The sequence below is a fragment of the Acinetobacter sp. SA01 genome (assembly GCF_011319235.1).
Lineage (GTDB): Bacteria > Pseudomonadota > Gammaproteobacteria > Pseudomonadales > Moraxellaceae > Acinetobacter.
Map to the genome: position 1 here is coordinate 1 of NZ_WXXM01000002.1, position 52,518 is coordinate 52,518.

Consider the following 52,518-nt stretch of genomic DNA (forward strand, 5'->3'; position numbering starts at 1 on the left):
CCGCTGGAAGATTGAGTTATTCTTTAAAGCCATCAAGCAGAATTTAAAACTGAAGTCATTTCTAGGTCGAAGCCGCAATGCGATACAAACGCAAATATGGATTGCATTAATCGCCTATTTACTGGTGAACTTCGCTAAACACATGGCACAAGAAGAATGGAGTGTTCAGCGTTTACTGCGAATTATTCAGGTCAATTTATTTGAAAGGAAACTTTTAAGATCACTCTTTGTGCCTGATAAAAAATGGCGAAAACAAGAAGAACCTCAATTGAGGTTCTTCTTGTGATATTTGTGGGACAGCAGTGCCCTAAAAGGGCTTTTTTTAGAATTTGCTCAGTTTAACTGGCCATGGCATCTACGGAGAGTTCTTTGACTGTTGGTTTGGCTTTTTCTGCGATTAAACCTAACTTGTTAAATAACTGTCTGTCCTGACCTTCACCGGCATTCGGTGTGGTTAAGAGTTTCTCACCCGAGAAAAGCGAGTTGGCACCTGCCATAAAAGCCAGTGCCTGATCAGAATCGGACAAAGACTCTCGCCCTGCAGACAGGCGAATATAGCTTTTAGGCATAATAATCCGGGCAACCGCAATGGTACGAATCCATTCAGTCACATCTAGTTTTTCCACATCAGCCAGTGGCGTACCTTCAATTGGCACTAGCATATTGATGGGTACTGATTCAGGATGAATCGCTAAAGTCGCTAACTCATGCAATAAACCAATACGGTCCTGGCTGCTTTCACCCAAACCGACAATTCCGCCACTACACACTTTCATGCCGGCTTGACGGACAAAATCCAGCGTATTTAAGCGGTCATCAAAGGTACGGGTACTGATCACATTGGAATAGTATTCACGTGAGGTATCTAGATTGTGGTTGTAATAGTCGAGACCGGCATCTTTTAAACGTTCTGCCTGAGACTGATTGAGCATACCTAAAGTCATGCAGGTTTCCAGACCCAGTGACTTCACTTCACGTACCATTTCCAGTACATAAGGCATATCGCGTTCATGCGGATTACGCCATGCTGCCCCCATGCAGAAACGAGATGAACCAGAAGCAAGCGCTTCTTTGGCTTCCTGAATCACTTTATCCACGGCAATACGTTTTTCGGCTTCAAGTTTCGAATCATAATGCGCCGATTGTGAACAATACTTACAGTCTTCCGGGCATTTACCTGTTTTGATTGAAAGTAGGGTACTGACCTGAATGGTATTTGCAGGAAAGTGTTCACGATGAATGCGCTGTGCTTCAAAAACCAGATCTAAAAAAGGCTGGTTATATAAATCCTGAATTTCTTCTCGTGTCCAGTCATTACGTACATTCATTAGTGAAATTCCATAAATATCTTCATTATTACTTTTATCATACATAATTTATGCCAAATCCAAAGGCATAAACGACCAAATTTAATAGCATCTAACGATTGATTTTTAAAGTTTATAGTAATTGTAAGATTGTATATTTAGTAACAAATTGAAGCTATTTACTATAAATATCACTGCAAAGTTTTTTTATTATTTTTATAATTTTGTCCTGATCTGGAGTTTATGTTTTTTATTAAGGTAAAACTTTGTCAGTATCTTGAAATTAAAAAACTGGAGCAACCGCTGTTAATTTTGGCTCAGTATGGAACTGGATTTGGCCAGATGTTCTTGAATTGCCCAGTCAATATGGACTTGCACAATCTCATCATGCTGGTCGCGCGTTTGCTTTAAAGTTTCTATAATTTCAGCGGAAAAAGGTGTATTGCCCAAACCAATGGCAATATTACGCATAAAGCTTTGGTAACCAGTGCGTCGTAGTGGACTGCCTTCGGTATGGGCTAAAAAAGTTTGTTCATCCCAATGCCATAAGTCCAGTAAACTCACCTGATCTAAACCATGTCGCGGATTAAAATCTTCAATTGTGGTTTTCTTGGCAAAACTGTTCCAGGGACAGATCAGCTGGCAATCATCACAGCCAAATACACGGTTACCGATGCTACGGCGCAATTCTTCAGGAATAATGCCTTGATATTCAATGGTCAAATAGGCAATACATTTACGTGCATCGAGCATATAGGGTTCAACAATGGCTTGGGTTGGGCAAATATCAATACACGCCGTACATGAGCCGCAGTGCTTGGTTGCAGGACTGTCAAAGGGTAGTTCAAGTGAAGTAAACAGTTCACCCAAAACAAAAAATGAACCTGATTTTTTATGGATCAGTAAGGTGTGTTTTCCGGTCCAGCCCATGCCGGCATTTTCAGCCAAAGATTTTTCAAAGATGGGAGCAGAGTCGGCAAAGGGGCGAGATTCAAAATCTCCCACTTTTTCCCGAATTTTGCTGGCCAGGGTTTTGAGACGGCCACGCATGGTTTTATGGTAATCACGGCCACGTGCGTAACGTGCAATGATGGCGGCATTTGGTTCATCCGGGACATAACGTGGCTTGGGTGTCTCTACCAAGTAGTTCATCCGGACACAGATAATGCTTTTGGTCCCCGGCACTAGCAAAGTCGGATCGGCCCGTTTTTCCAGGTTTTCTTCTAGAAATTTCATGTCACCATGGTAGCCACGTTTCAAATATTCTTGAAAACGTGGTAATTCTTCTTGAGCATCCGGTTTGGCAATGACACAATCACTAAAACCTAATTGCAATGCCTGTGCTTTAATCCACGCTTTCAGCGCTTCAGGATCGGTTTGATCTAAAGGAATTTTTTGTGATGCTGCGGATGAAGCCATAATGATATAAAAAAGGAAGAACAATGCCTCAGCAAGTTTACCATAGCCCTGTTTATCATAGCCAAAGTATTCAAGCCTGGGAGCAACGCTGGTTTGCCAAGCAAAACAGTTCTTATGGCTTAATGCAGCAAGTGGCCTGGATGATTGCGCAGCGCTTAGTTCCCATTTTTCAGCGACAAAATATCCAAAATATTGCGGTCTGCTGTGGACAGGGCAATAATGCTGGAGATGGTTATCTTACTGCCAAATATTTAAAACAACAGGGTTTTGAGGTAGACATTTATGCAGCTGAATTAGGTGCCTCTAAAGATTTACATCATGCCTATCAAGAAGCAGTCGATGCTGAAATCAATATCCATTCCGGATTTGCATTTCAAAAACAGTATGAGGTTTATATTGATGCGCTGTTTGGCATCGGCTTAAACCGAGAACTGGGGGCAGACTGGCAACAGATCATTCAAAGTATCAATGCTGAAACAGGCCTGAAAATCGCCATTGATATTCCAAGTGGCTTACAAGCAAATAGTGGCCAGCCCTTACCCTGCGCCATTAAGGCAGATTACACCTATTCGGCTTTAGGTTTAAAAGCCGGACTATTTACCGGACAAGGCAAAGAGTTTACAGGTCAGGTTGAAGTTATTTCGCTGATCCCTACCGATACTGAATTAAAGCCCATTGCCCAGCTTTCATCGCAGAGTATTCATTTACCGCAACGCCAAGCTTTTGGTCATAAAGGTAGTTATGGTCATGTGCTGGTCGTGGGTGGCCATGAAAATATGGGTGGTGCAGTAATGATGGCGGCTGAATCTGCTTTTAGTGCAGGTGCGGGGAAAGTCACAGTTGCCTGCCATGAAAAACATCACACTGCGATTTTGGCGCGCTCACCGAATATTATGCTGCGTGATATCAATGCTTTGACCGAAGCCGAGATTCAGCAATTATTAGATCATGTGGATGCAGTCAGCTTTGGTATGGGTTTAGGACGTGATACGTGGTCAGAACAGCACTATTTTAAATGGTTTCCGAAGTTAAATTCAGCTGACCATTTACATGTGGTGCTGGATGCCGATGCATTGTGGTTCTTAGCGGAGCATCCAGAAACATTAAAGGCAAATAGTTACGCTACACCTCATTCGGGTGAGGCGGCAAAATTGTTGGGTTGTTCAGTCAAAGACGTTGAAAATGATCGAGTCGCAGCGATACATGCCCTTCAGGAAAAATATGCCGGACAATGGGTACTGAAAGGTTCAGGCAGTTTAATTCTGGAAGATCAGCTGTGGATTTGTACCGCCGGTAATGCAGGCATGGGAACTGGCGGTATGGGGGATGTTTTGGCCGGTATGACTGCCAGCTTAAAAGCCCAGTTTGCCGGGAAAATCCAGCTGCATGAAATTGTCACTTTGCATGCCTTAGCGGGGGACTGGCTGGCAGAGCAAGGCATGCGTGGTTTGCAGGCGCAGCATATGCATGCAGCAATTTATCATGTAGTGAATCAGGGAAATGGCAAATGAATAGGATGGTTAAACTGATTATTCAGGGTAAGGTTCAAGGCGTCAGTTATCGTCGCTGGTTTGCCCAGCAGGCTGAAGAATTAGAGTTAAAAGGTTATGTGAAAAATTTGACTACGGGTGAAGTGGAGGCCCTGGTTGCCGGTGATGAACTGATCATTGAAGAGCTTTTGCAGCGAAGTTGGCTAGGGCCGAGTCGGGCAGAAGTTTCAGGAATTATTCAAACACCAGTCCAGCCCGATGCTTATCTTAAAGAATTTAAAATCCTGTATTAAATAAGAAACGATAAGAATAATGAGTTAAAGGAAAAGATGGATAAATATCTGGTGGTCGCTATTGTTGTAATTGCTTGTACTGTTCTGGTGATTTATACGCAACGTGCTGATATGGGTATGGCGAGCAGATCATTTAAAGACATTGTAGAAAAAGAATTTAGCCCATATAAAGTCATTGAAAGAAATGGTGTGATTGTTATCGGTGAGTACAATACGCATGACCAGTTTGAAGAGCGAATCATGATTCGAATTGACCAAAATCAGGAAAAGAATATACGAAATTTTGGACGGAGAGTGACTTTTACTTATAGCAAACAACCCTCGGTCCGGGAAATGCGTCAGGATTTTGCACCTTATCTTTAAGCGTGCTTAACGTCTTCTACCACTGTAACGGCTACGACCGCGGGCCATACCCCCTAAAGCATTCAGTACCGCCATTTTGCTCATACTGCCTGAGGCATGGGCATGACAAATCGCAGCAGCCAAGGCATCGGCAGCATCCTGCTGTGGTTTGATGCTTAAATTTAAAATCCGCATCACCATCATCTGCACTTGTTCTTTATCCGCTGCACCATAACCGACTACAGACTGTTTGATTTGACGGGCAGTATATTCAGCCACCTGCAAATCCAGATTCACCAAGGCGGCAATGGCTGCACCACGAGCTTGTCCCAGTTTTAAAGCAGAGTCCGGGTTTTGTGCCATAAAGACCTGTTCAACTGCAGCTTCGGTAGGGCCATGAAATTTAACAATCCGTTCCACACCTGCAAAAATCCGTTTCAAGCGTTCAGGCATTTCCGGGGTTTCGGTACGAATGGTTCCTGCATCTACAAATGTTAATTTTTGTCCATCTTTTTCGATAATGCCATAACCTGTTAAGCGTGAACCGGGGTCAATACCGATAATTAATGACATGCAAAGCCTTTAAAAATAAAATAATGCCCATATTGTTACATAAGCGTAGCAAAAAAGCTTGATAGTGATTAAGCAGTTAATGACTACACCTTATTCATTTTGTTGAGATTAGATTAATTTTCATGAAATTATTTCTTATTGTACTGGTTGGCTTAATCCTGGAAGTTTTTGTCTGGATTGGCGTGGGTGACCTCGTCGGCAGCATGTGGTACGTATTTTTCTGGTTTGTTGCAGCCTTCTTTATCGGGATGAACCTGATTCGTAAATATTCAGCAGGTTTGATGCCACAAATGCAGCAAATGCAAATGGGGCAAATGAGTGGTGATCCTGCATTGACCAATAATTTGCCTAAAATTCTGGCCGGTTTTTTCCTGCTGATTCCAGGTTTAATTACCGATGTCTTGGCATTGTTAATTTTGATTCCGGGCGTTCAGAATGCCTTTAAAAATGTCATGATGAAAACCATGGCCAAACGTCAGCAAGCCATGATGGATAAAATGATGGGTGGCATGATGGGTAATATGAATGGCATGGGCGGTGATGCTCAAGGGCAAAACCCATTTGCGGATTTAATGCGTCAAATGCAAGGCATGCAGCAAGGCGGTTCACAGCATCGCGATTCCAGCATCATTGATGGTGAAGCACGTGAAGTAACACCTGAAGCGAAAAAAATTGAATTGAAAGATGTGAAAAAATAATTTTTAAAATGATATTTTTTAAGCCGAATCATCATGCTTCGGCTTTTTTATGTTCTGAATTTTTATCTAAATTATTTAAAGCTGCAATCATGCAAAAGATTAAACAAACGATATAATACGTTTTTTAAAAATCTCCACTATTTCTATGTCACTGCTTTTGACCATTTGTGCACTGCATTTTGTTGCACAGCTTAGCCCGGGACCTGATGTTTTATTGATTGCCAAAAGTTCGGCATCGACCTCAAGAGCCAATACATTAAAGATTATTCTGGGTATTTCAGTCGGCATTCTGGTTTGGGTGGTGCTGACCTTGCTGGGCTTTACTGTGCTGGTTGAACAATTTCCATGGATACAACAGATTTTAATGCTGGTCGGTGGGCTATTTCTGGCACGGATGGGCTGGGCCATGCTGAATGGCGGTTTAAAAACCCTTAAACAGCACACCGGCATAGAGACGGATGGTCAGCAAGTTGCAACAGCAGATGCGCAAAATTATTTTTTATCGGGATTGTTGACCAATCTCTCTAATCCTAAAACGCTGATTTATTTTAGTAGTGTCTTTTCTTTGGCCTTAAGTTCTTCAGCTTCGAGCCATTTAAAAACACAGCTGGCCATTATTATCCCAATCCAAACTTTTTTGGTCTTTACTTTGCTCATGCTGATTTTGTCTAGGCCAAAAATTAAAACGGCCTATCAGCATTCTGGCAGTTATATTGATGTGATTTCGGGCGGGTTATTTCTGATTTTCGCCATCTGGTTATGGTATGACGTACTTGCCATGTTTTAATACTCTTTGCTGATAGCATCAGTCGCAGGAGTAGATGAGGGAGTAGTGGATATTACCTCCTCATTTTTTTGTGGCTGTACATAACGATTAGGTTTTAAGGTCGCTTCTGTATTTTCTGAACCTTTATAGCTGCGACTACGGTTGGCACGTTCGCGTAAGCCGCCTTTTTTAATCAGTTGAACCATAAGATCCTCCCTTTCAAGTTATTCAGGGCTATTTTACTCAAAATACGAGCCTTTAGGGAGAAGATTAAAATATACAGATTTAAGGGTGATGTTTGGTGTTCCAAACAGGGGCTCTTTATTTTGAGGTTTTTATTTTTTTATAAAAATTAGTATCTTAAATTTGTGCTGGAACTATTTTTACTTCGGAGGCTTTACTTGTAGATCAATAAGCTTGTCTTCTCAAAAAGACTGGCTTAATATTTTATTGAAACTCCGGTCCATCAATACTAAAAGATGGAAAATAAAAACAAAAATGGTAGGAGCATAGCTATGCTATATCAATATCATTGTGCCTGTTGTAACAAAGTTGTTGAATCGACTGAAAAGGAATGTAGTAGTTGTGGTTCACATAATATAAGAAGTCCTTATGGTTTCTGGATTTTGTGTATTTTAACCTGTCTGGCAGCCGTTATTCTTTTTAAAATTAGCCATGTTTATTTACAGGATCATCAAGATGTTCCTCTGCAACCTTCTGTACTTGAAGTGATTAATACCAGAAAATAACAGAATTCAGTTTGAGTGATTGAAAAAATCCTGATTTTTTAATGGTCAGGATTTTTTTGTTGAGCAACTTTTAGATTTTATGGATTTAAAAAGTCTGCCTGATTGATGGTAGACAGAGGATTATTCACTTCAAAAATTTTTCCACGAATATTATCGATGCCAAAACTTTGCAGACGTGCAGTGTGCATATTTAAGTATTTTTCTGCATTCGCTTGGTTGTCAAATAAATAGATGCCGCCCGCTTCTTGGGTGGAACTATTTTCTGTCCATATTTTCCATAAGATGCCATCTTCCTGATTAATGCTTTCGGCAAGTTGTTGATAGGTCTGACTCATTTCCTCGCCAAATGGACCTTGAGAAGGGAAGTCAACTTGAAGAATAACAGTCATGTTTTTATCCTATGCCATAAAACGATGATTGATCATAACATTTTAGGCTTTGCTATATTATTTTAAAGCAGAAATAAAAAAGCCCACATTGTTGTGGGCTTTTTGATGGAAAAATTACAGTCCGGCAGAGGCTTTAAGTGCTTCCACTTTATCGGTTTTTTCCCAGGTAAATGCAGTATCTGAACCTTGACGGCCAAAGTGACCATAAGCAGCAGTCTGCTTATACATCGGTTGAATCAGATTCAACATGCGGGTAATGCCGTATGGACGCAAGTCAAAGTGCTCACGAACCAATTGAATAATGAATTCTTCAGGTACTTTGGCTGTGTTAAATGTATTGATTGAAATAGAGGTAGGCTCAGCAACACCAATCGCATAAGACACCTGGATTTCACATTTATCTGCTAGGCCAGCTGCTACAATATTTTTCGCTACATAACGCCCGGCATAAGCTGCTGAACGGTCAACTTTAGATGGATCTTTACCAGAGAAAGCACCGCCGCCGTGACGAGCCATACCACCGTAAGTATCGACAATGATTTTACGGCCAGTTAAACCACAGTCACCTACAGGACCGCCAATCACAAACATCCCAGTCGGGTTGATGTGGAATTTGGTGTCTGCATGGAACATTTCGGCAGGAATGATTTTCTTTACGATTTCTTCAATCACAGCTTCTTTTAAGTTGGCTTGTGAAATTTCAGGATCGTGCTGGGTAGAAAGTACCACAGCATCCAAACGGACAGGCACGCCATTTTCATAGGCAAAAGTCACCTGACTTTTCGCATCTGGACGTAACCATGGTAATGAACCATTACGACGTAACTCAGCCTGTTTTTCCATTAAGCGGTGTGCATATGAAATAGGAGCTGGCATTAACACGTCAGTTTCACGGCTGGCATAACCAAACATCAAGCCCTGGTCACCGGCACCCTGATCTTCAGGTTTTTGGCGGTCTACACCCTGAGCAATTTCAGGAGACTGTTTACCAATCATGTTGATGACGGCACAGGTTGAACCATCGAAACCGAGGTCAGAATGGTGGTAACCAATACCATTTACGGTTTGACGTACGATTGCTTCAAAGTCGACGTTAGCAGTTGTTGTGATTTCACCGGCAAGTACTACCGCACCCGTTTTTACAAGCGTTTCACAAGCAACCCGTGCATAAGGGTCTTCTTTTAAGATTGCATCCAAAATAGCGTCACTGATTTGGTCAGCCATTTTATCCGGATGGCCTTCGCTTACAGATTCCGAGGTAAATACAGCGTACTCGCGCATAAGTCCTATCACAGTTAATTCAAAAGACGCAATATGTTACATCGAGTTGGACTTTTGGACCAGTTCTAGACGATAAAAATGGATGAATTTATTTCAATTCAATGACTTTTTAATTGATATGGGCATCTAAAAAACTGATAAGTCGTTAAAAATGAGCTTGAAATAGTAGTTTTGCTTATAACAAAAATTTGCTTAAGCAAATATTTAATCCTTGCTTCAAAAGCATTTCTATTTAATCAAAAACGATTATAAATATATTTAATCATTTAAGAATTTATATATATATTATTGTTATATATTAACTTCGACAAAAAATCATTTTGAAAAAAGCCTGACAGGATGAAACTTTATAAAAGTGAAGCGATACAGTTAAGAGGAATTAAATTTTTCAGTTAGTTTTGTTTAAAGTGAATCAAATTCATTTTTAAGGCTTTTGAGTGTTTATTCATCAATTGGGTAAGGCCAAAAATTTAACTTACCCTGTAATTTTGTAGCGGGTATTTATCAAAGCATAAACAATAAAATGATTCTGTAAATGAGGAAAAGCTTTAAAGCCTATATTCAATAGCCAAAGTAAAGGTTTTTCATCATTGTTGGATACTCTTTATCTTTTCCCACTTGAAGAAATAAAAGCAACTGGTGAAACAACGCTTATGTAATTAATAATGGTTAAAGTGTCATATATAAATTTTAGATTAAATAAGCCAAGGTATTTAATCATGCGCTAAGTCGCTGCAAATGATGTGAAATTGAGCTCTGCCTGCATTAAAGTATGTCCAGTGGTGAATAAATGCCGAAATGTTGGCTATTAGACTTTACCCTTTGCTGTTTTTTTAAGACAATATAGCCAGCTTTGAATTTTCCTATTCATCATATTCTTTAAACGATTTAGTTGGACTCTGACCTATGACAACCCCGCTTAACGAACGTCGTATTGCAAACGCAATTCGTGTATTGGCAATGGATGCTGTGCAAAAAGCAAATTCAGGACATCCAGGTGCTCCGATGGGGATGGCAGACATCGCTGATGTCGTTTGGCGTGAATTTTTAAATCATAACCCGCAAAACCCGCAATGGGCCAACCGTGACCGTTTTGTATTGTCTAACGGCCATGGCTCTATGTTGCAATATGCATTATTGCATTTGACCGGTTATGATCTCTCTATTGAAGATTTAAAATCTTTCCGCCAGTTGCATTCTAAAACTCCAGGTCACCCTGAATTAGGTTATGCACCAGGGATTGAAACCACGACTGGTCCATTGGGTCAGGGTATTGCCAATGCGGTTGGTTTTGCGCTGGCTGAAAAAACTTTGGCTGCGCAATTTAACAAAGACGACATCAAAGTGGTTGACCACTTCACTTACTGTTTCTTGGGTGATGGCTGCTTGATGGAAGGTGTTTCTCATGAAGCATGTTCACTTGCAGGTACTTTGGGTCTGGGTAAACTTGTCGTTTATTACGATGACAACGGCATTTCTATTGATGGTGAAGTTGAAGGCTGGTTCTCTGACGATACAGAACAACGTTTCCACGCTTATGGCTGGCAAGTGATTAAAGTGGATGGTCACGATAGCGATGCGATCCGTCAAGCAACTGTTGCAGCAAAAGCTGAAACGGCTAAACCGACTTTAATTATCTGTAAAACAATTATTGGTTTAGGTTCACCAAACAAACAAGGTAAAGAAGATTGTCATGGTGCACCACTGGGTAATGACGAAATCGCCTTGACGCGTGAAGCTTTGGGTTGGACTGAAGGTCCATTCGAAATTCCTGCTGACGTTTATGCAGCTTGGGATGCCAAAGACAAAGGTGCTCAATCTGAATCTGCATGGAATGAAACTTTTGCTGCATATGCTGCAAAATACCCAACTGAAGCAGCTGAACTTAAACGTCGTTTAAGCGGTGAATTACCGGCTGATTTTGTCGCTAAAGCAGATGCTTATATTGCTGAAGTGAATGCAAAAGCTGAAACCATTGCAACGCGTAAAGCCAGTCAAAATGCACTTCAGGCACTTGTACCATTGTTGCCAGAAGTTTTGGGTGGTTCTGCTGACTTGGCAGGTTCAAACCTGACCTTGTGGAAAGGTGCGCAAGGCGTACAAGATAATCCGGCGGGTAACTATGTTCACTACGGCGTACGTGAATTTGGTATGACTGCAATTGCCAACGGCGTTGCATTGCATGGCGGTTTCATCCCTTACGTTGCAACATTCCTGATGTTTATGGAATACGCGCGTAATGCAGTGCGTATGTCTGCATTGATGAAACAGCGTGTGATTCATGTCTATACCCATGACTCAATTGGTCTGGGTGAAGATGGTCCTACGCATCAACCGGTAGAACAAATTGCTTCTTTACGTGGCACACCAAACTTAAATACCTGGCGTCCATGTGACACTGTAGAAGCTTCTATTTCATGGAAATCTGCACTGTTACGTAGTGAAGGTCCTACAGCGTTAATTTTCTCTCGTCAAAACTTGCCATTCCAGACCCGTACTCAAGCACAAATTGAGAACGTCGCTAAAGGTGGTTATGTGCTGGCTGAAGAAAAAGGTGAATTAAAAGCGATTATTATTGCGACTGGTTCTGAAGTTTCATTGGCGATGGAAGCATATGCACAGCTTGATGGTGTACGTGTAGTATCTATGCCATGTGCCGAAGAGTTTGTGAAACAGGATGCTGCTTACCGTGAAGCGGTTCTTCCATCTCATATTCGTGCGCGTGTTGCAGTTGAAGCTGCGCATGTGGATTACTGGTGGAAATTCGTGGGTCTGGACGGTCGTGTGATCGGTATGACCACATACGGTGAATCTGCACCTGCGAAAGACTTGTACCAATATTTCGGTATTACCACTGAAGCGGTTGTTGCAGCAGTAAAAGATATTACCGCTTAATCAGATTAATTAACCGGTTAAAAAGACGCCCCAGCAAAAGGGGCGTTTTTCATTGCAGAAATAACGATTTGTAACGAATGATTTAAACGTCTAGGTTTAAAATTAATTCATTCATACAGTATTCAGCCCGGGGTGCATGATTGCCCCAAGTGAGGAAAATATGAGCCTTTATGATCAGATTAATGATGAAATTGTCCTGATGGATGCTGGTGAACAGAAATGGATTGGTGCAGACCTTGAACTTGATGCTATGGTTGCTGTGGAACTCATGCTGCAAGACTTGCAGGAAGACAAGGTGATCAAGATCCGCCGTAAGAATCATGAAAAGCATACCGGTTTAAAGCAAATCGACCGTATTTTGGTTGAAAAGTTATAAAGATGAAACATCTTTAAAAAGCCCCAATGGGGGCTTTTATTATTTTGGATATTTACAAATGTGAACAGTTACGAATAGATGGGCTGTACTTTTCATTAATTGATCATGATTTTTATAAACTGTATATTTTTGTATTAAATATTTAATAAAAACAGAAACAAGTGATAAAGACATAAAATTGCGAATCAGGGTTTAAAATAAATGATGATGATGATCAATATATTAAGATGAGGCGACCACATCATTTCATTTATGGAGCTAGATAACCGGTAATTGTTCTATTCTTGCAACATATCGTTTTATCTATATCGGTGAATTAAGATAAGAAAGGTATAGACTAATAACCATTCCAAAGCGAGATAATGACACATGAATTTCAAAGCAATAACTTTAGGTTTGGCGGTTGCATCGGTAGCAACATTGTCTTTGGCAAAACCTGTGGCTTACCAAATTGATCCAACCCATACAGCTACTGTATTTACCTGGAACCATTTTGGTTTTTCTACCCCATCTGCAAACTTTAGTGACATTCAAGGTACCATTAACGTCGATAATGCAAAACCTGCAAATTCATCTGTGAATGTGACTATTCCTTTATCGAGTTTAAATACCAATGTAAAAGCATTGGATGAGCATTTAAAAACAGCAGATTTTTTTGATGCAGCCAAATATCCTAACATCACTTTTAAAAGTACCAAGGTTCAAGCTTTAGGTAAAAACAAATACAAAATCACGGGTAACCTGACCGTGAAAGATGTAACTAAGCCGGTAGTTTTGGATGCAGTATTAAATAAGCAGGGTGTACATCCAATGACTAAAGCAGAGGCTATTGGTTTCAATGCAACGACTTCATTTAACCGTTCAGCATTTGGCGTAGGGGCTTATGTACCAAATGTGGGTGATAAAATCACGGTAAATATTACTACTGAAGCTTCAGTAGCAAAGTAATGTATTAAATTACAGTAACTTAATAAGATTAGCCACTTTCTACAAGTGGCTTTTCTATTTTAAAAATTCACAAAATATTATTAATTGTCACAGTTTTTACAGCATAATTGGTATGATTGTTAGTAATCTACACCAAATCTGCACCAAGAAATGAAGATACCAAAGCCCATCCAGCGAGGGTCAAGCTGGCGTATTACTGTGACCTATCAAAAGAAACGATACTCTGTCACAAGAGATAACCCAAAAGAGTGTGAGGACTGGGCAGCAATAAAGCTGCTTGAGCTTAAGACTGGACGAGCAGCAGAGGAAAAAGGCATTAAGCCAGCATTCCCATTTAAGCAACTTTGTGAAAAGTATTATTCTGAACATGGCAGCAAATTAAAGTCAGCACATATTATTCGAAACAAGTTGGATAATTTAGAGCGCATCACTGGTGAACTGGCCACAAAATCCATTCATGACTTTCATCCGAACGATATTGTCATGTGGAGAAACAAGCGTGTGCTTGAAGTTCAAAGCAGCACAGCATTGCGTGAGTTCGCCATGTTTTCATCGATATTCAGCTATGCACAAAAAGAACTATTTCTAATCGAGAACAATGTCTGGAAAACAGTTGTAAAGCCATCTAAAGGAAAACCAAGGAATCAACGAGTCTATCCTGAGGATGTGGAGCAGCTGCTAGATCGCCTGAAGTGGGATAGAAATACAAGACCAACCAAAGTTATTCACTATGTTGCATGGTCCATACTTTTTGCACTGGAAACAGCTATGCGAAAGGGCGAGATACTGGCAATGACCCGGGATGACATTATGGAAGGCTTTGTTCATTTGCCTATGACTAAAAATGGTGAATCTCGAAACGTGCCGCTATCCACTGAGGCAAAAAGACTCTTATCCTTAATACCGGAAGATCAAAAAATTATTGTTCCAGTAGGTGAGAAGTCGTTTAGACGGACGTTTTATCGTGTGCGTGGTGAAGTAGGTCTGGATCATATCAACTTCCATGATACGCGCCATGAAGCTATTACAAGAATGGTGAAGGTTCGAAAATTGCCAGTGGAAATACTGGCGAAGATTACAGGCCATAAAACAATTGGCATCCTGATTAATACTTACTATAACCCGGATGCACAAGACCTTGTGGAGATGTTTAATAGCAGTGAGAGTTAATGAACTCTCGGCCTGCCTTTTCTAACTTTCTGGGTGAGTAGGGTGTGGGCAAGCTTTGGATTATAGAGCGACTTACCTGCAGTACCTTGGTTAATGCTGATCAACTTATCCCGAATTGTATTCACACTAAGGTTATAAATTTTCGCCAAGTGTGCAGCTGTCACCAGTTGCACATCAACTTCTTTCAATTCTTTAACAATCCCACCACCAATGTTTTGACCAAGCATAATTGATGGTGGCGTATCAGACTCAAGAATAACAGCGTATTTAAATGCACCCATCAACCCACCTCCAATCTTTTACCAGCTTCAATTTCCGCATCTGTGGCATGGCTAAACCATTTTTTTGGATAGCAATAGCCTTTACCTTTTTTGCACCTAACAACAATATTTTTCCCAATTGTTGTTTCGTATTTAAAAATGCGCGTTTCCTTGTCAGCACATCTTGAAACAACCAAATCACCAGGTTGTAGATTCACGACACTTCTCCCAATGACAACACCACGCCACTCGGCAACCCACTTAAATAACACGTGAACAAGTGATACAACTTATCCGCATTCATTTCATTGATTTCAAGCATTGCACCGGTGCCAGACTTAACACGCTGTCTTGACCAGTTGCGCATATCGAAAGTGAACTTATTGTCAAAATCCACTGCATTGATAATTGCATTGAATGAACCAACATCACCGGCAGACCATGAATCGATATAAGGCTTGTCTTTGGCCACAAGGTTGTCAATTTGGAGTTGGGCGAATTGCACGTTGGTTAGTTGAATTTCAGTCATTGGCTAGCTCCTGCTTTGGACATAACTTGGCAAAGTGTCGCTGGTGATAGGTTGAAATATTGCTTACCTAGCTCCTTGATTAACAACTTTTCATTTGCTGTACGCACTTGGTGCCGCAGATCACTCAGCATTACTTCTTCTTCTGGATAGTCCTCACTATCATCATTATATTGCTTGTAATCGTGATGAAGGTCATCAAATGCCATAGCTGTACAGCACTCTTGGCAGTAACGATTGGTGATTAAACTTCCGTGCTCCGATGCCGTAATAACACGGCTGTATGTTACTGGTTCACAGATTGATAAGCAGTCAGAACAGAGTTGGGTAGCTTTCCGAGTTTTAACAACCTTATCTGATAGATGCTGGCTATCATCAAAATCACCTTCAAATGGATCTGCTGACAAAACCCACTCTTTCCAGTTTTCGCTACCAATTACAATGGTTTCACCATCATATTGAAACTCAGAAATACTCATCCCTTTTGCTCCTGTGCTCGATCAATTCTTTCAATTTCTGCAATCAGCAAAGCTGCAGCTCGCACCAAATCTTTTCTTGGGCTTTTAGGCTTCCAAAAATCCAAATCCCAAGGCCAAAAATCAGGAGCTTCTTCTGACTGATAAATACCAGAATTAGGACTTGATCTATGAACCCAGCCACGGGAAAGAACATTTTCCGCATAACAAACCGCTGCTCTTAAAAGCTCATTTGATTTGTATTCATCATCATGTTCAGTTGAATAAAATTCATGACTAATCTGACGTTGACGTTCACCAATCACGTCTTTGATTGCAGAGCATTCCGGCACCGCTTGGGCTTTGGCTAATTGATCTTTTAACTCATCAATTTCTCTATTCAGGTTGTCCTGACGTTCCTGTGCTTGATCTAATGCTGTCATTAAACCGCTAGTCACAGTATCTATTGAAAAATGTTTAAGTTTTGGGTAACTGCTTGTTAAGACAAGATGTCCATTTTCAAACTCACTAAGAGTCTTTTTCAAGCATCTAAGTAATGCTTTACTAGCGTGTTCCTCTGACCATATCAAAACTTCTTCAAAAGCATGAAACTCCAAACGCTCTAAAACCGCTTTCACAAGATTTATTGTTTCAGTAAATTCTGGCTTTTTTTGAATATCCATCACGCCACCTCGCTTACATGTTTATTTCGAGCGAAAATTGCATAAGCGTCATCTTCACTGAAGTTGATATCAATCAAGAAAAACCCGTTTGGTGCAATTGGATTCCATTTTGTGATATCGCAGTCATCCATCATGGCTTCCCAATCATCATAATTAATACTGCTTTCCATCCAGAATGTCACAGTATCTATATTGAAGTGCCTCTTAAAATCTTCCCACTCCCCAGGGCTGATATACTCTTTATTGCCCAGATTTTCCCCCATATAGGCAGAATAGACTGGGTGTGTCCAAGTACCCATTTCACTACGGATCACGTCCATAGGCTCTAATTGTTTAACTTCCATCACGCCACCTCCCCAAAAGGGTTATATTTCTTAAATTCTTCAAACAGTTGTGTTGCCGGTTTATTTAGACGACCATTCGCCATAATCATCACATTGCGTGGGAAATTCTTTCCAGATGCTTCGCAGTAAAACAAAACGCCTGATGCGTTTGTCACGCCTTTATAGCCAATTTTCACAAGCCAAATTACAAAGGCTTCGCTCATGAGAGGGTGAACCGGGTTGTATTTCTTCATGCAGCAGCCTCATGTGGATTCAACTCAGCAATAATTCGGTCAATTTTTTGGTTAAAACGAATCACCGACTGTTCAATTCCTGCGATATCTAAATCCTTTGCAAATACCCGGATAATGACCAATTGCAAATATTTAGGTAGACGAGGGTCGAAACTCACAAAGTCACACCACTTGCGTCTTGTGCACGCCAATTGCCAGGTGATTTGTGGAATATATTCAGCTGGTACTTCATTGGTTAAAATGGTGTTTAAGTGGGTTTGTGTACTTGGGCACTTCACTTCCAGTTGCCCGTCCTGATCTACCAGGCCATCAGGACTAGCACCACTCATTTTGATAATAGGGTGGTCAATCAATCCGGTTCCAATCACAAAACTACCAGTCTCATTTTCATAAGCAGTAATAGCGTGAATTTCTTGATCAATACCCCATTGCATTAATGAGTTGGTAAAGGATTCCTCCTGAACGCCAGTTAGGCGCTCAGTCAGAATTGTTAGGGTTAAAGCATTGTGTGCTTTGCCTTTACTTGGCTTTGCATCAATGTCTTTAACACGGCTTGCTGTAACCTTTCCACAGCGGTCAGCATGCCAATCTTCACTGCGCTGGAGAATGGTCATAAGTTTCTCCTTGGCGTGCTAAGGCTTGGTCGGCAAGTTCAGCAACTGCCTTCAAACTTGCAGAATGAATTGTCCAGAAATGTTTAGCCCATGTATTTTTTGGCAGTGTTGCATGAGCTTTTGATAGTCGACCTGTTCCGTATTGAGCCTCGGTCTGGAAGAATGGCAGCTGCTCATCCTCAAATACCTGATAGCCTTCAGGAACAACATTATCTGTCTGACCATGCACAGTTTTAATTGTGCCGCTTTCTTGAATTCGCTCAGCCTCATCCTGGTCGTAAATACCTACAAAACCAAAAGCCAAACGTGCACACTGAATCAAAGCTTTATGACGTAAAAAGCGTTTAGGGTGTGATTGCCATGGTCCTGCATAACCATTTTGACCCATAGGTTCGCGATAAACCTCATCAAGATATTCACGCACAATGGTAGGGCGGTCACGATCTTTGCGGTAAATAATGCAATCAACCCAGGTAGGGCAATCCACTTTCGCCTTATTAGGGCGAACTGATTCCGGCGAAAATGCAAACTCAATGCCGTTTAAGCTAGGATTGCTATTAATAATGCGGGACCAGCCATCCACGCCAACCACAGGGATGATGCCTTTGTTTTTATCCGGGAAAGCATAAATCTCCTTGGTCCACGGATTAAGCTTGTATTGGCTTGCCACAATCATCAGCGCACCCATTTGTGCATCTGAAATTTCCTTATCAGACTTAAAAGCAGTCTGGATCAGCGTTTGCTTTAATTCCAAAGGATCAACATTGTGCAGACCTAAAACTTCTGCCAATTGGGATATTTGCGCTGTCACCAAACCTTGATGTTGAACTACTGCATTCATTTTCTTATTCCTTAGTATTTGATTAAGACATTTGGAACAGCGTTATTTGCGATTGCACGAACCACATTTTTTGCCATTTCTTCTGTTAAACCTGGAATCGAAAAGCACAAAGCATTTACGGCTTCACGATTGATAGAGCGCATATGCTCAACATTAGCCAATCGCGCCTCCTCAGCCTTTCTTTCAGCCTCGGCTTTGGCAAATTGTTCAGCTTCAATACGCTTGCGTTCATTTTCAGCAGCCTGTGCAGCACGTAATTCAGCAGCTTCTTTTTCAGCTTTTAATCTAGCTTCGCGCTGATCTGATTCAGCTTTTTCACGTTGTACACGTTCAGCCTCATAACGCGCTTTTTCTTCTGCTTCACGTGTAGCTTTTTCAGCAGCTTCACGGGCAATTTGTGCATCACGTTCCTGTTGTAAACGCAACTGTTCAGCTTGGCGCAGACGCTCTAATTCAGCCTGTTCAGCTTCATATTTTTCTCGTGCAGAAAGGGTGGTGCGCAGGTATTCAAGGGTTTCATATTTAGCAATTTTGGCTTGTTCTTCAAATTCCTCGAATGAGTCATTAATAACTATGCTTTCCACGTTTTGAATAACGCCTTTCAGCCATTGGCTATCTTTATCGGCAATAGCAGCAGTCTTGTAAAATACTATCGAAACAATGGCTTGTTCATGCTTCGCCACGCGATCCTTTTCAGCTTGTTCCCACGCATCGCGCGGGGCCAGAATTTCGTTACGCAGTTCATCAAACTTTTTAACGGTGGCAATGCGGTCATCATCAATCACTTTGATTCGAGCCTTCTCATCAGCAACCAATTCTTTACCACACTTCTCAATGAAAGTTTTGGATTTGCTGATTTTCAAAGCCAGTGAGCCAATCTGATCACGACCTTTTTTAGTGTTTACATCTGGAACATGTGAGCGTGCTTCTTGAGCAATACGCTCGAATAATTCATTTGTTCCACCTGGTGTTCGGAATGCGGTTACAACAACATTTTGATCCGCAATTTCTAATTCAAATTTTGCATTCATTTTTCTTATCCTTGTGCCAATTCAAATTTTTCAACAGCATCTGCTTCAAGCCATTCATTCAATGCATAAACCTGAGATTCAGTCAGAATGAAATGCAAGCCAGCTGGTGTTTCTTCAAAGTCGGATCGAGTGACCAGTGCTAAAGTTTTGCTATCCACTTCAAGCCTGGTGTAATCCACATCCTTGCCAGCCTCGGGATTAAACTGCGGTTCCATGTACATTGAATCGGTCAGTTCAACCGCTTTGATTTCACAGTCAATAGACTGATTGCCAACAACAAAAGAGAACTGCACATTGTCTGCATCAACTTCGATATGTGACGAGATTGAAAGCAACGGAAAACACGGAGCAAACAACTCAGGTTTAGTTTGAGCGTTCATCGTCTGACTCCTTGTTCAAAGAATCCAAATAAGCTCTGCGTTCAACACCTTGTGCATAGCCGCGTTCAAATGCTTTTGTAGTTTCGTCCGCCTGACCACCTACAGCACCCATCCAAGCCAAATGCTCAATAACATCAAGAAGAACTTTATTTGCATCTTGTTGCTTAGGATTAACCTTGAATTTTGATTCGTATTCACAACCACCATCAGAGGTGTAGTGAAGATCTGCGGAAAATTTAGAAAGACTCATTTCCCAACCTCCATCTGAAACTTAACCGCCTGTACTGCCTGACGATCCACATCATCTGAACAACTGCGAACTGTAAACAGGGTTGAAACAACGGTGATGCCAATTAAAGAAATAGCAGCAACATCTTTTAAAACTGCCTTAACCTTGGCAGCTTTATTGGCCCGAGCAATCTGCTCACTAGAAGGCGGCTGCTGGTAAAGAATCCCTGTTGCTGGGATGTGGCCAAACGTAGGAGTTTGACTATGGGAAGGTGTTTGGTTCATACTTATCTCACTCTTTGAGTAAAAGTCCCGTCGGTCGAATGTCAGGGACTTTTTTATTGCCTATTATTAATTTTCCAAACGCAGTTCGATGATTTTCCGAAGGACGCAAGCAGGGCATCCGCACTCTTTATTTTCTGGACCTTTATCAGCATCAACTTTGTCAGCCGCACCCACAGAGAGCACATAGGCTTCCATAGCTTTAGCTGCATCAATATCGCCATTCGCCATACCAAGAAGTTGTAATCGTAGTTTTTGAATTTCCATTTTTAATAGCTCGTTTGTTGTCTACGAGATTTAGTTTAGTAAACGAAACAAAAGTAGTCAATAGTTTATTTTACTTTAATAAACATTTTTTATTTTAATAAACATTTATGTTTTAATAGACAAAAGAAAACCCACCGCTGGGGTGGGTTGGATGGAGTTTATTATGGGTAGTGAAAAAGAAATTGCGATTATTCCAAAAGGAACCAGTGTGCGAATTATGGGTTGTGCTTACACCCTACTCGAAGATGTTAAAGTTGATGGAAATCAACGCATTTTAAATGAAACATTAAAAGCCCAATCAGAATTTGAAGGAAAACCAAAAACTTCTGGTACATCAGGTAAGTGGATGGCTTAAGTTGTTGAGTCAGTAGCTGATTGCAACCAAGTTTGTAAATCATCAGGTAAGTTAACATAACACCAGTTACTAACATCTAACTCTAAAACAAGAATCGCATCATCGTTGTCAGCATGGGCCTGTAATGCTATCAGAACTTGATCTGCTGTGAGATGCGACTGGATAATATATTGAGACAATGTAGCATCAACATAAGTGTTGCTTGATACTTTTCTAATACCATCTTCAAACTTGGTATAATCTTTATCTTTCTTTAAATCATAAGTTACTGTATAAAAAGCCATTCTTTCCTCCACCCGATCTGTTCTAAAGGCTGCGTCGGGTTCGCAGTTTTTATATCGATTCTATATCATCAAAATATTTGTTGATGGCATGCACCCACTCAGGTATAGATTCAAAATTTTCAAGTTTTGGAATTTCACCAAACATAGCAATTATATTTTGTGACAATGGGTATTTGATGTTTCTTTTCTTGGCTAATGCCGCCACATATTCATCAAAAGATTCAAAATCAGCAATTCTTGGTTGATACTTATTTTTTATCAAACGCTTATATGTGAAAACATAGACAAATAGTGAAATAATTACCGCAAGAAAAGATTCACCCGAACCATTTGATCCAATAAATGTTAAAAGCGACATAAATATAAAAACAGCAATATAATGCCAACGCGCTTTTTTTATATCTTTTAAATTTATATTTTTACTTAATGCATAGTGAATTAAAGGTATGCATGAAATAATAAAAATATTAGTAATAAAACGAATAGAATCCATAAACCCTCTTATTTTTTAATATACTCTCATCCAGCTCGCCAAAATTGACGACCCATAACTTTGAAATTTAGGCCATTTTGTTCTGATACTTCACGATCTCTATATTTTGGATTAAGGCTATGTAAGGTAAGTTTTCCACCTTCCTCCTTAAATATCTGCTTAATCATTCCTTCACCTTCAAAATAAACAGCATAGATTTCACCATCTACAATTTCAGTTTGAGAGATATCAATACCAACCATATCACCATCATGAATAAAGTCGGTCATGCTATCACCCTTAGCTTTAATGATCCTCATGCAGCTCGGATCAACATGCTTTCTTTGAAAAAATGATGGAGGGAAAGGGAACTTCCCATTAATAACATCAAAATGAAATTCTATAGACTCACCAACACCACAAGAAAAATTAGCTTCCACGACATCAATCCAAATAAACCCATTCTCTGTTTCATAATCAATAACAGTTGGCTTGTATACCTCATTCACGTCAAATGAAACATCACTTTTGCCAGTCAAATTATGCTTATCCATAAATTCTTGCATATTGAAGCCACCAGAAACTTGAGAGCCTTCACCGGTTAAAAGCCAGTCTGGGGTAACTTTTAACAATTTAGCTAATGAAAGTAACCGCTCTCCAGATGGAGTATTTACGCCACTCAACCAGTGAGATACAGCTCCTTTACTAGCACCAGTTGCACTCACTAAATCCTTATGCTTTAAGCCTAGTTCAGCCATTCTTTTTAGAATTCTATCGGTTGTGCTATTCATAAGTTTACAGTCCTATAAGTTGTTTAAAATAATAAACTCCTACCTTGACTTTGTCATAAACATATAGTTTACTTACATAAACAATTAGTTTAGAGAGATAAAGTGAATATCAATGACCTAAAAGCCTTCTACAAAGTGGAAAGCGACGCGGAACTTTCAAGAAAACTAAACAGACCGCGCTGCACTATTTTTTTCTGGAAAAAAAACGGGATTCCACCACGTACACAAGCAACCTTTGAAGTACTAAGCAAAGGAAAACTTAAAGCTGATTTACAAGCATTGAGTGCTTAGGAGTACCTATGAGCAAAGTATCTATTGAATTGTCTGCAAGTGCTAGAAATGCACGAGCAATGATCTTGCAGAGTCTTGCAATCACCAACAATGGTGATGTTGCTGGAAAGCTTGGTATTGATCCAACAACACTTTCGAAAATGAAAAATGAAAGAAAAACCAATGGTTTAACGGAAATTGAAATGTTTTGCGAGTTGTTGCATTTGGTTGGATTGAAGATCGTTAATGCTGACGATGTTTATTGTTCTGTTGAGACAGCGGAAGCGACAAGAGAGCTTTTGAAGAATTGTTTTAACTCGCCCGACTATATGCGGATCTTATTTAAATAAAAAACCGCTTCCTGAGCGAACAGAGAAGCGGTCGTTATTCACAAATATGGAACCCATTATGAATCATCAAATTTTAGCAGAAATTGAACTGAATCGGAAGATAAGTTTGCTTCAAAAAGCCGCTGAAAATTACGCGCTAAATCGAACACTTGAAAACTCAATGGCACTCGCTAGAGCTAAGGCTGCGCTGTGTGCTTTTGTGATGGAGGGTGTTTGATGAGCGCATTAAAAATTCAACTTTTGGATAATGTTGACATTCATCCAAGCACAGCAAAAAGGAATGAGCATAAAGCCATGTCCAAAAAAGAAGATGGTTACACACCATTGCCTAATTTTGTTTGTGATGAAGGATATTTGGCTGCTTTAAGTGGTGAAGCTATCAAATGCCTTGTTTTGCTAAATAGGCACATCAAGGGATTTCGTGAAGAAAATAAATCAATTGGTGAATCTCTAATTTTGAAATTAACAGGCTTTAAAGACAAGCGAACTGTTCGTAAAGCTATGTCGGATTTAGCAAGATTTAACCTTGTAAAAATCACAAAAACTCTGGGTAAGGCGACAACCTATGAGGTCACTTTTGAAGAAAGATTGCCAGCTGAACTAGTAACATCAAATGATACTAGTGCATCAAAAGTAGTTACATTAAATGCACCTAGACTAGTAACATCAAATGATACTGGAACTAGTAACATCAAATGTCACTCTGTAAAAGAAAAGAAAATAAACTTAAAAGAAAGTGATCAAGAAAACCCTGTCGACGAAGTTTTGAATATCTGGAAACCAGATTTACACCAACTCAATTCATGGATGCAAAGATCAGGCTTACCGAAAATCAATCAAACCCAAGTCGATGAATTACTCCTTGAAGTCAATCCTCACTACGAAAACAAAATCCGCACTGGTGCAGTAACCGATACCCAGATGTATTCAAACTTCGTGAAGTGGATTAAGCGCGACAACAAACTCGTTGAAAAACTCATGCAGCAGGCTGCATCTGCAAATGTTCAACCGGTAATCCCTAAAAACTATCAATCTGACATGGGGGACTGGTGATGTCGAATATTCACAATTTATCAATCGAGCAATGTGTTCTTGTTGCATTGATGACTGTCCAAAATTCATTTGAAACCGTGATGAATGATCTGGATGTAGGATGTTTTTACGCTGAACGACACAAAGCAATTTTTAATGCCATCACCGACCTGTCAAACGAAAACAAACCGTATGACGTGGTGTTTGTTGAACAGAAACTGATTGAGACAAAACATCATGAATTGGTCGGTGGCACTGAATACTTGATGCGCATGTTCACTGAATCACCAAGCTCGTTCTACAGCCTGGAATCATACGTTGCTGAACTCAATAAGTTTAAATCACACCGTGAAGTTGAACAGATCGGCCAGAGCATTCAGGAGAAGGCGAAGGACCTAACCGTCCCTGATATTCATAACGCTGCTGAAAATATCCTGAGTGGGTCAAACACAAGCGACAAGGCTGAGAAATCCAGTTTTACGTTTGAAGAAGCTTTGAAGCGTGCCGGTGAGCAGTTAATCCAGAAAGCAGAAGCCAAAGCAAGCAAGCAGTACACAGGGGTTAAGTTCAACCTGCCTCATCTGGATAACGTAGTGGGCACCATTCAGCGCGGACACTTCTGCGTGATCGGTGGTAGACCCGGATCAGGAAAATCGACTCTGGCGCAAATGGTGGCGATTCAGACGGCTATGCAATTCCGTGAAGCGGTACTGGTGGTATCTGCCGAGATGGATGTGGAGACATTCACGAACCGCTGTATCTCTGCATTGACTCATATTCCGTATGACAACATTCACAATGCTGAATTGTACGACGGCATGATGAAAGACTTCGCTTATGCCCAGGAGCGTTTTAGCAAGCTGCCAATTCATATTGAAGATAAGCAGAAGCCAACTATTGCAGAGATTCATTCTTATGCACGCAAGGCCAAGCGCAACTACAAAAAATTGGGCTGCATCATTATTGATTACTTGCAGCTTGTACGTGACCCAACCAAGAAAGACCGTTATCAGGAAGTCAGCTCAATCAGCCGTGACCTCAAAGCCATGGCCAAAGAGTTTGATTGCCCTGTAATCGCACTGGCACAGCTCAATCGTGAGTCTGAGAAGGGTAAACGTCCAAAGCCGAGCGATTTAAAAGAATCAGGCCAGATCGAGCAGGATGCAGATCAGATTTTATTGGTACATCCAATCATAAACAGTGATGACGAAATGCCTAGCGGTGTGACTGAAATCATTATCGGCAAGAACCGTCATGGCAAAAAAGGTGTAGTGCGTGTGGTGGATCGTTTGGATATCTGCCGTTTTTCTTCGATTCGTAGTGATGAAGAACAAGGCTTAGGGGGTGGGGTGTGAGTCAGGGAATTTCCGATATTTTCGACAATATGCTGAGTGTTATTTCGGTTGCTCGCTATGAGAGAGTAACAACCCATAAAGTTTCCAAGAACTTACAAGTAAGCAAAAGAACTGCTCAGAGGTACATTAAGGCACTGATTGATCAAGGTTATTTAGAGCGTAAAGAAAGATATGTAATCGCAACTAGAAAAGCATACGGAATGATTGTTGCGGGCGAGCCAATTAAAGGGTTTTGGAGAGAAGAAGCATGAAAGACCGCATCAGGTCAGCATTGATTGAAATTGCTGAAGCCTTAGGTAGACCGCATTACGAGCCGCTGACAGTAAGAGAAGTTCTGGCGAGTTTTGATAACAACACGGACCATCCATTGAAAGCAGCAGTGTTGAAAAAAATAGCTAATAGGAAGCCAGTCGAATTAGTGGTGCCATGCGCGGTAATTGAAAAGCCAGCTCGGAAGGCGTCGCCAGTTGAGGTGAAGAAAGAAATTCTAAAACTGGCTCAACACGGAACTATCACGAAGTTTAAAAGCGGATGCAAATGTGAGGAGTGCATGGTATGGGCATGAACTTAATCGAAGAATTGGGGTTGGAGAAGTGTCAGGCGATTGTGGATGGGGCGCCTGTTGGAGCTACGCATTACAGTAATGAAGATTGTGAGATTGTTTATTACCAGAAAACAAACAATATCATTTACTGGGATGATGTTTCCGATGTTTGGGATGAAGTTTATTTCCTGATGCCTGAATTGAAATCAATCTCCGACCTCCGTGCCGCAATTGCCGACCACAACCGCACGGACTATGTATCAGACATCCGTAACCACATTAGCCCTTTGACAAAGGTGATTGAGCGATGAGTGAGTTAAGACAGAATTTTGAAAAATCTTTTCCAATACCCGCACATTGGATTGAATGGTCTGAATCTAAAAATCGTTATGACTGCCATGTTGGTTTGGCTGATTCCAAATGTGCTGAATACAACAAAATGTTTAACGTGTGGTGTGTTCAGCAAGCTAAGGTTGATGAAATAGAACACCAAAAATCATTGCAAGAATTAGCCATAAATCAAATTTCTCAAGCAAACCAAGAGTGGCAAAGGATTAATGCTGAACTGCAAAAGCGGGTTGATAATTGTGCAGCATTAGCAAAAGAATGGCGAACCCTAGCCAGAGAAATGTGCCCACTTGATGATAAGTATGTGATTGGTGCGCGATTAGGTTGTGCTCAGGATATTGAGGAAGTTTTGCGAGGTAAGCATGAATAAGCACCTTCAAACATTGACTGGCTTTAAAAATGGAACCAAGAAGATTTTCAAAGATTGTTTTTACGATCTTTGGGATGCATGGGATGAACTTTTAAGCGCATTCAAAAAAATTGGTTTTGTGATTTTTGTGTTTGTTGTTTGGTTATTCAGTCTTGCTTTGGTCTGTATTTTGCCACTGGCCACATGGTTGCGTTTGAAGTGGGAGCGCGATGCTGAGGAGAAAAGAAAAAAGGCTGTGCAGGAATACATGGAGCGGATGACCTGTTTGCACAACAAGCGAGGTGAGCATGAATAAGTTTGTGTTTTTCGCAATGTTCAATGGTGCGCAAATCAAGTACCGACGTTCGCTACACAAGAATTATTGTCCTAAGAATTTTACTAAATGGGATGTGTATCTAACTAATCGAAATTGCGAGTGGTGCAATGACCAGCATCTCACTCGCTGAATATCACAAACAATACGCGTCCAAGGCTAAACCTAAAGCAGGGCGCAACAAATTTAACGCACAGCGCATTGAAAAGGACGGAATGAAGTTCGATAGCGTCAAGGAGTATAACCGCTATATCGAGCTTACAGCGTTAATGCAGAGGGGTGAAATTTCAGAGCTTAAGTGTCAGGTCAAATTTGAGTTGGCACCTAAGGTGAAAATTGAAGGGGAGAAACGAGCCAAACCAGCACTTAGATATTTTGCAGATTTCACATACCTGAGCAATGGGAAGCTGATTGTTGAGGATGTGAAGTCGGCGGGAACAAGAAATTTACCGAGTTATCGCAACAAGAAACACTTGATGAAAACAGTACACGATATCGATATTAAAGAAGTTTGAGGGTAATGGGATGAATGCAGCAGCGGAAAAGTTTGAACAATTTGAATGGTTGACTCATGGCATCTCTGCTAAGTCGCCAAATTTTGAACCAAATGTGCGTGGCACTGGGGAGAAGCCTTTGAATTATGAAGATCGCTTGGGTGCTATTGCTTTAATGGGCAGCCAATTTGAAAAGTCGATTACATCGATAATTGTGTTTGGCGACAAGTCTGAAATGGACTTTAAATACGTTCAATCACATTTAGCTCTAATCATGGCCACAAACGCTAAATTAGATAACCGTCGTGAACCTCAGAAAATTAACATTGAAGACTTATCTCTACTTATTGCAAGAATGGTGATTGATTTTGCTTTAGACCCAGCACTAGAGAATAATTTCACTCCACAAGGTCGCTTGTATTATGCAGGCATTCGTTCATGGCAAATGGATGTTGAGGCTTATCGTAAGACATGGAAGCAATACGAAAACATGATGGTTATTGCTTTGGAGATGGCAATTAAAGACGCTGGTGAAGCAGTTGAAAACTATCGTAAAAATACTTACAAAGAAACGAAAGCATAGAGATTCCATTATTCCGGAAACTAAGGTATAGTTTTACTATACTGGTCGTATTACGGTTATCCGAGACCAAGTGTTAAAAAGCTCGCCAAATGGTGGGCTTTTTTGTTGCCTCAACCCTTGGCCTTGATTTAATAGAGTCAGCACATCATGGGTGCGTAAAGGGTTAGACATCCTATAAACACATTCGCTTGTATGTGGTCGAAAACAGGCAAGCATCTAGTTTCAAGAGGTGAGTATTACTTTGGATTGGCGACCCATTAACACAGTCAGTTAGCCTTAAAATACACTACCCCGCCAAGCCTAGAATCTTGGATTCCGAGATGCTGGACTGGATTCCAGTCGATGCTCAAACTGGCGGGTTTTAATGCCCTGAGAAATGCCTGTGTAAGCAATATCGGGGCACCCTATGGCGGTTTTCTTATTCGTAGTGGTTTGAGATTAATTACCGCCACCCAGATATAATAAAAGCCAGGTCATTGATCTAGATTTTTAATATTACATAAATTATTAATTAAGTTTTAATAATATATTGATTTATTTGAAACTTATATTAATTTTTAACAAGAGTTTAATAAATATGTATGTATAATCACCACTGGAAACGGCTGTAGTTTCCCAGTGACCTTTCAAGGTCATTAGTTTATAGGCCCATATCCAACTACTACTGGATTGGGCTTTTTTTTGCATGGAGAAAAGTAATGCTCCGATTCTTAATGTGTTTATTTGGCCTGCATGGTGCGACCGAAATCGATTACACGGTTGATGATGAAGAAATCAAGGTATGTCGAGATTGTTTGAAGGAAGTTAAGTGAACCCTCTTTCGAGGGCTTTTTTTACTTACTAACACGCTCATAGATAATTTCAATATCAGAGCAGACATCAGAGCACGCATCGCCACGCATGTTTTGAATTTCACATATATCGTCGAGTGCTACATCATTACGCTCTAAATAACTAGCAATGTCGTTTTCACTCAACATGCGGTCTTCAGCCCATTGCAAGACACTTTCAAGTGACGATTTTTCACGAATTTGATATTTAGCAGAATCAAGAACAGTCCATTTTTGATTCTCAATAAACTGTTTAATATCTTCAAGATTGTAGCGATCAGCGTCATAGTGAAAGACTTCGCCATTTAAGATTGCTTGATTGTGATAAAAATCATCCTCGCTCATATCAAGCGACTCAAGAGCAAATTGAGATTCTTTAGCTCGACGGATAGCAAGAGGTTTGATTTCTTTTTTGACCCATGCAGGGATTGATCCACGTTCAATCCAAGATGAAACGGTTTTTCGGCTAATCATTAAATAATCAGCAACTTGAGCTTGCCAAGAGCGACCAAATAACATTTCACAGATTGATTTGAATTTAGTTGAGTTCATTTTCATTTGTCCTTTGGTTGCCCTCTTTCGAGGGCATTTTTGATTATTTAGTGCATTTAAAACCGTGTTCAAACGTGGTGCTGTTAATCGCTGTGCGAATAGAGCCTGAATCGGCAGTAAATACGTTGTGCTCTAAGTCAAAGTAGAATTTTGCTTTACCAACATTGATTTTTACTTGCGGAAAATCTTTCAGAAGGTTTTCGTTAAAAACGATCTGAGCAACTGTATCGTTAATGTAGATACGTTTCATGTTGCCTTTCTCCCAAACTTTAGCACCAGCTTCAATAAGTTGATCTGCGATTGATTTAGTAGTCATAACAAGGCCCTCAAGGATTGCTTTGATTGCTGCACCGAAAGTAACTCGGTAGTTGTCGCCTGATTTAATTACTGATTTAGCTAGTTTGTGAGCTGCTTTGAAAATTTCTGATTTGTTCATTTTGATCCACCTCGTGGTTATTTGACTGGAGCTTATCTCCTGTCTATGTATGTATTATGTAGACATTTGTCCGCATAGTCAAGCTATATCTTCAGATATTTTTAATCTACCGACGAACAGCACAAGATTCCTAACCCTTGTCACTTCGGTGGCATTTGCCGCACGTATTACGGCATACAAAGCCCTGCTGAGATAACAAACTTGGCGGGGTTTTTCTTTTCTTATTGGTGGTGTCTATGACAGACAAAGTGCAAGCGAAACAAGACTTAGAATTTTGCAGTGCTGAGCTGTCTAAGTATCAGAATCTTAGCCGGGCCGGATTGACTCGAAATGAGTTACTGGCAATTGATGGCATTATGATTAAGTTGAAAGAGCGTATTAAGAATTTGCGTGAAGCGTTGTATGCGTGATTCAAAGAGATTGGCAGCAATCAGAAAGCTGCCATGCGTACGATGTGGCAATCCAAACAGTCAAGCGGCTCACAGTAATTCAGCAAAGTATGGTAAAGGCAGGGGAATCAAGGCTAGTGATGCCTTTGTAATTCCCTTATGTGCAACCTGCCATGCTGCATTTGATCGTTTTGAATTGGGCAATCGAGCAGAAAGTGAAGCCATGTTTGAGAAGTGGTTGGTTAAGACTGAGTTGATGTTAAATCTTAAAGATCAGGATGATGTTTTTTGATATTATTGATTCAAATAAACACAGGCGAAAGTCATGGATAACTTGCAGATATTCTTGTCGAATAAATATGACTTCAAGCGAAAAGAAGAAGACGGAAGTGCATTTAGTTTGCTTTATGGTGCAATGGATGGTGACATTCAGTATTCTGTGCTTGCAGAATATTTGAATAAAGAAATGCCTAGAGAGGTGGAAATTAGAGCGAAGAAAGATAATTATTCATGTTTCATTAGATTCTCGACTGATTACATCTGGAAAATGCAGAAAGAAGAAAAGCTCATGAATATGGTTTTCGATGATGCTTTTAAAGAGTTGAAAAGTAGAATCATGATGTAGATTGAATCAAGCCACCCAAGCGGTGGTTTTTTGTTGGGGTAATAAATGAAAAACGCTACTCCAAAACTCGAACCCATAACGCTTATCATTAAATCATTTGAAGAAGTAGGACGTGCTATTGCGTATATGCACAGACATCATGCAGATGCTTTGAGTGATGGCAAGCCTTTAGTTGTTCGCATAGATCAGAAACAAGAAGATCGAAGCAAGGCACAGAATAGATTGCTTCATATGTGGTTTGGTCAAATGGCTAAATTCACAGGTGATGAGCCTGAAAAGATCAAATATGAAATGAAGAAAAAGTTTCTGGCAAAAATCTATATCCGGGACAATCCAGATGCACTAGAAGCGTTTGAGGCTGTAATTGGTTATCGAGATGTGTTGCGATTGCTCGATGGTCAAGAGAAGCTCATTCATACAGTTAAATACAATCGTGTGGTCAGAATGTTTATTCAGGACCATGTGAAATCTAGCAAGGCAAATAAGAAGCAGTTTTCAGAGTTTTGCGACTACATAGTTGCGTTTGCATCTGTGAAGTTGGGTGTGCATTTAACAATGCCGGATGATTTGATGTATTTAAAAATGGAGTAAAGATATGGCGAACCTAACGCCTAAACAGCAAAGGTTTGTCGAAGAATATCTGATAGACCTAAATGCAACGCAAGCGGCTATTCGTGCGGGATACAGTGAGAAGACGGCAAAGTCTGTAGGACATGAAAACCTGACTAAACCTGACATTCAAAAAGCTATTCAAGAAGCACAAAACAAGCGTACCGAGCGTACCGAAATCACTCAGGACTATGTACTAAGCAATATTCAAAAAGTTATTGAGCGGTGCATGCAGCAAGAAGCAGTTCAAGCGAGAGATGGCTCACCACTTCTAGTTGAAGGCCCCGAAGGTAACTTGGCTTGCTTATTCGAGTTTAAGGAAGCAGGTGCATTAAAAGGTCTTGAGTTGCTAGGTAAGCATTTAGGGTTGTTTAAAGAAAAGGTTGAGCATACCGGTAAAGATGGTGGCCCAATAGATTTAAGTTTAAAGGTGGTATTCGAAAATGAAGGAGAAACGAGTACCGAGTAAGTTCAAGCCACTTTACACCCATCTACAAAACAACAAATTATTCTATGTGTACCATGGTGGTCGTGGTGGTGGTAAATCATGGGAGATTGCAGACTTTTTGCTAATTGAAGGTGCAAAGAAAAAGCACCGTATTTTATGTTGTCGTGAAGTTCAAAAGTCAATTAAGCAATCGGTGCATAAATTATTATCAGATCGTATCGCAGCACTAGGACTTGGTCGGTTTTATGAAATATTGGATACCGAGATTCGCGGAATTAATGGCACAGAGTTTTCCTTTGCTGGCTTACTGAGTCACACGGTTGAATCAGTTAAATCTTTCGAGGGTGCAACAATCACATGGATTGAAGAAGCTCAAACAGTCAGTTCTTTTTCATTGTCCATTTTAATTCCTACGGTAGTTCGCACATCAAATCCTATGGTCATCATGTCGATGAACCCAAAACTTCCAAGTGATGCAGTTTATTCTGAGTACGTATTGACTAATCGACCAGATACAATAGTTGTTCAGATCAACTACACAGATAACAAAGAATGTCCGGCTGAGTTGATTGCATTGGCTGAGCAAATGAAAGTTGATGATTATGATCAGTATGAGCATATTTGGCTGGGCAAACCAAAAGAAATTGCAGATGGTGCAATCTATAAAGCTGAGTTTGAGCAGATCAAACGTGAAAACCGTATTTGTAGGGTTCCACATGATCCAAATTTACCAGTTTACACATCATGGGATTTAGGGATTCTCGACCCTACAGCAATTTGGTTTTACCAGATTTATGGAAAAGAGGTTCGTGTCATTGATCATTATGAGGCAAATAACGAACCATTGGCCCATTACGCTCGTATTCTTGACGAGAAAGCACAGCAGTTTGGATACCGCTATGAGAAGCACTTTGCACCGCATGATATTGCGGCACGTGACTTATCAAGTGGTGTGAGTCGTGAGCAAACCATGGCAACACTTGGTTATCGCATGACTAAGGGTGCAAGACTTGGTGTTGAAGATCGTATCGAAGCAACACGGCAATTCTTGAAAAACTGCTGGTTTGATGCTGAGAAGTGCAAGCATGGTATTCGAGCGTTGCAAAACTATCGTCGTGAATTTAACGACAAATTAGAGCAATTTAAGGCAACACCAGTGCATGACTGGGCTTCGCATAGCTCGGATGCATTTGGCGAGGGCGCTCTCAATATTAATAAGATGCAGGCACCAAAAGCACCACCAAAACCACTCACAAAATCAGCAAGCAGTTGGCAAGGATAAAACATGGCAACAGATGAAAAAAAACAGCATGAAAAAATCTTAGCTGATGCGAAAGCTTTCAAGAAAGAAGCACAGGCTTATTGGCATGATACCTATACACGTGCTACTGAAGACAAAGAGTTCGTGACGATTGAGGGCGCTCAGTGGGATAGTAAAGCTAAAGCAAAGCGAGACGCTGAAGGTAAGCCAACACTTGAAATTAACCTTGCCCGAACCTTTGTACGCCAGCAAATCAACTCAATGCGTCAGAACCGACCACAAATTCAGGTAGTGCCGGTTGATAGTGATGCTGATCTGGAAGTGGCAAAGATTCTCGGTGGTCTAATCAAGGACACCGAGGAAGCAACCAATGCAGAGGATACATACGATCAAGCTGCTGAAAATGCCGTCTTTGGTGGATTAGGATTCTTGCGCTTGGCTACAGATTATGTGGGTGAGGATTCATTTAACCAGGAGCCAAAATTCCTACCAGTAGAGAATCCACAAGCCGTATTGATTGATCCTATGAGTCGTCGTCTTGATGGTTCAGATATGACACAATGCTTGGTACAGGAATGGGTTAAAAAATCGGTTGTTGAGTCGCAGTATGGTAAAGATGCCACTGACTTTGATAATGATTCAGACACGGACTGGAATGATAAAACCAAAGACTCTGTATTGCTTGCTGAATACTTCTATATTGAGCAGGTCAAAGATGAACTTTTATTGCTTTCTGATGGCACCACGGGATTTAGGTCTGAATTAACTGACCAGTTTGGTGATGTGCTGGATGATTTCATTCAACAGTCACGCACAACACATCGAACTGAAGTTAAATGGGCAAAATTAACCGGAAGCCGTGTGCTTGAAACAGGTGTTTTCCCGGGTAAATACATTCCAATCATTCCGGTTTATGGTGAAGTCACCTGGATTGGTGAGGAGCGACATGTATTTTCATTGATTCACTTTGCAAAAGATGCACAGCGGCTATTCAACTACTGGAAGTCTACCGAAGCACACATTCTGCAAAAGAATCAGGATGACATTACTGTTGTTGATGCTCAAGGTGTTGTAGGTTTTGAGGACCAATGGGAAACCCCAGGTAAATATGCTGCGGTTTACTACAACTTTTTAGATGAAAATAACAATCAACGACCAGCACCATTTAAATTAGGTGCAGCTCAACCACCAACAGGCATTCTAAATGCGGCAGCAACATCACAGCAATTGATTGCTGACACATTGAATATGCATGCACCGCAGATGGGTGAGAATGTCGCCAATCAATCCGGTCGTGCAATCGGTTTGTTGCAGCGCCAGGCTGATACAGCGCATTTCCACTTCCAAGACAACTTAAACAAATCCCTGCGACATGCTGGGCGTGTTTTGGTTGGTTTGTATCCGCTACTTTACGACACAGAAATGACCCGTCGTATTGTGGGTAACGATGGTGAAGATGAGCTTGTGAAGCTGAATGCTCAACCACGTGAACCGGGTGAATTTGAGAAAGCTGAAGGTAAACTGCTGAATGATTTAACCACAGGTCGATATGATGTTCGTATGGACACTGGGCCGTCGTTCAATACGCAGCGTGAGCAATCATTCCAGATCATGCTTCAATTGCTTCAATTCAATCCAGAGTTGGCGCAGATCGCTGGTGATTTAATCCTGAAAGATTCTCCACTGGTGAATGCAAAAGCAATTGCGGATCGAGTGAAGAAACGTATGGACCCATCACTGCTTGATGACAATGGTGAGCAATTGCCACCGCATGTCAAAGCGCAAGTGACGCAAATGGATCAGGTGATTCAAAAACTCACACAGGATCTTCAAGCAGCACAGGCTGAGTTGAACGACAAGAAGGCTGACCGTGAAATTGATATTCAGAAGGCTATTTTGAATGCTGAGCAAGCCATCAAGGTTGCTCAGATCAATAATGCTGGTCGATCTGATGTTGAGGAGTTGCGCGGCATTGTTGAGTTGCTTAAACAGCAAGTTGATCTATCTAATATTCCTCAAGACTGGACTCAACAAGGTGAAGATGTTGAAGAATACGCACCATCTGAAGCTTATGATCCGGAAGATGATAACGAATATTCGCAGTCTGAATGGACCGAGCCACCACCAGACATGACGCAACAAGGAATTGAAAGCCCTGCCACCGAGCAGGGTTTTTTAATGCCTGAAGAAAGCGCTCAACCTAAATTCGCTCCCAATCCTGATCAGACTGGGGAAAGCGCATTGATCAAAAATGGTGGCGATTTATTGCCAAATATGGAGCAACAAAATGACGTTTGAAACTGACGACACCGTAGACACAGGCGCTACGCAAAACACAGCCGCAGAAGTCGAAACAGGACAAACCGAGGTCGATTCTAGTCAGCAACCTAATGGTGATGAACCCAATACTGAATTATCAGATGAGGAAAAAGCCAAGCAGCAAGCTGAACAGGAAGGTGAGAAGAAGCGTAATCGAGCACAGGAGCGCATTCAGCAATTGGCGCGTGAACGTGCTGAGCTGAAGCGCGAGCTTGATGAAATCAAGGCCAAGCAAAGCGCACCAAAAACTACCGCAGCTCCGAAGATCGAGGATTTTGAAGACTATTCGGAGTTCCAGCAGGCCCAGCAAGAATATTACGTTAAGCAGGCCGAAGAGCGTGTTTTAGAAAAAATTCAGCAGGATAAATCACAGCAAACCCTAACGCAAAGACGAGCAGAGTTTGAATCTGCTTTAGTTGAAGCAGCAACCGAACTATCTGATTTCGATACAGTTGTTCAAACAGGTCTTGCTCGTGATCTGCCTATGCCGATAACTCTTGATGAGCTTGCGGATGAATTTGGATATGACGCAAAGACTCAAACGCGACTGCTATATGAATTAGCCAAAGATGAAGATTTCCACGAGTTGGTTTCATCATCTTCAAAACTTAAGGCAGCCCGCCTTTTAAGTGAAAAAGTTGATTCATTCACCAAAACTACCACCGCTCCAAAAGTTAGCAAAGCTCCACCACCAATCAACCCAGTTAAAGCGAATGCAGCTGCGACACGCAACCCAGCAGCAATGAGCGATGACGAATGGTATCAGAACGAAATTAAATTAAGAAAAGGTAAATAATTTATGGCTAATCAAGTTTTAACACACCAAATGATCGCTCGTGAAGCTGCAAAGATGCTCGAAGAGCTTGCACCGTTCACAGCAAATATCAACAAAGGCCGTCAAGATGAGTTTGGCACTGATGTGTCAGGCTTCAAAAAAGGCGACACTGTAAAAATTAAAATTCCGACTGCCGGTAAAGTATTTGATGGTGCTCAGTTTGCTGCTGGTGGCTCTGCTGCTGATGTAATCGAAGAGTCTGTAAACTTATCGCTGGATACGCAAAAGCACATCGCTTTGCAGTTTGGCACCAAAGAGAAGATGCTCGACATCTCAGACTTCAAAGAGCGTATCTTGATGCCGCAAATGCGCACCCTTGCGTCTGTGGTTGAAGCTGACTTGATCTCTAAAGCCGTTCTAGGTGTTCCAAACACTGTATCAATGAACACAGCAGGTACTAACCCATCAAATGCATTGGCTCTAGCTCGTGCCAAGATGAACCAATACTTAGCTCCAGCAGGTGACCGTTCAACTTTAATCACAAGCACAGCAAACGTGGCGTTATCTGGTGAAATCTCTCGCTTGTATAACCCGACTCAAGCATCTAGCAAAGCATACCTTGATGGCTATGTAGCAACTGCGTTTGGTCAAGACTTGTATGAACACCAGTCAATCCCGACTCACACCAAAGGTACAGCGGTTACAGTAACGGTTGCAGCAGCATCACAAACTGGTGACACCATTAAAATGTCGGCTGGTACTGCGGGCACATTGGTTAAAGGTGAAATCATCACAATTGCTGGTGTAAATGCAGTGCATCCATTGACTGGTCAAGACACTGGCGTGTTACAACAATTCGTTGTGACTGAAACTGTAACAGTGGCAACAACTGCAACTGATGTGAAGATTTACCCATCAATCAACACAACTGCACCAAACAAAACTGTTTCTGCTGGCCCTGCAAATACTGCAGCAGTTACTTCGGTTTCTGTGGCTGGCGTGCAAAACCTTGCATTCCACAAAGACGCATTCACGGCAGCATTCGCACCATTACCAGTGATTGCTTCGTGTGAAGGCTACACAGCTCGCCTGCCATCTGGTATTTCGGTTCGCGTAATGACGTTCGGTGATGGTAATAATGACCTTGAGCGCACTCGTATTGATGTGCTTTATGCCTTCCAAGTGGTTCGTGGTCTGCATGCGGTTCGTATTCCACAAGTGACTTCATAAGTTAAATAGGCGGGGCTTCGGCTCCGCTTTTTTATTTATCTTAAGGATTGAAACATGCAATACCCAAAGATGCTCTACAAGGGCAGTCAAGCGAAATACACATACGAAATCGCACAGCATGAAGCGCATGAAGATGAACTTCGCGAACAAGGTTGGATTGGTTTTTATGATCTTCCGGAGCAAGGCGAAAACCAATACACCGGTGAAGCACATTCAATTGACTCTGCTGCACTGGTTCCAGTCGAGCAATTCGATGCTTTAGCTTTAAAAGTGGCTGAGCTTGAGCAGGAAAATGCGGAACTGAGTAAAAAGCTGCGCATTAAAGAGCTTGAAGATACATCTGCTGATGATTTGAAAGTATTGCTCACTGAGCGAAATGTTCCGTTTGGTGCGCGCGACAGCAAAGCGGTTTTGTTAAATCTGGTGATTGAATCGGATGGGAGTGAATGATGCCAACTCAAATTATTACACTGACAAAAACGCCGGTACAAATTACAACCGGATCGGAATCAGCATTCATTCAAAGCAAATCAAGTCGTGAATTCAGCTTTGCTCATTCTGCAACATCACCAGACATCACGGCTGGCGCTCACACATCAAAAGAAGTATTTATTGCAAGCCCGTTTATTATCTGGGCTTGGAGCAATATCGAAGAACCAATCAAAGTCGCTGTATCTATCGCATAAGGAATAACCATGATCAAAACACCGCTAAGCACCGTCATTGGCGGTGCAGGAATCTGGACACCTGGCTGTACCGTTATTGGTGGTCAGCAAAACCTAACCCAACTTATCAAATCTTTATTTAGTGATGGCACGCAAGGCCTCTACTTAAACCCTCAAGATGCTGTATCTGTTTCTGATCTTTCCAGTATCAAAGATTTATCGGGGCGGAATAATCATGCAACACAAGCAAATGCTACCAGTCGTGCATCATTAATCACTGACCCAAGTGGTTACAAATCACTGAAGTTTGATGGCATAGATGATGGTTATGTTACGCCTTCAATCAACTTTACAAACACAGATAAAGTGACTGTTATTGCTGCTGTGAGGAAGTTGAGTGATGCTGCAATTGGTATGTTATGTGAGTTCTCTGCTGATTTAGGGTCAAACTATGGTTCCTTTTATCTTGGTGCGCCAGCCACGTCTGGAAATGGATCAATTACATTTAATTCAAAAGGAACCTTTTTTGCAGCAGCTACTGACACTTCTGTTTTTGCCCCTGTGAGTGTGGTTGTTACTGGTTATGCGAACATAGCTGCACCATTATCAGTAATAAGACGTAATGGCGTATTTAAAAATAGCAATTCTTTATCACAAGGCACGGGGAACTACGGAAACTACCCGCTATACATCGGTAGGCGCGGCGGAACTTCGCTCCCATTCAACGGACAAATCTATGCCCTATTAGTCATCGGAAAATTACTCGATGCTGCGACAACCGCAAAGATTGAAAAAGAATTTGCTAAATACATTGGAGTGACTCTATGAACGTGATTCACATTGCAACCGAAGCAGATGCTGCCTTAGTCAATCAGGTTGCCAACACTCTAGGTAAAGGCCCAAACAATTTATCAGTTCAACTTGTCGATGCAAATGGAAATAGATATCTAGGATGTCATTCATCTGCATGGACTGAAGAAGATTTTGCAGCATTTCAAGCAAGAGTATTTGCAGAATTCTGTACTCAAAAACAGTTAGATGCACTCGACAAACTTTATGAATCTGCAATGCCTACATTGGATGATTATGTTGCCATTGAGCATTGGAATATAAAGTTGAGCGAGTGGGGATTATCCCCAGTCGAAATACCTGAATAAACATGACCGCTGAAATGCGGTTTTTTAATGGAGCATGAAAAATGCTAGTCAGCAGAATTGTTGAAATGTCGCTTAAGCAACTTGGAATTCTTGCTGCTGGCGAAAGTGTACAGGGTGATGAGCTTGCAGATGCCTTGATCACATTAGAAGGATTGCTTGCGCAGTGGGCTACACAGAAACTCTATGTCTATAAATCCACCGATGTTGTAGTACCATTATCTAATATTGGCTCATATACAGTCGGACCAGTATTTGCTGATGTAACTGCTGATATTCAAGGTGTGGCAGATAAAGCATTTCTCGATGGTGAAGAAATCACACTGGTTCGAGATACAAACAACAAGAGTAATGCACAGGTCATTTACTCGGTTGGTGTACCAAACTGGACATTCAATGTATTAGTAACTGGTACTGAATTAAAACTTAAAGTTTACTCACTTCCATCTGGACTTGTTGCTCAGGATGAGTTAGTTGTGCCCAGTAATTATCAGCGACCACTGATTCTCACGTTAGCCACAGAGCTTGCACCAATGTTTGGTGTTGAGCCTACGCAAATGCTTTTACTAAATCAGCGACAAGCCGTTGAGATGCTTAAACGTAGTAATGTGACTCCACTTTACGCCAAGAACGATTTACCGGTGGGGATTGGTCGTTATGAATGTGATTGATATTCCTATTGTAGGCCAATCCTACCATCTTGAAGACTGGTCGATTGATTGCCAGCGCACAATAAATTTATACCCACAGGTTGTTGAAAGCGGAAATGCTCCACAGGTTTCAGCGCTCATACCAACACCGGGACTTATTAAAAAATATGAGTTTGCAACCGGGTCAATCCGAGGTATGTATGCCTTAACTGATCGACTTCTTGTTGTTGCTGGTGGCAAGCTTTACACCATTGATAAAACCGGAGCCATCTTAACAATTGGTGATATTGCCGGTGTAAACCGAGTTACTTTTGCTGATAACTCGCTGCATGTCATGCTTGTGGCAAGCAGCACATACAAATACACCATTGCAAATAATTCGCTCACACAAATAACAGGCGATGAGTTTTTTGGCGCATCCGATGTGACTGTGCTGGATTCTCGATTTGTCTGGACTGTGCCAAAGTCCGGAAAGATTCAATGGTCCGACCTACTCAATACAAATACTACAGCACTAAATTACGCCACCGCAGAAACCAAATCTGACAATCTTGTTCGCACCGTGACAAATAGCGGACAGCTCTGGATCATTGGTGAAAAGACGACTGAGATATGGTCGAGTACCGGCGATGCAAACATGCCATTTCAGCGCATGTCCGGTGCATTTCTGCCGATCGGTTGTATTGCTGAAGACTCGGTATGTCAGTTTGGTACAAGTCTTGTTTGGCTTACTCAGACGGATGCTGGTCGTGGTCAGATTATCATGACGCAAGGTTATCAGGCACAACGAATCTCAAATCACGCTATTGAATATGAAATCGCTTCATACTCACGAATTGATGATGCTTATTCATTTGCATACCAAGAGCACGGACATTCATTTTTATTAATGACATTCCCGACGGCCAAAAAGACCTGGTGCTTTGATGCAATGACCGGAATGTGGCATGAACGCAGTTACTACAACTCCGAAACAAATAAACATGAGCACCACCGAGCGACAGGCTACAGCTTCTTTATGAATATGCATCTTGTTGGTGACCGGTTGAATGGCAAGGTTTATCAACTCACACCAAATTCACAAACCGATGATGGTGCTGCAATCCTACGAGAGCGAATTACACCAGTCACGAATCCACATGGCTCAAGACTGATTTTTGACGAGTTAGAGCTAATTGCTCAAGTGGGGCAGTCATCTGATATCGATCCACAAATCATTGTGGATTGGTCGGATGATCGTGGCAGAACATGGTCTCTTAGTCGCCAGCAGTCACTAGGTAAAACTGGTGAGTATGGCAAGCGAGTGATTTTCCGCAGGCTTGGACAGTCTTTCGGGCGTGTCTTTCGAATTCGAATGAGTGATCCGGTGCGACTTGTGATTACAGGCGCCAAAGCGAGGATACGATGAAAAAATTAGAACCCCCAATTAATCAACCCATCATGATTAACGGCCAGATATCACAAGTCTGGCTTTTATTTTTTGCGGACTTAGCAACAGCAATCAACAAGCTAAACGGATATTAATATGAAGCACTTCCATTTTTTACCATCGGCAGATGTGAATGCATTAGTTTTAGCAATTAAGCGCAGACCAGATTTATGGAAAGAAGATACTTATCTCCGTGATTACCCGCAGGGGCCGTTCGGTGAAATTGAATCAATTATGCTTCGTTTCCCAGAAAAGCGCGTATTTGATCAGGAAGAAGAACTGGAAAAATACAAACGTGGTGAGTCTCAGTTTGATCAGCACGAAAGTGTGAATTACCCAGCATTTGATATTTTGCATGAAGCGCGATCTTTGGTGTTTGGCTTAATGGCTTTGGTGCAAGGCGAGCGACTTGGCCGGGTGATGATTAATAAAATTGCACCTGGTGGACAAATCTACCCACATAAAGACACGCCAGAGCACACTGAATACTACACGCGATTCCATATTGTTTTGCAGTCTGCACCAGGCTGTATTTTGCGTGCCGATGATGAGCAAATTGATATGCGTACCGGTGATGTGTTTTGGTTTAACAACAAGCTTGAGCATGAGGTAATCAATAACTCTGCCTTTGATCGAATTTCAATGGTTGTGGACATCAAGGTGAAAAAATGATTACAGCACATGTTGAAAGTTTTAAAGAAAACCTTGAATACCTAAAACCATTACTACCGATCCATTATCAAGAATTAGCACTCAATCAAGACAAGGTGCCACTTTCACCACAGTTTGATAAATACGTTGCCACCGAGCAGCAAGGCGGGTTGCTTTTTGTGACACTTCGCAAGGCTGGCGAGTTGATTGGTTATTTTATTGGGTTTATTGCACCAGGATTGCATTACTCGACCTGCTTAACGTGTCAGATGGATATCTTCTATGTTCTTCCAAAGCATCGTGGCGGTGGTGCTGGTTTTCAATTATTTAAATTTGTAGAGAAACAACTCAAGCAGCGCGGTGTTCAACGCATGTTTGTTGGCTCAAAAATGCATAAAGACGCATCTTGGCTTTTTGAAAAATTAGGATATACGCCAGTTGAGACTTATTACTCGACATGGTTAGGAGATTGATATGGTGGCAGCAGCAATGGTTGGGGCGGCAGTAGTTGGCGCTGCTGGATCAGCCTATTCAAGCAAACAAGCCAGCAAGGCAGCAAAAACACAAGCAGCATCAGCAGATGCAGCAAGTCAAATTCAATGGGACATGTACGACCAGACTCGTCAAGATTTAGACCCATATAAACAGGCTGGTACAACATCACTCTCTCAAATGATGGATCAGATGGGTGCCAATGGCTATTTCAACCAAACCTATACTGGACAGGATATTTACAGCGACCCGAGTTATCAATTCCGACTACAGCAGGGGCAGGATGCCATTCAGTCCAGTGCTGCGGCAAAAGGTGGCTTATTAAGCGGTGCCACACTAAAAGCCCTGCAAGACTTCGGCCAGCAATCAGCAAGTCAAGAGTATAGCAATGCGTACAACCGATTTAATGCAGACCAGACCAATCGATACAATCGACTGTCCAATATTATTGGGATGGGTCAAAACGCAGCTGCTCAAACTGGTAATGCTGGCATGCAGACTGGACAAGCAGTAGCAAATAACACCATGGCTGGCGCAAACTCAATTGCCGCCGGTCAGGTTGCAAGTGCAAATAACTGGGCAAACACAGCAAACAATCTTGGTAGTTTAGCAACAAGCTATGCAATGATGAAAAATAACGGAGTGGTCTAATGGCTGGACTTGATTACACATTACCGCTACAGGTCAAAGCTCCTGACATGATGGGCATGCTTGATCAAGGTTCTAAACTTGCACAGTTTTACACTCAAAATAAGGCTGATGGTGAGCTATCACGTATCTATAAGGAAACAGGTGGTGACCTAGACAAGATGCTGGAAGTTGGCAAACAGTCTCCATTCGCTCGCTACGTGATGCCGCAACTACAGGCTCAAAAACAAGCTCAGATTGAAGCCGCAATCAAGCAGCAAAAGGATATTTCTGAGATTGGTAAAACTGATAGTGAAGCATTCAAAAATAATCAGCAGGGTGGCGGTTTCAAACTTGAAAACTCCCAAAAGCAACTTGGTGCTATTCAGTCAGCAGTTCAGCAGGCAGCAATGACCGGAGACAAAGGGGCTGCGATTATTGGTCTTGATGCAGCAAAACGAGTGGGTCTTATTAGTGAGGATGACTACCAACAACAATACCAGTTGCTCAGCGTAATGACCCCTGAGCAGGTTAAGGTTTATGCTCAAAGTGTGACATTTGCGAATGCCAAAGACCCAGCAAGTCTCATTTTCACAAGTGCTGATAATGTTTTGGATAACCAAACTGCTGTAGGTAATAACATCCGGGATAACACCACATCCACAGATAATAATATTCGCTCAACCAATGTGCAGAAGTACGGTATTGATAAAACCGCGGAAACGGCAGATGAAAACCGTGCTGTGCAGATGCAGCGTCTTGAGTTTGACCAGCAACAGGCTGAAATCAAGAATGGGCAGGGCGAAATCAAAGAAGCAAATGGAAAGCTTTGGATTGTTTACAAAGATGGCACTGCGCGACCGGCAGTAGATGCGAATGGCACACAGTTGGTATCCAATAAAACCAATAATCCACAAGCACAAGCGCAAAATGAAGAGGCAATGCGCATTCAGCGTGTTGATACTATTCTTCCTGAGGTTAAAAAGCTGCTTCCAAAGGCGACTGGTAGTTATGCTGGTGCCGGTGTTGATTTCCTTGGTAGAGCTGTTGGTATCTCAACCGATGGAGCAAAAGCCACAGCACAGCTAAAAACTTTATCTGGGCAGCTTGTTGCATTAATGCCAAAAATGTCTGGTCCGCAGTCTGACAAGGATGTGCAGATGTATCGTGAAATGGCTGGTGAACTGGCTGATGATACCAAGCCAATTCAGACCCGGCTTGCAGCATTACAAACCATTGAGCAACTAAATAACAAGTATCGTGAAATCAATAGTCGATCTGGACAATTGCAGCAAAACCAAATTCCATCTTCTGGCGCTGGTGGACGCCCTGCTTTGTCATCATTTTTTAAATAGGTGAAATATGGCGACTTATCAGCAATTATTGCAGTATGCAAATAATCCAAACGTACGAAAGATGCTTGATGTTATTGCAAGTGCCGAAGGTGTGAAGCATGGCTACAACACGATTTTTGGAAATGAGCGGGTAAATAATTTATCCGCTCACCCAAACGTACGAAAAGCATTTAAGCAGACTGATGGTAAGACCAACTACACAACAGCAGCAGGTCGCTACCAATTCCTTAATGACACATGGAATGGTCTTGCTCGGAGATATGGATTTAAGGATTTCTCGCCACAAAATCAGGATTTAGGCGCTATTGCTTTGATTGCTGGTCGTGGTGCTTTAAATGATGTACTGAAAGGCAATTATCAATCAGCAATTCAAAAGTTAGGCAGTGAGTGGGCTTCACTGCCATCCTCACCGTATGCTCAAAATAAGCGGTCACAAGCTGAAATCGATAAATTCCTTGGTGCATCATCACAACCACAGCGACCACAAGCAGTCTCGTGGAAAGAAATATCTGGACAGTCAGCAAAGACATCACGACCTGAACTGGTTCGTTTTGATTCGCTGCAGCAACCAGAACGACCAAAAGCCGTTAAGTTTTCCGAAATTTCCGGGGAGCAACCACAAACCGATTCACGCCCTGCATTAGTCGCATGGGGAGATATAGCCGGAGGTTAATGTGGCTTCACAAATTCAAAGTCAAATCGCAAGTGCGAAAAAAGCAGGGTACAAAGATTCCGAGATCTGGAATGAGCTTCGAAAACTTCCTGATTTTAATAACAGTGTGAAACAAGCCCGTTCCGCTGGATATAAGCAAGAGGAAATTGCACAGCAACTAGGCTTAAGAGTCAAGTTTGTTGATTCAAAACCTAAAAGCAATTACCAGCCTTTTGACAACACCAAAGCAGCGCGCCAAAAACGTGAACAGGAAGCACTCAAGAAGCAAGGGCCAACCCAATTATGGGAGTCAGCTTTGCTTGGTGCTGCTGATATTGGTGTGCCATTTGTTCAAGGTGCTCAATACGTTAAAGATAAGATCAACCAGGGCGTTAATGCGGTTGCTGGTACTAAGCTACCAACCAATTCTTATGAAGGTGTGACCAAGACCTATAAGAACATTAATGATGCTCACAACACAGTACGCAAGGCCAATAATCAAGGTGTGGATGTTGGTCGTATTGGTGCAAACATGGTTATGACTGCACCGCTGGTAGCAGCTGGCGGAACCCTGCCTTCAGGTGCAAAACTCATATCTAAAGCCGGTGCTGAATTTTTAGGTAAAAATGCTGCGCTCGGTGGCTTGATTGGTGCTACTGGCATTCATAAGAACAATACTGAGCGACTAAAAAGCATGGGTGCTGGGGCTGTTGGTGGTGCTTTAGGTGCAGCAGCAGGTCAGAAGGCTGGTGAAGGTGTGACTAAGATTGCTCGAAAAACCATTCCAAGTGTCAAGGCTGCAACTCAAGTTCGTGTTAATCAGGCTATTGATGACCAGATCGAAATTGCATTAAAACAAAGTAATGTCAAAATTGGCGACTTATCAGACGACATTATTGCAGGGCTTCGTAAAGATGTTGGTGCGGCACTAAAATCAGGTAAAGCGGTAAATAAAGAAGCCATTGCTCGAAAAGTGGTATTTGATCGACTTGGCATTCGACCAACTCAGGCACAACTTACTGGCAACCCAATTTTATGGCAAAAACAAGCCGAGCTTGCAAAAATTCAAGGTGCTGGTGATCCACTGCGTCAAAAGCTTATCAATGATAATCAGCAGCTTGCTGGATTGCTTGATGATGTTGCTCTTAAAACAGGTGGAAAGGCCAATGATGCTTATGGTGCTGCAAGTGGCGCTATTGATGCCCTGAAAGTCCAGCAAGCTGAAAAGAAAACCATGATTCGCGATATTTATGAAAATGCGCGAAACGCCTCTGGGAATGATACTGTTTTGGATGGCGAATCTTTTGCTAAGGAAGCAAATGATCTACTTGAGCAGAATTATGCAACTCTCAGTTTGCCGGCTGGCATCAAAAAGATTATCAAAGATATTGAGAAGAAGCCTCAAGAGTTCACGCTAAATAAAGCAGAGGAACTTGTTAAGGTTTTGAATCGAGAGTACAAGGCAAGCTTGCAAAATGGGCAACCGACAAGCGCTAGCCATGCAATCGGAGTTGTTCGAGATGCTTTAAATAATCGTCAAGCTACAGTATTGCAAAGCCTAACCGGTAATGATTCAGCGCAAGCATATCAAGCTGCAAGAAATGCCTACAAGCTCAATGCCCAACAAATTGAAGGAATTCCACTACTTCAAGATGCAATAAAAGGTATTGAGCCGGACAAGTTATTTCAGAAGCATTTCTTGAACGGCAATGTGAATGAAATTCAGCGCACTGTGGATTTACTTAATAATGTAAATCCGCAATCGGTGGCAGATATCAAAGGGCAGGTGATTAAGCATATTTCTGAAAAATCAATTAATCAGAATGGGCAGTTTAGCCCCGCAGGTATGAAGCGCGCACTTGATGCAATTGGGGATCGTCGACTCAACACCTTATTCACACCTGACGAGGTTGCGCGGATTAAGGATATCGGCATGGCTGGTCAGTACCTAGTGACACAACCAGCCCACTCTTATGTGAATAACTCAAACACCTCAGCAGCATTAATGAATTTCCTTGGTGGGATTATCAATAAGCCAGGCATACGCGTTTTTCTTTCACCAATTAAAGATGTTGCTGACTCAGTTCAGGTAAATCGAGCATTAAAAGCCAATATTACTGGTGACGCAAAAGCATCCACTGAAGTTGTGAATAACATGCTGTTAAGTGAGGGCGATAAAAACCTGATTGATCAACTCACTAAGCTTGGGTTGATTGGTGGAGCAAATACAACAAAGCAATAAAATCTATGCTATAAAATCCCTCATAACAATGGGGGTTTTTATGAAAAAGATAGCTTTATTATGGCTTATGGTGTCTCTTACTGGTTGTGCAAATAACTTTACAACACACTATACGAGTATTGCCAATACAAATACACCAGCCTATATACCAACAAACAAGCCAATTGAAATTGTGAATATAAGTGACAACCCGGATGAATTAAATCGATTCATTAGGATTGGATATCTGCCTGTAGGTAAATCAAATTTTATTGCTCAATCAAGATCTCAAAAAATAATTAATATTGAGAAGCAAGCCAAAGCTGTTGGTGCACAAATAGTATTGTTGAATAAAAAAGATGCGGGAAAATCAACTAGGATTATTCCAATGAGCACACCAATAAATTCAACATCCACAACCAACTCAAACCATAACATTTATGGCGGCAATATAGGGTTTAATAATATCTATGGAACATCAACAACCACAACCTACGGATCAAAAACAGAATTAATTCCAGTAACTTCAAGTTTTACAGAATACACAACCATATACTTAGCTAAATTTAAGCCAAAGATTGGTATCCACCCATCTGATTTAACTGACCTAGACAAGCAAATGCTTGGTCAAAACACAGGTATTAGGGTTGGTGTTGTGGTAGATAATTCTCCAGCATATTTTGGGAATATCATTCCCGGAGATTTAGTCTTAAAAATTAATGACCGAGTTGTAGCTGGTGTTGATGGATTTATCAATATTTCTAACAACCTACCATCAGGAAAGGTAAAATTTGAAATATCAAGAGGAAATAAATTACTAATCAAAGAAATTGAAATAAATTAACAACACTAATCAACCAAAGCACCCTAGGGTGCTTTTTTAACACCAAATTTAAACCACATAGCCACCAATTTAGGTGGCTTTTTTAATGGAGCTGATATGGCAACATTAGCAACAAACGTCAGTTTTCAGTGTTTTGGGCCAGATGGAAAGCCTTTAGCTGGCGGCAAGGTTTATTCTTATGCTGCTGGAACAACGACCAATAAAGCCACATACACTACTATGGCTGGAACAGTGGCAAACCCCAACCCGATTACCCTTGACCAAAATGGCAAAGCTAAAATCTTCCTGGGTGATGGCGCTTATCGTCTACGCATTTTAGATAGCAATGACGCTTTAGTTGATGACATTGATCAGATTTCACGTTATGTCACACAGTCTGAATTCACCTCATTCCAGCAAACTGTTAATGATGGTGTGGCTCAACTAACCGAAGTGCGTGAGCAGATTGATGTTTATGTGAATGCATCGATTGGTGATCAAAAAGGCTTTGCGAATGGTATTGCGCCACTCAATGAGAATGTGAAAGTTGATCCAATTTATCTTCCAACATTACCAAATACAGCAATCCCAAAGGCAACTGAAACGGCATTAGGGGTTGTTGAATTAGCCACTCAAGATGAAGTGAATACTGGAACCGATGACGAGCGAGCAGTTACACCAAAAAAACTGTTAGCTGGTGTAAAAAACCACCTTAATGCTACGGGTAACGCACCAACTTATGCATGCCGTGCATGGGTAAATTTCAACGGTACAGGTACGCCAACTATTAGGGCAAGTGGTAACGTATCCAGTATTACTGATAATGGTGTTGGCCAGTATACCATTAATTTTACTACTGCAATGCAAGATGTTAACTATGCCCCCCTGATTTCCATAATACTGCCATCAGTAGGAAATGGAACACCTGTTTTTTATACACCAAGTGTATTAACAACCTCCAGTTTATCTATTGTAACGGGTATTAGAGATGCAGGAGCATCGTCATATGGTGATTATGCAAATATTTTTGTAGGTATTATTAGATGAAAATTATTTATAGAAATGAAAATGGTGGTGTTTCAATCATCACCCCAACACCTGAAGCACTCAAGCACATGACAATTAATGAAATCGCATTGAAAGATGTGCCAACAGGTCTACCTTTTGCAATCGTGGAAGACTCAGAAATCCCTACAGATCGAACATTCCGTGATGCATGGACTATAGATGATTCAATTTTAACCGATGGGGTGGGCGCATGATTCAGGTTGACATTTCAAAAGCAAAAGATATTACGCACAAGAAGCGCAGAACAGCACGAGCAGCAGAATTTGCCCCACTGGATATTTATTCAACTATTCCAGCAATGTCGGAGCAGGCAGAAGCTAAACGCGCAGAGATTCGCGATAAGTATGCCGATATTCAGGCGCAGATCGATGGGGCTAATTCTGTTGATTCACTGAAAAACATCATCACCCAACTTTAAACACAACAAACTACCACTAACCCTGACCTTTAATGAGATCAGGGTTTTTTATTGCCAAAAAATAGGGGGCAAAAGTGAATGAGCCGAGTGCATCACTTTGGAAAAAACTAAACGAAGTGTCGGATCGGTTGCAGAAGGTATCTGAGCAGCTGATTGAGGCAAATGCAATCAATAAGGGGTATCACCAGGCACTTGATCAACAGCGTGCAAAAGTCGAAATTCTTGAGCAAGATAACAACAAAGCACAAGGTGCCATTTCAATGCTCAAGTGGGTGACTGGGATTGTGCTTGGTCTCGCTATTTCAGGTGGTACGTGGTCAATCAACTCTATTAATCAACTCAAACAAGACATGGCGATTATTCAAAGCCATCGGGATGACAACAAATGAGCTTTACATCTGATAATCCAATGAAATATTTATCCGTAAAACTTCCGGTATGGGGTGCTTTTATCCTTGGCATCGTACCAGTAATTTTACAACAGGGCATTGATACACAAATCATCCCGCCACAATTCCACGCTATGCTTTTGACTGTAGTTTTACCGGCACTGGCATTATTCGGCAAAAAGAAATACCAGCCTGAATTACACCCAGAACCAACCGTTTTAGGATTTGCAAAGTTGCCTGCTGATTCGATTACTTTTGATGAAGCATTCCGTCGATTGATCGGGCATGAGGGTGGCTACTCAAAAGACAGTCGAGATCCAGGGAACTGGACGCTTGGTAAAGTTGGTGTTGGAACCTTAAAAGGCACAAAGTACGGTTTAGCTGCAAATACCTACCCAAACCTTGATATAAAAAACCTGACGCTTGAGCAGGCCAAAGAAATTTATAAAAAGGACTGGTGGGATAAGCTCGGCGGTCATGGTCTGCATTCAGCTATCACATTCCAGCTTTGGGACTTTGCGATTAATGCGGGTCGAAGTCGGGCCATTAAAGAATTACAGCAAGCGGTAGGTGTGACTGCTGATGGTGTGATCGGGCCAAAAACTATTGAAGCCGTAAACGCTCAAGATCTGAATGATGTTTTACTCTCACTGACTGCTGAGCGGTTAAAGTTTTATACAAGCCTGGACAGTTTCAAAACCTATGGCAAAGGCTGGACCAATCGGGTTGCTGAAAACTTAAAGTTTGCAGCTCAAGATAATTAAAAACAGGCCCTCTAAGTGAGGGCTTTTTTTAGGTTATAATAGAATTAATAAGCTCTCATTTACCTGTGGATAACTTAATAAAAACACCAAGTCTACACCAATGTTATGTAATTACTTGTTTTATATAATAAAATATAACCTACCAAATGTGGGTGATAAAATCACGGTAAACATTACCACTGAAGCTTCAGTTCCTGCGAAAAAATAAGCCTGAATTGGCTAATAAAAAAAGCACCCTTGAGAGGGTGCTTTTTTTATTGATTGAAATTTTACTTTAAATTGCTGAAATTTGTTTGAGATATGCCTGCAATACAGCCTGTGCCTGCAATGCTAATGCAGTGGCATAGCGTTGATTGTCGGCTCGCAAAGCCGGAATATTAACGTTAGCTTTTCTTAATTCGCAGGTATGGCCAATCAGCCATTTTTCCAGACTTTCTGGGGCCACTTCAAGATGAAATTGTAAGGCCAGAATATTTTTCCCCACAGAAAATGCCTGATGAGGATAAATCTCTGAACCTGCTAATAATGTAGCCTGTTCAGGCAAATCGAAGGTATCGCCATGCCAGTGCAATACAGCAGTTCCAGTTAATGGCTCAAGCAGATTATTTGCAGTATCTGTAATGCTGAGTTGGCTCCAGCCAATTTCTTTTTGATGGCCTGCATACACTTTGGCACCCAAGACATGAGCAATCAGTTGAGCGCCTAAACAAATACCCAAAGTTGGCAAGTTTTCTTTTAAGCGAACTTTTAGTAAGTCTATTTCTTGTTGTAAGAAAGGGTAGTCATCTGTTTCATACACGCCAATCGGTCCACCTAAAATAATGGTCAAACCTTTATGCTGAAATGCTTTGGTTAAATCATCTACACCGGCTTCAAAATAACGCACCCGAAAACCGAGTTGATAAAAGACATCTTCAAATGCCCCCAGGTCTTCAAAGGCAAGATGTTGAATGGCATAAATGGTGTCAGGAAAGTCTGAAGGAATAGTTATCATGCTTTTGTTTTCATGGAGAAGGAATCATAGCAATTTAGCCTGAATAGTCAGAAAAATGAAGATTTCTCTGTTGATCGGTTGCAATTTAAAGCAAAAAAGCGAACCGAAGTTCGCTTTTGAGATATTTGATACAACGTTCTGTTTAGAAGAAGCCCATTGGCTTGGTGGCATAGCTCACCAGCAAGTTTTTGGTTTGCTGGTAATGATCAAGCATCATCTTGTGGTTTTCACGTCCAATACCTGATTTTTTATAACCACCGAATGCAGCATGTGCAGGGTAGATATGATAAC

General features: G+C 41.4%; 78 protein-coding genes and 1 pseudogene (1 of these 79 only partly in view). 52 read left to right on the forward strand and 27 right to left on the reverse strand.

Annotated elements, in window-relative coordinates; all coding sequences use genetic code 11:
- Positions 1-286, forward strand: a 286-nt coding sequence (locus GTU69_RS02900; protein ID WP_166167866.1) for a transposase, incomplete at its 5' end; no start/stop codon positions are given.
- Between the two features lie 52 nt (positions 287-338).
- Here GTU69_RS02900 and bioB read toward each other — a convergent pair.
- Both bioB and queG read right to left on the reverse strand, forming a co-directional pair.
- A complete protein-coding gene (gene bioB / locus GTU69_RS02905) occupies positions 339-1,328 on the reverse strand; it encodes a biotin synthase BioB (RefSeq protein WP_166167869.1) in 990 nt (329 codons plus the stop codon).
- 285 nt (positions 1,329-1,613) lie between these two features.
- A complete protein-coding gene (queG, locus tag GTU69_RS02910) occupies positions 1,614-2,726 on the reverse strand; it encodes a tRNA epoxyqueuosine(34) reductase QueG (protein WP_166167872.1) in 1,113 nt (370 codons plus the stop codon).
- Positions 2,727-2,749: 23 nt separating this feature from the next.
- Between queG and GTU69_RS02915 the strand changes: the two genes are divergently transcribed.
- Genes GTU69_RS02915 through GTU69_RS02925 form a run of 3 tightly spaced genes read left to right on the forward strand, consistent with a single transcriptional unit; the run spans position 2,750 to position 4,872 of the window.
- Complete coding sequence (locus GTU69_RS02915) at positions 2,750-4,237, forward strand: NAD(P)H-hydrate dehydratase (RefSeq protein WP_166167875.1); 1,488 nt, start codon at positions 2,750-2,752, stop codon at positions 4,235-4,237.
- The gene (locus GTU69_RS02920; protein ID WP_166167878.1) at positions 4,234-4,509 is read left to right on the forward strand and encodes an acylphosphatase; all 276 of its coding nucleotides are present in this window, start codon (positions 4,234-4,236) and stop codon (positions 4,507-4,509) included. The genes GTU69_RS02915 and GTU69_RS02920 overlap by 4 nt, the downstream gene beginning before the upstream one ends.
- Before the next feature lie 36 nt (positions 4,510-4,545).
- On the forward strand, positions 4,546-4,872 hold the full coding sequence (locus GTU69_RS02925; RefSeq protein ID WP_166167881.1) for a hypothetical protein: 327 nt from the start codon (positions 4,546-4,548) through the stop codon (positions 4,870-4,872).
- 6 nt (positions 4,873-4,878) lie between these two features.
- On the opposite strand, the gene ruvC is transcribed toward GTU69_RS02925, so the two are convergent.
- The gene (gene ruvC / locus GTU69_RS02930) at positions 4,879-5,424 is read right to left on the reverse strand and encodes a crossover junction endodeoxyribonuclease RuvC (protein ID WP_086195067.1); all 546 of its coding nucleotides are present in this window, start codon (positions 5,422-5,424) and stop codon (positions 4,879-4,881) included.
- Between the two features lie 122 nt (positions 5,425-5,546).
- Between ruvC and GTU69_RS02935 the strand changes: the two genes are divergently transcribed.
- Positions 5,547-6,122, forward strand: a complete 576-nt coding sequence (locus tag GTU69_RS02935; RefSeq protein ID WP_166167884.1) for an FxsA family protein — start codon at positions 5,547-5,549, stop codon at positions 6,120-6,122.
- 145 nt (positions 6,123-6,267) lie between these two features.
- Positions 6,268-6,909: a LysE family transporter gene (locus GTU69_RS02940; RefSeq protein WP_166167887.1), complete on the forward strand. Its 642-nt coding sequence runs from the start codon at positions 6,268-6,270 to the stop codon at positions 6,907-6,909.
- Here the strand turns inward: GTU69_RS02940 and GTU69_RS02945 are convergent.
- On the reverse strand, positions 6,906-7,094 hold the full coding sequence (locus GTU69_RS02945) for a hypothetical protein (protein WP_166167890.1): 189 nt from the start codon (positions 7,092-7,094) through the stop codon (positions 6,906-6,908). The genes GTU69_RS02940 and GTU69_RS02945 overlap by 4 nt on opposite strands.
- 309 nt (positions 7,095-7,403) lie before the next feature.
- Here GTU69_RS02945 and GTU69_RS02950 point away from each other — a divergent pair, with 309 nt between their 5' ends.
- Positions 7,404-7,637, forward strand: coding sequence for a hypothetical protein (locus tag GTU69_RS02950; protein WP_166167893.1), 234 nt, complete (start codon positions 7,404-7,406; stop codon positions 7,635-7,637).
- Between the two features lie 77 nt (positions 7,638-7,714).
- Here GTU69_RS02950 and GTU69_RS02955 read toward each other — a convergent pair whose 3' ends face one another.
- The gene (locus GTU69_RS02955; RefSeq protein ID WP_166167896.1) at positions 7,715-8,026 is read right to left on the reverse strand and encodes a monooxygenase; all 312 of its coding nucleotides are present in this window, start codon (positions 8,024-8,026) and stop codon (positions 7,715-7,717) included.
- 114 nt (positions 8,027-8,140) lie between these two features.
- Positions 8,141-9,307, reverse strand: a complete 1,167-nt coding sequence (gene metK, locus GTU69_RS02960; RefSeq protein ID WP_086195073.1) for a methionine adenosyltransferase — start codon at positions 9,305-9,307, stop codon at positions 8,141-8,143.
- Between the two features lie 906 nt (positions 9,308-10,213).
- Between metK and tkt the strand changes: the two genes are divergently transcribed.
- The 4 genes from tkt to GTU69_RS02980 all read left to right on the forward strand — a co-directional run bounded on the left by tkt (position 10,214) and on the right by GTU69_RS02980 (position 14,696).
- Positions 10,214-12,202 (forward strand): transketolase, encoded by a 1,989-nt coding sequence (tkt, locus tag GTU69_RS02965; RefSeq protein WP_166167899.1) that lies wholly within the window; start codon positions 10,214-10,216, stop codon positions 12,200-12,202.
- A gap of 160 nt (positions 12,203-12,362) precedes the next feature.
- Positions 12,363-12,578 (forward strand): hypothetical protein, encoded by a 216-nt coding sequence (locus GTU69_RS02970; protein ID WP_086195075.1) that lies wholly within the window; start codon positions 12,363-12,365, stop codon positions 12,576-12,578.
- A gap of 369 nt (positions 12,579-12,947) precedes the next feature.
- On the forward strand, positions 12,948-13,526 hold the full coding sequence (locus tag GTU69_RS02975) for a YceI family protein (RefSeq protein ID WP_166167901.1): 579 nt from the start codon (positions 12,948-12,950) through the stop codon (positions 13,524-13,526).
- A gap of 150 nt (positions 13,527-13,676) precedes the next feature.
- On the forward strand, positions 13,677-14,696 hold the full coding sequence (locus GTU69_RS02980) for a site-specific integrase (protein WP_166167903.1): 1,020 nt from the start codon (positions 13,677-13,679) through the stop codon (positions 14,694-14,696).
- Here GTU69_RS02980 and GTU69_RS02985 read toward each other — a convergent pair.
- The 14 genes from GTU69_RS02985 to GTU69_RS03050 all read right to left on the reverse strand — a co-directional run bounded on the left by GTU69_RS02985 (position 14,693) and on the right by GTU69_RS03050 (position 20,840).
- Positions 14,693-14,977: a DNA-binding protein gene (locus GTU69_RS02985; RefSeq protein WP_166167905.1), complete on the reverse strand. Its 285-nt coding sequence runs from the start codon at positions 14,975-14,977 to the stop codon at positions 14,693-14,695. The two genes, GTU69_RS02980 and GTU69_RS02985, sit on opposite strands and share 4 nt — an antisense overlap.
- Positions 14,977-15,174: a hypothetical protein gene (locus GTU69_RS02990; RefSeq protein WP_166167908.1), complete on the reverse strand. Its 198-nt coding sequence runs from the start codon at positions 15,172-15,174 to the stop codon at positions 14,977-14,979. Before GTU69_RS02990 ends, GTU69_RS02985 begins: the two co-directional genes overlap by 1 nt.
- Positions 15,171-15,485: a hypothetical protein gene (locus GTU69_RS02995; protein WP_166167911.1), complete on the reverse strand. Its 315-nt coding sequence runs from the start codon at positions 15,483-15,485 to the stop codon at positions 15,171-15,173. The genes GTU69_RS02990 and GTU69_RS02995 overlap by 4 nt, the downstream gene beginning before the upstream one ends.
- Positions 15,482-15,961, reverse strand: a complete 480-nt coding sequence (locus tag GTU69_RS03000) for a hypothetical protein (RefSeq protein ID WP_166167914.1) — start codon at positions 15,959-15,961, stop codon at positions 15,482-15,484. The genes GTU69_RS02995 and GTU69_RS03000 overlap by 4 nt, the downstream gene beginning before the upstream one ends.
- Positions 15,958-16,620 carry a hypothetical protein gene (locus GTU69_RS17090; RefSeq protein ID WP_240921577.1) on the reverse strand — a complete coding sequence of 221 codons (663 nt, stop codon included), beginning with the start codon at positions 16,618-16,620 and terminating at the stop codon, positions 15,958-15,960. Before GTU69_RS17090 ends, GTU69_RS03000 begins: the two co-directional genes overlap by 4 nt.
- The gene (locus GTU69_RS03010; protein WP_166167917.1) at positions 16,620-16,964 is read right to left on the reverse strand and encodes a hypothetical protein; all 345 of its coding nucleotides are present in this window, start codon (positions 16,962-16,964) and stop codon (positions 16,620-16,622) included. The genes GTU69_RS17090 and GTU69_RS03010 overlap by 1 nt, the downstream gene beginning before the upstream one ends.
- On the reverse strand, positions 16,964-17,197 hold the full coding sequence (locus tag GTU69_RS03015) for a hypothetical protein (RefSeq protein ID WP_166167920.1): 234 nt from the start codon (positions 17,195-17,197) through the stop codon (positions 16,964-16,966). Before GTU69_RS03015 ends, GTU69_RS03010 begins: the two co-directional genes overlap by 1 nt.
- Entirely contained in the window at positions 17,194-17,811 is a 618-nt protein-coding gene (locus GTU69_RS03020) for a lambda exonuclease family protein (protein ID WP_166167923.1), read from the reverse strand. Before GTU69_RS03020 ends, GTU69_RS03015 begins: the two co-directional genes overlap by 4 nt.
- A complete protein-coding gene (gene bet, locus GTU69_RS03025) occupies positions 17,789-18,652 on the reverse strand; it encodes a phage recombination protein Bet (RefSeq protein WP_166167926.1) in 864 nt (287 codons plus the stop codon). Before bet ends, GTU69_RS03020 begins: the two co-directional genes overlap by 23 nt.
- Before the next feature lie 11 nt (positions 18,653-18,663).
- On the reverse strand, positions 18,664-19,683 hold the full coding sequence (locus tag GTU69_RS03030; RefSeq protein WP_166167929.1) for a hypothetical protein: 1,020 nt from the start codon (positions 19,681-19,683) through the stop codon (positions 18,664-18,666).
- A gap of 5 nt (positions 19,684-19,688) precedes the next feature.
- The gene (locus GTU69_RS03035; protein WP_166167932.1) at positions 19,689-20,063 is read right to left on the reverse strand and encodes a hypothetical protein; all 375 of its coding nucleotides are present in this window, start codon (positions 20,061-20,063) and stop codon (positions 19,689-19,691) included.
- Positions 20,047-20,313 (reverse strand): hypothetical protein, encoded by a 267-nt coding sequence (locus GTU69_RS03040; protein WP_166167935.1) that lies wholly within the window; start codon positions 20,311-20,313, stop codon positions 20,047-20,049. Before GTU69_RS03040 ends, GTU69_RS03035 begins: the two co-directional genes overlap by 17 nt.
- Positions 20,310-20,576, reverse strand: a complete 267-nt coding sequence (locus tag GTU69_RS03045; RefSeq protein ID WP_166167938.1) for a hypothetical protein — start codon at positions 20,574-20,576, stop codon at positions 20,310-20,312. Before GTU69_RS03045 ends, GTU69_RS03040 begins: the two co-directional genes overlap by 4 nt.
- A 66-nt stretch (positions 20,577-20,642) precedes the next feature.
- A complete protein-coding gene (locus tag GTU69_RS03050; protein ID WP_166167941.1) occupies positions 20,643-20,840 on the reverse strand; it encodes a hypothetical protein in 198 nt (65 codons plus the stop codon).
- A 163-nt stretch (positions 20,841-21,003) separates the two neighbouring features.
- Here GTU69_RS03050 and GTU69_RS03055 point away from each other — a divergent pair, with 163 nt between their 5' ends.
- Positions 21,004-21,195, forward strand: coding sequence for a hypothetical protein (locus GTU69_RS03055; protein ID WP_166167944.1), 192 nt, complete (start codon positions 21,004-21,006; stop codon positions 21,193-21,195).
- On the opposite strand, the gene GTU69_RS03060 is transcribed toward GTU69_RS03055, so the two are convergent.
- Genes GTU69_RS03060 through GTU69_RS03070 form a run of 3 tightly spaced genes read right to left on the reverse strand, consistent with a single transcriptional unit; the run spans position 21,192 to position 22,742 of the window.
- A complete protein-coding gene (locus tag GTU69_RS03060; protein WP_205683435.1) occupies positions 21,192-21,479 on the reverse strand; it encodes a hypothetical protein in 288 nt (95 codons plus the stop codon). The two genes, GTU69_RS03055 and GTU69_RS03060, sit on opposite strands and share 4 nt — an antisense overlap.
- A 49-nt stretch (positions 21,480-21,528) precedes the next feature.
- On the reverse strand, positions 21,529-21,972 hold the full coding sequence (locus tag GTU69_RS03065) for a hypothetical protein (protein ID WP_166167947.1): 444 nt from the start codon (positions 21,970-21,972) through the stop codon (positions 21,529-21,531).
- Between the two features lie 26 nt (positions 21,973-21,998).
- A complete protein-coding gene (locus GTU69_RS03070; RefSeq protein WP_166167950.1) occupies positions 21,999-22,742 on the reverse strand; it encodes a S24 family peptidase in 744 nt (247 codons plus the stop codon).
- 102 nt (positions 22,743-22,844) lie between these two features.
- On the opposite strand from GTU69_RS03070, the gene GTU69_RS03075 reads away from it, so the two are divergent.
- The 12 genes from GTU69_RS03075 (at position 22,845) to GTU69_RS03130 (ending at position 28,401) form a co-directional block, all read left to right on the forward strand.
- Complete coding sequence (locus GTU69_RS03075; RefSeq protein ID WP_166167953.1) at positions 22,845-23,033, forward strand: hypothetical protein; 189 nt, start codon at positions 22,845-22,847, stop codon at positions 23,031-23,033.
- An 8-nt stretch (positions 23,034-23,041) separates the two neighbouring features.
- Positions 23,042-23,362, forward strand: a complete 321-nt coding sequence (locus tag GTU69_RS03080; RefSeq protein ID WP_166167956.1) for an XRE family transcriptional regulator — start codon at positions 23,042-23,044, stop codon at positions 23,360-23,362.
- Positions 23,363-23,420: 58 nt separating this feature from the next.
- Positions 23,421-23,579 (forward strand): hypothetical protein, encoded by a 159-nt coding sequence (locus tag GTU69_RS03085; protein ID WP_166167959.1) that lies wholly within the window; start codon positions 23,421-23,423, stop codon positions 23,577-23,579.
- Positions 23,579-24,415, forward strand: coding sequence for a replication protein (locus tag GTU69_RS03090; RefSeq protein ID WP_166167962.1), 837 nt, complete (start codon positions 23,579-23,581; stop codon positions 24,413-24,415). Before GTU69_RS03085 ends, GTU69_RS03090 begins: the two co-directional genes overlap by 1 nt.
- A complete protein-coding gene (locus tag GTU69_RS03095) occupies positions 24,415-25,749 on the forward strand; it encodes a DnaB-like helicase C-terminal domain-containing protein (protein WP_166167965.1) in 1,335 nt (444 codons plus the stop codon). The genes GTU69_RS03090 and GTU69_RS03095 overlap by 1 nt, the downstream gene beginning before the upstream one ends.
- Entirely contained in the window at positions 25,746-26,000 is a 255-nt protein-coding gene (locus GTU69_RS03100; RefSeq protein ID WP_166167968.1) for an HTH domain-containing protein, read from the forward strand. The genes GTU69_RS03095 and GTU69_RS03100 overlap by 4 nt, the downstream gene beginning before the upstream one ends.
- A complete protein-coding gene (locus GTU69_RS03105) occupies positions 25,997-26,314 on the forward strand; it encodes a hypothetical protein (RefSeq protein ID WP_166167971.1) in 318 nt (105 codons plus the stop codon). The genes GTU69_RS03100 and GTU69_RS03105 overlap by 4 nt, the downstream gene beginning before the upstream one ends.
- Positions 26,305-26,604, forward strand: a complete 300-nt coding sequence (locus tag GTU69_RS03110) for a hypothetical protein (RefSeq protein ID WP_166167973.1) — start codon at positions 26,305-26,307, stop codon at positions 26,602-26,604. The genes GTU69_RS03105 and GTU69_RS03110 overlap by 10 nt, the downstream gene beginning before the upstream one ends.
- Positions 26,601-27,011: a hypothetical protein gene (locus GTU69_RS03115; RefSeq protein WP_166167976.1), complete on the forward strand. Its 411-nt coding sequence runs from the start codon at positions 26,601-26,603 to the stop codon at positions 27,009-27,011. The genes GTU69_RS03110 and GTU69_RS03115 overlap by 4 nt, the downstream gene beginning before the upstream one ends.
- A complete protein-coding gene (locus GTU69_RS03120; RefSeq protein WP_166167979.1) occupies positions 27,004-27,306 on the forward strand; it encodes a hypothetical protein in 303 nt (100 codons plus the stop codon). Before GTU69_RS03115 ends, GTU69_RS03120 begins: the two co-directional genes overlap by 8 nt.
- Positions 27,307-27,434: 128 nt before the next feature.
- Positions 27,435-27,839 carry a DUF1064 domain-containing protein gene (locus GTU69_RS03125; RefSeq protein ID WP_166167982.1) on the forward strand — a complete coding sequence of 135 codons (405 nt, stop codon included), beginning with the start codon at positions 27,435-27,437 and terminating at the stop codon, positions 27,837-27,839.
- Positions 27,840-27,849: 10 nt separating this feature from the next.
- On the forward strand, positions 27,850-28,401 hold the full coding sequence (locus GTU69_RS03130) for a hypothetical protein (protein ID WP_166167985.1): 552 nt from the start codon (positions 27,850-27,852) through the stop codon (positions 28,399-28,401).
- 833 nt (positions 28,402-29,234) lie between these two features.
- On the opposite strand, the gene GTU69_RS03135 is transcribed toward GTU69_RS03130, so the two are convergent.
- Entirely contained in the window at positions 29,235-29,783 is a 549-nt protein-coding gene (locus tag GTU69_RS03135; RefSeq protein WP_166167988.1) for a bacteriophage CI repressor, read from the reverse strand.
- Between the two features lie 43 nt (positions 29,784-29,826).
- Complete coding sequence (locus GTU69_RS03140; protein ID WP_166167991.1) at positions 29,827-30,219, reverse strand: hypothetical protein; 393 nt, start codon at positions 30,217-30,219, stop codon at positions 29,827-29,829.
- A 236-nt stretch (positions 30,220-30,455) separates the two neighbouring features.
- Here GTU69_RS03140 and GTU69_RS03145 point away from each other — a divergent pair, with 236 nt between their 5' ends.
- The 28 genes and pseudogenes from GTU69_RS03145 to GTU69_RS03285 form a co-directional block, all read left to right on the forward strand.
- Positions 30,456-30,629, forward strand: a complete 174-nt coding sequence (locus tag GTU69_RS03145) for a hypothetical protein (RefSeq protein ID WP_166167994.1) — start codon at positions 30,456-30,458, stop codon at positions 30,627-30,629.
- Entirely contained in the window at positions 30,622-30,900 is a 279-nt protein-coding gene (locus GTU69_RS03150) for a DUF968 domain-containing protein (protein WP_166167997.1), read from the forward strand. The genes GTU69_RS03145 and GTU69_RS03150 overlap by 8 nt, the downstream gene beginning before the upstream one ends.
- A gap of 33 nt (positions 30,901-30,933) precedes the next feature.
- A complete protein-coding gene (locus GTU69_RS03155; RefSeq protein ID WP_166168000.1) occupies positions 30,934-31,233 on the forward strand; it encodes a hypothetical protein in 300 nt (99 codons plus the stop codon).
- Positions 31,234-31,278: 45 nt separating this feature from the next.
- The gene (locus GTU69_RS03160) at positions 31,279-31,824 is read left to right on the forward strand and encodes a hypothetical protein (protein ID WP_166168003.1); all 546 of its coding nucleotides are present in this window, start codon (positions 31,279-31,281) and stop codon (positions 31,822-31,824) included.
- Positions 31,825-31,828: 4 nt separating this feature from the next.
- Positions 31,829-32,311 (forward strand): terminase small subunit, encoded by a 483-nt coding sequence (locus GTU69_RS03165; protein ID WP_166168006.1) that lies wholly within the window; start codon positions 31,829-31,831, stop codon positions 32,309-32,311.
- Positions 32,286-33,572 (forward strand): PBSX family phage terminase large subunit, encoded by a 1,287-nt coding sequence (locus GTU69_RS03170; RefSeq protein ID WP_166168009.1) that lies wholly within the window; start codon positions 32,286-32,288, stop codon positions 33,570-33,572. The genes GTU69_RS03165 and GTU69_RS03170 overlap by 26 nt, the downstream gene beginning before the upstream one ends.
- 3 nt (positions 33,573-33,575) lie before the next feature.
- The gene (locus tag GTU69_RS03175; RefSeq protein ID WP_166168012.1) at positions 33,576-35,849 is read left to right on the forward strand and encodes a portal protein; all 2,274 of its coding nucleotides are present in this window, start codon (positions 33,576-33,578) and stop codon (positions 35,847-35,849) included.
- Entirely contained in the window at positions 35,839-36,666 is an 828-nt protein-coding gene (locus GTU69_RS03180) for a hypothetical protein (RefSeq protein WP_166168015.1), read from the forward strand. The genes GTU69_RS03175 and GTU69_RS03180 overlap by 11 nt, the downstream gene beginning before the upstream one ends.
- Before the next feature lie 3 nt (positions 36,667-36,669).
- Positions 36,670-37,875, forward strand: coding sequence for a P22 phage major capsid protein family protein (locus GTU69_RS03185; RefSeq protein ID WP_166168018.1), 1,206 nt, complete (start codon positions 36,670-36,672; stop codon positions 37,873-37,875).
- Positions 37,876-37,929: 54 nt separating this feature from the next.
- Entirely contained in the window at positions 37,930-38,325 is a 396-nt protein-coding gene (locus GTU69_RS03190; protein WP_166168020.1) for a hypothetical protein, read from the forward strand.
- On the forward strand, positions 38,325-38,561 hold the full coding sequence (locus GTU69_RS03195; protein ID WP_166168023.1) for a hypothetical protein: 237 nt from the start codon (positions 38,325-38,327) through the stop codon (positions 38,559-38,561). Before GTU69_RS03190 ends, GTU69_RS03195 begins: the two co-directional genes overlap by 1 nt.
- 9 nt (positions 38,562-38,570) lie before the next feature.
- Positions 38,571-39,368, forward strand: coding sequence for a LamG domain-containing protein (locus GTU69_RS03200; protein ID WP_166168026.1), 798 nt, complete (start codon positions 38,571-38,573; stop codon positions 39,366-39,368).
- Entirely contained in the window at positions 39,365-39,697 is a 333-nt protein-coding gene (locus GTU69_RS03205; RefSeq protein WP_166168029.1) for a hypothetical protein, read from the forward strand. Before GTU69_RS03200 ends, GTU69_RS03205 begins: the two co-directional genes overlap by 4 nt.
- Positions 39,698-39,738: 41 nt before the next feature.
- A complete protein-coding gene (locus tag GTU69_RS03210; protein WP_166168031.1) occupies positions 39,739-40,365 on the forward strand; it encodes a hypothetical protein in 627 nt (208 codons plus the stop codon).
- Positions 40,352-41,752 carry a packaged DNA stabilization protein gene (locus GTU69_RS03215; protein ID WP_166168034.1) on the forward strand — a complete coding sequence of 467 codons (1,401 nt, stop codon included), beginning with the start codon at positions 40,352-40,354 and terminating at the stop codon, positions 41,750-41,752. Before GTU69_RS03210 ends, GTU69_RS03215 begins: the two co-directional genes overlap by 14 nt.
- A gap of 117 nt (positions 41,753-41,869) precedes the next feature.
- The gene (locus GTU69_RS03220) at positions 41,870-42,445 is read left to right on the forward strand and encodes an aspartyl/asparaginyl beta-hydroxylase domain-containing protein (protein ID WP_166168036.1); all 576 of its coding nucleotides are present in this window, start codon (positions 41,870-41,872) and stop codon (positions 42,443-42,445) included.
- A complete protein-coding gene (locus GTU69_RS03225; protein ID WP_166168039.1) occupies positions 42,442-42,897 on the forward strand; it encodes a GNAT family N-acetyltransferase in 456 nt (151 codons plus the stop codon). Before GTU69_RS03220 ends, GTU69_RS03225 begins: the two co-directional genes overlap by 4 nt.
- Position 42,898: 1 nt before the next feature.
- Positions 42,899-43,567 (forward strand): DNA transfer protein p32, encoded by a 669-nt coding sequence (locus tag GTU69_RS03230; RefSeq protein ID WP_166168042.1) that lies wholly within the window; start codon positions 42,899-42,901, stop codon positions 43,565-43,567.
- Positions 43,567-44,898, forward strand: a complete 1,332-nt coding sequence (locus tag GTU69_RS03235) for a hypothetical protein (RefSeq protein WP_166168045.1) — start codon at positions 43,567-43,569, stop codon at positions 44,896-44,898. The genes GTU69_RS03230 and GTU69_RS03235 overlap by 1 nt, the downstream gene beginning before the upstream one ends.
- Before the next feature lie 7 nt (positions 44,899-44,905).
- Positions 44,906-45,571: a glycoside hydrolase family 104 protein gene (locus tag GTU69_RS03240; protein ID WP_166168047.1), complete on the forward strand. Its 666-nt coding sequence runs from the start codon at positions 44,906-44,908 to the stop codon at positions 45,569-45,571.
- A gap of 1 nt (position 45,572) precedes the next feature.
- Positions 45,573-47,792 carry a hypothetical protein gene (locus GTU69_RS03245; protein WP_166168050.1) on the forward strand — a complete coding sequence of 740 codons (2,220 nt, stop codon included), beginning with the start codon at positions 45,573-45,575 and terminating at the stop codon, positions 47,790-47,792.
- 40 nt (positions 47,793-47,832) lie between these two features.
- A complete protein-coding gene (locus tag GTU69_RS03250; RefSeq protein ID WP_166168052.1) occupies positions 47,833-48,615 on the forward strand; it encodes a PDZ domain-containing protein in 783 nt (260 codons plus the stop codon).
- A gap of 96 nt (positions 48,616-48,711) precedes the next feature.
- Positions 48,712-49,641, forward strand: coding sequence for a hypothetical protein (locus tag GTU69_RS03255; RefSeq protein ID WP_166167864.1), 930 nt, complete (start codon positions 48,712-48,714; stop codon positions 49,639-49,641).
- Positions 49,638-49,856 (forward strand): hypothetical protein, encoded by a 219-nt coding sequence (locus GTU69_RS03260; RefSeq protein ID WP_166168055.1) that lies wholly within the window; start codon positions 49,638-49,640, stop codon positions 49,854-49,856. The genes GTU69_RS03255 and GTU69_RS03260 overlap by 4 nt, the downstream gene beginning before the upstream one ends.
- Positions 49,853-50,080: a hypothetical protein gene (locus tag GTU69_RS03265; protein WP_166168057.1), complete on the forward strand. Its 228-nt coding sequence runs from the start codon at positions 49,853-49,855 to the stop codon at positions 50,078-50,080. Before GTU69_RS03260 ends, GTU69_RS03265 begins: the two co-directional genes overlap by 4 nt.
- A 74-nt stretch (positions 50,081-50,154) precedes the next feature.
- Positions 50,155-50,469 carry a hypothetical protein gene (locus GTU69_RS03270; RefSeq protein WP_166168059.1) on the forward strand — a complete coding sequence of 105 codons (315 nt, stop codon included), beginning with the start codon at positions 50,155-50,157 and terminating at the stop codon, positions 50,467-50,469.
- A 248-nt stretch (positions 50,470-50,717) separates the two neighbouring features.
- On the forward strand, positions 50,718-51,233 hold the full coding sequence (locus GTU69_RS03280; RefSeq protein WP_166168462.1) for a glycoside hydrolase family 108 protein: 516 nt from the start codon (positions 50,718-50,720) through the stop codon (positions 51,231-51,233).
- Between the two features lie 133 nt (positions 51,234-51,366).
- Positions 51,367-51,441 (forward strand): annotated as a pseudogene (locus tag GTU69_RS03285) (polyisoprenoid-binding protein); the annotation flags it as partial.
- A gap of 66 nt (positions 51,442-51,507) precedes the next feature.
- On the opposite strand, the gene GTU69_RS03290 reads toward GTU69_RS03285, so the two are convergent.
- Together GTU69_RS03290 and GTU69_RS03295 are read right to left on the reverse strand one after the other, a co-directional pair.
- Positions 51,508-52,227 carry a glutamine amidotransferase gene (locus tag GTU69_RS03290; protein WP_166168062.1) on the reverse strand — a complete coding sequence of 240 codons (720 nt, stop codon included), beginning with the start codon at positions 52,225-52,227 and terminating at the stop codon, positions 51,508-51,510.
- Between the two features lie 142 nt (positions 52,228-52,369).
- Positions 52,370-52,518, reverse strand: partial view of an aldehyde dehydrogenase family protein gene (locus GTU69_RS03295; protein WP_166168065.1) — the 3' end only. 1,363 nt of this gene lie beyond the right edge of the window; 149 of the gene's 1,512 nt are visible here — the last part of the coding sequence; its start codon lies beyond the right edge, outside the window — the gene reads right to left on this strand; its stop codon occupies positions 52,370-52,372.

What these genes read in the sequence shown, in the direction of transcription:
- bioB (WP_166167869.1), bottom strand. Translation starts at nt 1,328, where the DNA reads ATGAATGTACGTAATGACTGGACACGAGAAGAAATTCAGGATTTATAT.
- queG (WP_166167872.1), bottom strand. Translation starts at nt 2,726, where the DNA reads ATGGCTTCATCCGCAGCATCACAAAAAATTCCTTTAGATCAAACCGAT.
- GTU69_RS02915 (WP_166167875.1), top strand. Translation starts at nt 2,750, where the DNA reads ATGCCTCAGCAAGTTTACCATAGCCCTGTTTATCATAGCCAAAGTATT.
- GTU69_RS02920 (WP_166167878.1), top strand. Translation starts at nt 4,234, where the DNA reads ATGAATAGGATGGTTAAACTGATTATTCAGGGTAAGGTTCAAGGCGTC.
- GTU69_RS02925 (WP_166167881.1), top strand. Translation starts at nt 4,546, where the DNA reads ATGGATAAATATCTGGTGGTCGCTATTGTTGTAATTGCTTGTACTGTT.
- ruvC (WP_086195067.1), bottom strand. Translation starts at nt 5,424, where the DNA reads ATGTCATTAATTATCGGTATTGACCCCGGTTCACGCTTAACAGGTTAT.
- GTU69_RS02935 (WP_166167884.1), top strand. Translation starts at nt 5,547, where the DNA reads ATGAAATTATTTCTTATTGTACTGGTTGGCTTAATCCTGGAAGTTTTT.
- GTU69_RS02940 (WP_166167887.1), top strand. Translation starts at nt 6,268, where the DNA reads ATGTCACTGCTTTTGACCATTTGTGCACTGCATTTTGTTGCACAGCTT.
- GTU69_RS02945 (WP_166167890.1), bottom strand. Translation starts at nt 7,094, where the DNA reads ATGGTTCAACTGATTAAAAAAGGCGGCTTACGCGAACGTGCCAACCGT.
- GTU69_RS02950 (WP_166167893.1), top strand. Translation starts at nt 7,404, where the DNA reads ATGCTATATCAATATCATTGTGCCTGTTGTAACAAAGTTGTTGAATCG.
- GTU69_RS02955 (WP_166167896.1), bottom strand. Translation starts at nt 8,026, where the DNA reads ATGACTGTTATTCTTCAAGTTGACTTCCCTTCTCAAGGTCCATTTGGC.
- metK (WP_086195073.1), bottom strand. Translation starts at nt 9,307, where the DNA reads ATGCGCGAGTACGCTGTATTTACCTCGGAATCTGTAAGCGAAGGCCAT.
- tkt (WP_166167899.1), top strand. Translation starts at nt 10,214, where the DNA reads ATGACAACCCCGCTTAACGAACGTCGTATTGCAAACGCAATTCGTGTA.
- GTU69_RS02970 (WP_086195075.1), top strand. Translation starts at nt 12,363, where the DNA reads ATGAGCCTTTATGATCAGATTAATGATGAAATTGTCCTGATGGATGCT.
- GTU69_RS02975 (WP_166167901.1), top strand. Translation starts at nt 12,948, where the DNA reads ATGAATTTCAAAGCAATAACTTTAGGTTTGGCGGTTGCATCGGTAGCA.
- GTU69_RS02980 (WP_166167903.1), top strand. Translation starts at nt 13,677, where the DNA reads ATGAAGATACCAAAGCCCATCCAGCGAGGGTCAAGCTGGCGTATTACT.
- GTU69_RS02985 (WP_166167905.1), bottom strand. Translation starts at nt 14,977, where the DNA reads ATGGGTGCATTTAAATACGCTGTTATTCTTGAGTCTGATACGCCACCA.
- GTU69_RS02995 (WP_166167911.1), bottom strand. Translation starts at nt 15,485, where the DNA reads ATGACTGAAATTCAACTAACCAACGTGCAATTCGCCCAACTCCAAATT.
- GTU69_RS03000 (WP_166167914.1), bottom strand. Translation starts at nt 15,961, where the DNA reads ATGAGTATTTCTGAGTTTCAATATGATGGTGAAACCATTGTAATTGGT.
- GTU69_RS17090 (WP_240921577.1), bottom strand. Translation starts at nt 16,620, where the DNA reads ATGGATATTCAAAAAAAGCCAGAATTTACTGAAACAATAAATCTTGTG.
- GTU69_RS03010 (WP_166167917.1), bottom strand. Translation starts at nt 16,964, where the DNA reads ATGGAAGTTAAACAATTAGAGCCTATGGACGTGATCCGTAGTGAAATG.
- GTU69_RS03015 (WP_166167920.1), bottom strand. Translation starts at nt 17,197, where the DNA reads ATGAAGAAATACAACCCGGTTCACCCTCTCATGAGCGAAGCCTTTGTA.
- GTU69_RS03020 (WP_166167923.1), bottom strand. Translation starts at nt 17,811, where the DNA reads ATGACCATTCTCCAGCGCAGTGAAGATTGGCATGCTGACCGCTGTGGA.
- bet (WP_166167926.1), bottom strand. Translation starts at nt 18,652, where the DNA reads ATGAATGCAGTAGTTCAACATCAAGGTTTGGTGACAGCGCAAATATCC.
- GTU69_RS03030 (WP_166167929.1), bottom strand. Translation starts at nt 19,683, where the DNA reads ATGAATGCAAAATTTGAATTAGAAATTGCGGATCAAAATGTTGTTGTA.
- GTU69_RS03035 (WP_166167932.1), bottom strand. Translation starts at nt 20,063, where the DNA reads ATGAACGCTCAAACTAAACCTGAGTTGTTTGCTCCGTGTTTTCCGTTG.
- GTU69_RS03040 (WP_166167935.1), bottom strand. Translation starts at nt 20,313, where the DNA reads ATGAGTCTTTCTAAATTTTCCGCAGATCTTCACTACACCTCTGATGGT.
- GTU69_RS03045 (WP_166167938.1), bottom strand. Translation starts at nt 20,576, where the DNA reads ATGAACCAAACACCTTCCCATAGTCAAACTCCTACGTTTGGCCACATC.
- GTU69_RS03050 (WP_166167941.1), bottom strand. Translation starts at nt 20,840, where the DNA reads ATGGAAATTCAAAAACTACGATTACAACTTCTTGGTATGGCGAATGGC.
- GTU69_RS03055 (WP_166167944.1), top strand. Translation starts at nt 21,004, where the DNA reads ATGGGTAGTGAAAAAGAAATTGCGATTATTCCAAAAGGAACCAGTGTG.
- GTU69_RS03060 (WP_205683435.1), bottom strand. Translation starts at nt 21,479, where the DNA reads ATGGCTTTTTATACAGTAACTTATGATTTAAAGAAAGATAAAGATTAT.
- GTU69_RS03065 (WP_166167947.1), bottom strand. Translation starts at nt 21,972, where the DNA reads ATGGATTCTATTCGTTTTATTACTAATATTTTTATTATTTCATGCATA.
- GTU69_RS03070 (WP_166167950.1), bottom strand. Translation starts at nt 22,742, where the DNA reads ATGAATAGCACAACCGATAGAATTCTAAAAAGAATGGCTGAACTAGGC.
- GTU69_RS03080 (WP_166167956.1), top strand. Translation starts at nt 23,042, where the DNA reads ATGAGCAAAGTATCTATTGAATTGTCTGCAAGTGCTAGAAATGCACGA.
- GTU69_RS03085 (WP_166167959.1), top strand. Translation starts at nt 23,421, where the DNA reads ATGAATCATCAAATTTTAGCAGAAATTGAACTGAATCGGAAGATAAGT.
- GTU69_RS03090 (WP_166167962.1), top strand. Translation starts at nt 23,579, where the DNA reads ATGAGCGCATTAAAAATTCAACTTTTGGATAATGTTGACATTCATCCA.
- GTU69_RS03095 (WP_166167965.1), top strand. Translation starts at nt 24,415, where the DNA reads ATGTCGAATATTCACAATTTATCAATCGAGCAATGTGTTCTTGTTGCA.
- GTU69_RS03105 (WP_166167971.1), top strand. Translation starts at nt 25,997, where the DNA reads ATGAAAGACCGCATCAGGTCAGCATTGATTGAAATTGCTGAAGCCTTA.
- GTU69_RS03110 (WP_166167973.1), top strand. Translation starts at nt 26,305, where the DNA reads ATGGGCATGAACTTAATCGAAGAATTGGGGTTGGAGAAGTGTCAGGCG.
- GTU69_RS03115 (WP_166167976.1), top strand. Translation starts at nt 26,601, where the DNA reads ATGAGTGAGTTAAGACAGAATTTTGAAAAATCTTTTCCAATACCCGCA.
- GTU69_RS03120 (WP_166167979.1), top strand. Translation starts at nt 27,004, where the DNA reads ATGAATAAGCACCTTCAAACATTGACTGGCTTTAAAAATGGAACCAAG.
- GTU69_RS03125 (WP_166167982.1), top strand. Translation starts at nt 27,435, where the DNA reads ATGACCAGCATCTCACTCGCTGAATATCACAAACAATACGCGTCCAAG.
- GTU69_RS03130 (WP_166167985.1), top strand. Translation starts at nt 27,850, where the DNA reads ATGAATGCAGCAGCGGAAAAGTTTGAACAATTTGAATGGTTGACTCAT.
- GTU69_RS03135 (WP_166167988.1), bottom strand. Translation starts at nt 29,783, where the DNA reads ATGAACTCAACTAAATTCAAATCAATCTGTGAAATGTTATTTGGTCGC.
- GTU69_RS03140 (WP_166167991.1), bottom strand. Translation starts at nt 30,219, where the DNA reads ATGAACAAATCAGAAATTTTCAAAGCAGCTCACAAACTAGCTAAATCA.
- GTU69_RS03145 (WP_166167994.1), top strand. Translation starts at nt 30,456, where the DNA reads ATGACAGACAAAGTGCAAGCGAAACAAGACTTAGAATTTTGCAGTGCT.
- GTU69_RS03150 (WP_166167997.1), top strand. Translation starts at nt 30,622, where the DNA reads ATGCGTGATTCAAAGAGATTGGCAGCAATCAGAAAGCTGCCATGCGTA.
- GTU69_RS03155 (WP_166168000.1), top strand. Translation starts at nt 30,934, where the DNA reads ATGGATAACTTGCAGATATTCTTGTCGAATAAATATGACTTCAAGCGA.
- GTU69_RS03160 (WP_166168003.1), top strand. Translation starts at nt 31,279, where the DNA reads ATGAAAAACGCTACTCCAAAACTCGAACCCATAACGCTTATCATTAAA.
- GTU69_RS03165 (WP_166168006.1), top strand. Translation starts at nt 31,829, where the DNA reads ATGGCGAACCTAACGCCTAAACAGCAAAGGTTTGTCGAAGAATATCTG.
- GTU69_RS03170 (WP_166168009.1), top strand. Translation starts at nt 32,286, where the DNA reads ATGAAGGAGAAACGAGTACCGAGTAAGTTCAAGCCACTTTACACCCAT.
- GTU69_RS03175 (WP_166168012.1), top strand. Translation starts at nt 33,576, where the DNA reads ATGGCAACAGATGAAAAAAAACAGCATGAAAAAATCTTAGCTGATGCG.
- GTU69_RS03180 (WP_166168015.1), top strand. Translation starts at nt 35,839, where the DNA reads ATGACGTTTGAAACTGACGACACCGTAGACACAGGCGCTACGCAAAAC.
- GTU69_RS03185 (WP_166168018.1), top strand. Translation starts at nt 36,670, where the DNA reads ATGGCTAATCAAGTTTTAACACACCAAATGATCGCTCGTGAAGCTGCA.
- GTU69_RS03190 (WP_166168020.1), top strand. Translation starts at nt 37,930, where the DNA reads ATGCAATACCCAAAGATGCTCTACAAGGGCAGTCAAGCGAAATACACA.
- GTU69_RS03195 (WP_166168023.1), top strand. Translation starts at nt 38,325, where the DNA reads ATGCCAACTCAAATTATTACACTGACAAAAACGCCGGTACAAATTACA.
- GTU69_RS03200 (WP_166168026.1), top strand. Translation starts at nt 38,571, where the DNA reads ATGATCAAAACACCGCTAAGCACCGTCATTGGCGGTGCAGGAATCTGG.
- GTU69_RS03205 (WP_166168029.1), top strand. Translation starts at nt 39,365, where the DNA reads ATGAACGTGATTCACATTGCAACCGAAGCAGATGCTGCCTTAGTCAAT.
- GTU69_RS03210 (WP_166168031.1), top strand. Translation starts at nt 39,739, where the DNA reads ATGCTAGTCAGCAGAATTGTTGAAATGTCGCTTAAGCAACTTGGAATT.
- GTU69_RS03215 (WP_166168034.1), top strand. Translation starts at nt 40,352, where the DNA reads ATGAATGTGATTGATATTCCTATTGTAGGCCAATCCTACCATCTTGAA.
- GTU69_RS03220 (WP_166168036.1), top strand. Translation starts at nt 41,870, where the DNA reads ATGAAGCACTTCCATTTTTTACCATCGGCAGATGTGAATGCATTAGTT.
- GTU69_RS03225 (WP_166168039.1), top strand. Translation starts at nt 42,442, where the DNA reads ATGATTACAGCACATGTTGAAAGTTTTAAAGAAAACCTTGAATACCTA.
- GTU69_RS03230 (WP_166168042.1), top strand. Translation starts at nt 42,899, where the DNA reads ATGGTGGCAGCAGCAATGGTTGGGGCGGCAGTAGTTGGCGCTGCTGGA.
- GTU69_RS03235 (WP_166168045.1), top strand. Translation starts at nt 43,567, where the DNA reads ATGGCTGGACTTGATTACACATTACCGCTACAGGTCAAAGCTCCTGAC.
- GTU69_RS03240 (WP_166168047.1), top strand. Translation starts at nt 44,906, where the DNA reads ATGGCGACTTATCAGCAATTATTGCAGTATGCAAATAATCCAAACGTA.
- GTU69_RS03250 (WP_166168052.1), top strand. Translation starts at nt 47,833, where the DNA reads ATGAAAAAGATAGCTTTATTATGGCTTATGGTGTCTCTTACTGGTTGT.
- GTU69_RS03255 (WP_166167864.1), top strand. Translation starts at nt 48,712, where the DNA reads ATGGCAACATTAGCAACAAACGTCAGTTTTCAGTGTTTTGGGCCAGAT.
- GTU69_RS03260 (WP_166168055.1), top strand. Translation starts at nt 49,638, where the DNA reads ATGAAAATTATTTATAGAAATGAAAATGGTGGTGTTTCAATCATCACC.
- GTU69_RS03265 (WP_166168057.1), top strand. Translation starts at nt 49,853, where the DNA reads ATGATTCAGGTTGACATTTCAAAAGCAAAAGATATTACGCACAAGAAG.
- GTU69_RS03290 (WP_166168062.1), bottom strand. Translation starts at nt 52,227, where the DNA reads ATGATAACTATTCCTTCAGACTTTCCTGACACCATTTATGCCATTCAA.